Source organism: Pseudoalteromonas sp. 2CM37A (assembly GCF_023161885.1).
Classification (GTDB): domain Bacteria; phylum Pseudomonadota; class Gammaproteobacteria; order Enterobacterales; family Alteromonadaceae; genus Pseudoalteromonas; species Pseudoalteromonas atlantica.
Map to the genome: position 1 here is coordinate 1 of NZ_JALNTJ010000015.1, position 44446 is coordinate 44446.

Below are 44446 nucleotides of genomic sequence, written 5' to 3' on the forward strand. Positions count from 1 at the left end.
TGCCTCGACCCGGAATCGAACCAGGGACACGAGGATTTTCAATCCTCTGCTCTACCAACTGAGCTATCGAGGCACTTTAACAGTGCTAATTAAAAAGTCATAAATGATTTTTAATGCAATTCCCACTCAGCGCTATCGACTGAGCCATCTGGGCGTGCGGCGTATTAAACGAGTTTTGCCCTTACAAGTCAACTTTTTTTTTACTCTTTATAACTGTTTGAACGGTTTTCACACAACAAAGCGAGTTTTTATAGACTAATGTTTATTTATCCAACAAAAACTTACGAAAAACCTTAATTTAACCAATTAAACCAGACTAAAAACGTAGTGTATTATTTGATGTAAATGATACGATCACATTGATAATGCGTTAAGGCTTATCGTACAGACAAATACCAATGGGAACAATCAATGCAGAGTAAACTCTCTTCGCCGGTAAAAGGCTTACTGCCGTTTTTTTTAATTATTAATATTGCAGTAACAGCGCTTGCTATTGTTGCCTTTGCGTTTTATTCGCAAAACACACAACCTGCACCAGCAGCCAAACAAAAAGTAAGTATTACGCAGCTAGCACAACAACTTGATTTACCAATGGTAGATGCACTTACTATGTATGGGCAAGGCAAGGTTCGCCAGCTACTTGAGCTTACCTCAGTATTAGATGATGAGTTTGAATATACGCTCTATCGCTTTAATGCCACCTCAGAAACCCAACTTGTATATAGCAGCACTAAACCCGCTATCGAGTCTAAAAAAGTAGATGAGCATTTAACTGAGCAAGGTATATTGCACCATATATTGCTTTTGAACGACCAGCCTATTGGTGAGCTAATAATAAAACAGCAGTTACCAGCACCGCCTTTAACGCAGCAAGACTCGCAAGTAATAGCCTATATTATTGCAATTGTAAGCGTGTTTGCCTTATTTGCATTAGCCCTACTATTTAATACCTATATAAATACTCGCTTGCGTAAAAGTAGTCATTTATTAAATGAAGAACTTCAAGCGATTACCGAAAATGGCAATTACGACAGTAAAGTAAGTGAAAAACTAGACCTAGGCTTATCTGGTGTAGCTAAAAACATTAACTTGCTGCTAGATAAAGTTAACTCAGTAATGTCTGAAAAAGAGACTGCGCAAAAAGAACTTCAAAAATTACAAACAGGCCTTGAGAGCGAAGTACAACAAAGAACAATTGCATTAGAGCAAGCGACATTAAAAGCACAACGCGCTAGCGAAACTAAAACGACCTTTTTAGCCACTATGAGCCATGAAATTCGCACCCCTATGAACGGCGTTATTGGCACTATAGATTTATTAAGACAAACAGAGCTTGATGGCGCGCAGCATCGTTTAAGTACTATTATCCGTGAGTCAGCGTTTTCACTATTAAGTATTTTGGATGATATTTTAGACTTCTCTAAAATTGAAGCGGGTAAGCTAAATATTGACCCTACGCCTTTTTCAGTTACTGATACGATTGAAGAGGTTGCTCGCGTGCTTTCATCTGTTGCTAAAAAGCGCAAATTAGATTTAGAGCTTTCTATTGCGCCAGATATTCCAACTAATTTAACTGGCGATACAATACGGGTTCGCCAAGTACTGTATAACCTTTGTAGTAATGCAATTAAGTTCACCAGCACTGATGACAAACGCCAAGGGCACGTAAAAATATCGGTAGAAGTGGCTCATAATACGGCAGATCATTTTACGCTGCGTTTTTGCGTTACCGATAACGGCAAGGGCATGACCCAAGCGCAACTGCGAGAAATATTTAACCCGTTTGTGCAAGCCGAAAACTCAATTACCCGTGAATACGGCGGCACTGGTTTAGGGCTTTCTATTTGTAAAAGTTTAACCGAGCTTATGCTCGGTACTATTAATGTAACTAGCCATGCAGGCATTGGTAGCGAATTTACCGTTGAGCTTCCGTTTGGTACCTCAGGAAAAATTAAGTACGCACATAAAAATGCGCTCAATGGCAAACATGTAGTGGTAGTGAGCAATCATTTAGAGCGCGAAAAAGCAATGTACCGCTATTTATCATTTATGGGCGCTAAAATTACCTACGTGCACAACCAGCAAGAAATAGAAGCTCAACAAGAGCAGCACGACATTATCTGGGTTGTCGATGGCATAGATGATATGGAAAAAGTTAACTCTTTACTGCGTCGTCTTATTTACTCACTTGAAGATAATAATCAACAAGTAGTGGTATTAAGTAAGCTTGATGAAGCCGCTATAAATCATAAAAATGTATTTTATATTAATGCCTCACCGCTGTGTAAATCTAACTTTATGATGTCGATATTGGTAGCTGCAGGCTTGCATCAACCTAAACAAATTAAAAAAACAAAAACACTCAACAATTATTTAAATGTTGAACAAGCACGCGATGCAAATAAACTCATTTTATTAGTAGAAGATAACCTACTAAACCAGCAAGTTTTAACCGACCAACTGCATATACTAGGCTATGGCGTTGAAGTGGCAAATAACGGTGAAGAAGGTTTAGATATGTGGCGTCAAAACAATTACTCGCTCATATTAACCGACTTACATATGCCAAAAATGTCAGGTTACGATATGGTTGAAAAAATTCGTGATGAAGCCGAGTTGTTAGATTCTATAGACGCTCAGCCTTATATTATTGCGGTTACTGCCAATGCGCTCAAAGGTGAAAAAGAGCGTTGCCTGGCGGTAGGTATTAATGACTTTATTACTAAGCCTATAGAGCTTAATGCCTTAGAAGATACCTTAAAGCGTTGGTATGATAAGCATAATAAAGACCAAGCTGTTGTCATTCATCAAAAGCCTGCCATGCCTATTAATATGGACGCGGTATCTACTTATGTAAACGGCGACGAAGCCAAACAATTACGCTTTTTCAAAATGTTTTTAGAGCAAAGCCAAAGCCTAATTAAAAGCATTAACTCAGGCGTTATGGTTAATGACAGAGACGAGATAAGCAGTGCTTGTCATCAGCTAAAGGCTATCTCTAAAACTATTGGTGCAGAGGCCGTTGCGCAATGTGCAGAAGAGTTTGAAGAGAAGTGTCGAAATGCAGAGCTTGATACTGATGAGCTAATAGCGCAAAGAGATACCCTTGAAATTGAATACTCTAAAGCCGCACAGTTTTTAAAAGAGCAAGTGCGCTCAGCGAATACTGATGAAGAAACGCTATAAAATATAGCTATAAAAAAAGGGCTATATAGCCCTTTTTTTATGCCTAAAAATTACTTTTCAGGAGGTCGATAACCTTCAATTTCTACGTCTTTGTCTTCAAACAAAAAGCCAACCATTTGCTCTTCTAAAAACGTACGGTGCTCTGGGTCCATCATATTTAAATGCTTTTCGTTAATTAGCATAGTTTGCTTATGCTGCCACTGGCCCCATGCTTCTTTAGAAATATTATTAAAAATTTTCTCGCCTAGTTCACCGGGGTATAACTGAAATCCAAGCCCTTCGGCTTCTTTTTGTAACTTTTGACAAAATACTGTACGTGCCATAATTGACTCTCTTAAGCGCTAAATGCTAATAGTTTAACCTATTGGGCTCATTTGTTTAACCAACTTTTTAGTCGGTGCAGCTAAACCCACCTCTATAGATTGATCGAGTGGGTACCACACAAGTTGTTTATCGTTTACTACATCCGGTACGTTATTAATATTAAGCACATGTGGATTTATTGTCAGCTCAAAATGCGAAAACACATGAGTAAAAGGCGTTAGCTCTTCCAGCTCGGTTTTTAAGCCTTGCTGATTTAAAAATAACACCATTTCGCTGTATTTGTTAAACTCAAAAAAGCCAAACAGACCGCCCCAAATACCGCTACTTGGGCGTTTTTCCATTAAAACTTTCTCGTCATGCTGAATAATTAATTGGTGACAACTCTTTTTAGGCACCGCTTTTTTAGGTTTAGAATGAGGAAACTCTTTTACTTTACCGGCATTAAACGCACCGCAATCGCTATTAAGTGGGCACGCTTGGCAATCAAAGCGACTGCGAGAGCAAAGGCTGGCGCCCAAGTCCATCATGGCTTGGTTAAACTCAGTCACATTGTTTTTAGGGGTTAACTGGGTAGACAAATGCCAAAGTTGGTTTTCTACTTTTTTTACCCCATACCACCCTTCAACCATAAAATAACGGGCAAGCACTCGCTTAACATTACCATCTAAAATAGGGTGGTGCTGGCCAAGCGACAGCGATAATACCGCACCTGCGGTAGAGCGCCCTATTCCGGGTAAATCCATGACTTCTTCAAGTGTAGTAGGAAATTTACCTTGGTATTTATCTCGCACTATTTTGGCCGTTTTATGTAAGTTGCGTGCCCGTGCGTAGTAACCTAAGCCAGTCCAATGATGCAGCACTAAATCTTCATCTGCATTTGCTAAAGCAATGATATCTGGGAAGCTTGCCATAAACTTTTCAAAGTATGGAATAACCGTAACAACTTGCGTTTGCTGTAACATTACTTCTGACACCCACACTTTATACGGTGTTTTACCTAGTTGCCAAGGCAATGTTTTACGCCCATGAAGGTGATACCACTGAACCACTTGGTTAGCAAATTTGTCTGACTGCTGTTTATTTAAATCCAACATATACTACTTTTACTCATGCTCAATAGCGGCTCAGTCTATTGCAGTTAATAAAAAGATCAAGCTATGAAGGCGCTATAACACGCTAATACTTGTGATTAGCTGCGTGGTCAGGGATAATACGCAACCATTTTTAAACACATTGTTTTTGTCAGGCCAATAATATGAGTGAATCAAGTAACAACAACCTTGAGCAAGCTAAGCAAGAAGGTAAGTATATCCGCACAATTCGCAGTTTTGTAAAACGCGAAGGCCGCTTAACTAAAGGCCAAGCTGCCGCAATTGAAAAATGCTGGCCAACTATGGGGCTTGAGCATAAAAACGGCCTACTCGACTTAGCCCAAGTATTTGGCAATAACAATGATGTAGTATTAGAAATTGGTTTTGGTATGGGCAAGTCATTAGTTGAAATGGCAAAAAATGCACCACACCTAAACTTTATTGGTATTGAAGTACATCGCCCAGGCGTTGGTGCATGTTTAATGGATGCAGATGAAGCTGGTGTTACTAATTTACGTGTATTTGAACACGATGCGGTAGAAGTGCTCGCTGACTGCCTTGCAGATGAAAGCTTAACAACGCTGCAATTATTCTTCCCTGATCCATGGCATAAAAAGCGTCATCATAAACGCCGTATAGTGCAAACAGAATTTGCTGAAAAACTGCGTACCAAATTAAAAATTGGCGGTGTTTTTCATATGGCTACTGACTGGGAAAACTACGCCGAGCACATGCTAGAAGTTATGCAAGCAGCGCCAGGCTATAAAAATCAGTCATCTACCAACGACTACGTACCTCGCCCTGATTCGCGCCCGCTAACTAAATTTGAACAGCGCGGCCACCGTTTAGGTCACGGCGTATGGGACTTAATGTTTGAGCGCACAAAATAATTACACCAATTTACTAATCAATAATTTGTAAGGCAAAGCCATTTATGAGCGTATTAACCAACCCAAGTTTACTGTTACTTCGTAATAGCGAAGAACTAGTGGGAAGATCTATCTTGGTGGTCAACTTTGTTCAAGATGGCTTTTTAACAGAGCTAAAGCAGCTAAATCCTCAAAGTGCCATCACCGCATTTAGTTATAACCATGCTAATGGGGAATTTGCTAAAAAAATAAATGGCATAGATGTGTGTGTTAACCATGAAATGGCCGCCAACGATTACGATTTAGTCATTCTTTACTACCCAAAATCAAAGCCTGAAGTATTAATGGCACTTGATAATATTCGCGCCGTTATTAACGAAAAAGCACAGCTACTTGTGGTAGGCGAAAATAAAAGTGGCGTTAAATCGATAGAAAAGCAGCTCGCGGGCAAAGCGCAGTACAGTAATAAAATTGACTCTGCTAAGCATTGTATTTTGTTCTCATTTGAGCAACTAGAGAACAACCCAACCTTTGAGATTAGCCGCTACCATAAAACGTTTAGAGTAAATGTAGCAGGAGTAGAGTTTGATGCTATCAGTGTTCCGGGTGTATTTAACCACGGCGCTTTAGATGCTGGCACAAAAATGCTACTAGAAAATGCCCCGACCACTAAACAAGGTAATGTACTGGATTTTGGCTGTGGTGCGGGCTTAATAGCCACTTTTTTAGGTATTAAAAACCCAGCACTGACTTTTACTTGCAGCGATGTGAGCGCACTTGCAACTTATGCTACTGAGCAAACATTAAAGCTTAATAATATTAAAGGCGGCACTATTTTAAGTGATGGCTTAAAAAGTATTAGCGGCAAGTTTGATTTAATAGTTAGTAACCCGCCTTTTCATACTGGCATAGCGACCGACTACACAATTGCAGAAGCATTTTTATCAAATGCTAAGCAGCACTTAACCAAGGTAGGAAAGCTAAGCATAGTGGCTAATAGCTTTTTAAAATACCCGCCAATTTTAGAGGCGCAGTTTGGTAGCTTCCACACTGTGTACAAAAATAACAAATTTGCCGTTTACAGTAGCTAACTAATTATACTTAATTAGGCTAAGTGTAATTAATACTTAGCCTAACTTTCGAATAAATATCAGAATTAATTTCACTATTTCCCTTCACTTTCTATGGTTTTTGCTAAACTAAGGTTCTAAATATAAATATTCATGCTTAGGCGATGCAGCAATAATGCCAAAAAAAGTACATCAAAAAAGTATTCGAAAAGCGCTGATCAACACCATCATGCTTATCACTGCTATTTGTTTAACTTTATCGGTTTCAATTTCCACTTATATGAGTGTAAAAGAACAAAAGGAACTGATCATAAACAAGCTCGTGATCCTTTCCGATATTGTTGCTTTTGATGCCGCTGATTCATTGGTAAAAGACGACAGAAAAACAGAAGAAAAACGCCTTAAGTCGTTTGATAAAATTCCCCTTGTTAAAAACATTCATATTTACGCAATAGAGAAAACATCGAGTAAACCTGTATTTTTTATTAGCTTTAATGCTAAAAAAACCCCACCTGTTCCGCTGCGCGTAGACAGCATTAAAGAGCTTAACGAGCCAAGAGCGACCAACAACTACATTGAGCTAATAACACCTGTGCTTAATAACGAGCAGGTGGTGGGTTACGTTTACATGCGTGGTAGTTTAGAAAGCCTAGATGAATTTATAAAACAAAAAATTATTATAGATATTTTCCTTACCCTGTTTATTTTGTTTTTTGTGTACTTTATAGCGATAAAAACACAAAAAAGTATCGCTAACCCTATTGAACACTTAAGTGTATTGCTACAAGACGTATCAAAAAATCATAACTATGACGTACGCGCACCAAGCACCAGCGTAAAAGAGGTTACAGCCTTATCAAACAGCTTAAATATCATGCTTACTCGCACCCGTAAGCAAATAGAACGTCATGAAAAAGACAAACTAGAGATTAAACAACTCAACCAAAGCTTAGAAGAAAAGGTAAGCCAAAGAACAATAGCCCTGCGTGAAGCAAACCAAGAGCTGCTTTCTACCCTTGAGCGAATGCACCAATACCAAGAACAAATAGTAGAAAACGAAAAAATGGCATCTTTAGGGCAAATGGTAGCCGGCGTAGCCCATGAGGTTAACACCCCAATTGGCCTAGGTATTACTGGCTCAACCTTGCTGCGCGATAAACTTGCCGATATTCAGCTTAGTTTTGATAATAAGTCTCTAACTTCTAACCAATTAAAACGCTTTATTGACGAAGGTATCGAAAACCTTGATTTAATTTATAGAAACCTAAATCGTGCGGCCGACCTTATCTCTAACTTTAAAAAGGTAGCTGTAATTCAAGATGACGGGATTAAAACCCATGTAAACATCCATAGGTTAATATCTGATGTGTTAATGTCGATTCAATCAGAGTTAATAAAGTCAAAGCCTAACGTTGTGATCAATTGTCCGAGTGATTTAACCATTGAGAGTAAATCTGAGCCACTACAACAAATATTCCAACAGCTTATTTTAAACTCTGCCATTCATGGTTTTAGCAATAGCGAAAATAACGAAATTAAGTTTGATATAGAAATAACAGGCCCACAAATAAAAATAATCTACACAGATAACGGCCAAGGCGTTGATAAAAACGTCAAAAACAGGATATTTGACCCATTTGTAACCTCTAAGCGAGGCCAAGGGGCAAGTGGTTTAGGCATGCACTTAGTGTACAACTTGGTAACCCAAGCACTAGGTGGGCATATACTGTATGACCTAGATGCAAAACCCGGCGTACGCTTTGTTATTACAATTCCATAAAAAGTGTTTAAAAAAAGAGTATTTATTTACGCTTTTTACTTGAATTACCATTTAATGACCTTATAGAGAGAGCATGTGATATTTCATGTTTAATTATTTAACTTGATCTAATAATTAAGCGATACAATTTCTGAACTTTATTGCTTTTGCAGTATCACATACATTGATGAAAGGTTATAAAATGATATAATTCCGTTTTGAATTTGCGCGATTATTTTTAGTACCTTTAAGCGATTGGTGGATGTATCAATTATTAAAGGAAATGGCTTCGTTTTCATAATTCAAAAGCTGCATCCGTTATATATCATTAAACAGTAGTTTTTGCACAATGCCTTTTGGTTAGTTTGGAACACCCCTACTGTTTTATTTTTATCCAACTTGTTTTTTCTTGTTAACATTTGGGTATAATCCTATAATCTCTAGTAATCGAATTATTTAGTTAAGATTCGATTTTTTGTAAATAAAATATTCCAAAAAGGTTAATTAATAATGCAAACGCCAGTCATTCTAATCGTAGAGGATGAAGACGTAACTCGACTAAACCTCGTGAGTTTATTTGAAGCTGAAGGTTACAAAGTTATTGAAGCCATTGATGGCGATGATATGCATGACAAGCTTACAAATAATGATGACGTCAATCTTGTAGTTATGGACATCAACCTACCGGGTAAAAACGGGCTAATATTAGCACGTGAATTACGCCAAAAACGTAAAGTCGGTTTAATCTTTTTAACCGGCCGTGATAACGATGTAGACCGTATTTTAGGTTTAGAAATTGGTGCTGATGATTACATCACTAAACCTTTTAACCCTCGTGAATTGACTATACGCGCTCGCAACTTAATTACCCGTACAGCGCTAGGCGGCGAAGAGTCAGTGCTAGAAACCAACGGTGTAATTACATTTAACGGTTGGGAACTTGACGAAAACAGCCGTTGTTTAACGTCACCAAATGGTGATGCTAAGCGTTTACCTAAAGGTGAATACAGAGCGCTGCGTTTAATGCTTGATTCTCCAGGGCGTATTTTTAGCCGTGAACAACTTATTAAGCATATGACTGGCCGTGAGCTTCGCGCTAATGACCGTACAGTAGATGTAACGATTCGTCGTATTCGTAAGCACTTCGAAAGTGATAATTCTACTTCTGAGCTAATCAGCACCATCCATGGTGAAGGTTACCGCTTTATTGGTAAAATCGACGCTTAATTAGAGTAAACCGCTTACTCTAATAATTGTAAAAACGAATGAAGGGCAATTTGTCCTTCATTTATTTTATCTGCCAATGTATCCAACCATTCTTTTAGTACTTCATCTGATTCATCAAGCGCACCGTGTTCCATCTTTTTAGCATGTAACTGTACGTCGTTTAATCCTACAGAGCCCGCAGCACCTTTAAGCTTATGCGCCACCGATTTGTACTCTTCCCTGTCGTTTGCATTTAACACGCTTTGCAGCTCTTGCTGATATTGCGGGTTTAGTTTTTCAAACAAACCACTGCTGCGCTTAAATACTTCAAGCCCCATAGAGTTTACAAAGTCTTCAATGGTTTCAACATCAAGCACACCTGCATTAATGCCCTCAAGCGCTTCTTTACTTACCGTGAGCAGCGGTTTGTCTGATTCACTTTGTTGAATATCAAACAAATCAGCTAGCATTTTATCAAGCTTTATTGTATTAATCGGTTTAGCAAGCGCCCCTTGCACCGAAATACCTTCTAAGTCTTCTTCGGCGCTACGTACATTCGCTGTAAGCGCAACGATAGGTAGTTTATCAAAATGGCTATCGGCACGTATTTGTCTTGCCACCTCATCACCATTTATATCGGGCAGTTGCATATCAAGTAGTACTAAATCTAGCTCGTCTTCGGTTTCTACAAACGAGAGTGCATCTTCACCCGTTTCGGCCCAAATTACTTCATGGCCGCGCTGCTCTAACAGGTTAGTCGCAATTTCAGCATTTAATGGCACATCCTCTACAAGTAAAATATATAAACCTCTACCTGCATAGCTTTGTTCGGTAGGCGCTACACATAAGCTAAGCGGTATGTGCACGGTAAAGCAGCTGCCTTCACCTTCTGTACTGGTTACCGAAATAGTGCCTTTCATTGCACTGACCAACGCTTTGGTTACGGCTAAACCAATGCCTGAGCCAATCGCGTTTTTACCGCTTAAATCTGGGGCTTTGTAGTACATATCAAATATGCGCGAGAGTTGATCCTCTGGGATCCCCTGCCCTGTGTCTGATATTTTAAGTTCAAGCCACGGTCCATCGTTACGCTCTTCTCGGCTACATGTGAGTTTTACCTCGCCATGCTGGGTAAACTTAACGGCATTATTAATTAAGTTCCATACCACTTGGCGTAAACGCGTTGGGTCTAGGAGTGCATAAACATCTAATGTGCCATTTCGCTCAATTGAAAATTCAAGCTCTTTTTGTTCAGCAATTAAGCCGGCAAAGTTCACTACATCGTTAATAAAGTCTGAAACGTTAATAGAGTCGGTTGCTATATCTAATTGCTCTCGGTCTATTTTATCTAAATCTATAATATCGTTAAAAATATTACCTAAGGTTTCAGCACTCGAAAACACCGTATTACACCAACTGCGTTGCTGCTTATTAAGCTCTGTATCAAGCAGCATGCGGGTTAAACCTACAATGCCATTTAATGGCGTGCGCAGCTCATGACTAAGCGTTGCTATAAACTTACCTTTATCCTTATAGGCTGTTTCAAGCGCTTGTGCTGCTTCTTTACGGCTGGTTATATCACGGCCAAATGCAAGCAAACCTATGTAGTCACCTTGATCGTTTATAAACGGTAATTTACGCAGCTCAAACCAACGGTTTTCACCATTAACCATATATTCAACATCAATTGTCAGCGCTTGATGCGTTTGCTCGACTTGTTTATCGGTTCTGAGTACTTCTGCTAAAAAGTAGCTTGGGAAAATCTGCTCCACTGTTTTACCAATTAGTTCAGCGCTGGTTTTGCCCATAACCTCTTCAAACATTTTATTACAGCCGGCAAACACGCCGTTGTTATCTCGGTAATAAAATAAATCGGGAGAAGAGTCGACAATAGAGCGAAGGAGCATGCCTTGCTGAGCTAGTTCTTGTTGTGTTTTTTTACGCTCTGCTATTTCGCGGCGAAGCTCTTCAATGGCGCGATGCTTGGCATGAAAAGCCATTTTTCGCTCATCTATTTCAATGTTGAGGCGGTTGATATTATCTTTTAATGTTTGGTTTAACAGCTTTTCTTGTTTTGTGGCGCTGTCTAAATAAGCGTATGAGGCATCTAATTGTCTAATCGAGTTGAGTAAAATACTGATCATAAAGGGAGATACAACCGCAGTAAAAAATACCACAGCTAAAATATCAACTAAATTAACCTCACCCAGTGCCACATAATAAAACATACTCGACAATATAAGCGACACGCCTAATAAAAGCGCGTAGCACATTGCCGCGGTTTTTAACTCGCCAAAGCGAGTTATTAAACTAGAAAGTACTCGAGCCCAAGGGCTCAAAGAAGAATCGGTCATAGGTCAGTGTATCTCGTTACTAGGCATAAATAAAAAGTGCCTATTAATAGTCAAACGCATTTTGCAGCAGATTTTAGCATTTTTCTATTAGCTATATTCATGTTGTGCGACAAAAACAGAAAATTTTCATGTTTACTTTTGCCTACTTGTTAAACTCATCATTTCAGCAATAAATTATTTAGTGTAAAATGCTGCGCTTTATTATGACCAATAACGAGTAGCGCACATGCAAACCAACATGCCCGATATAGCTGATACGGCTCCCGCCTTACAAACAGGTAAGTTAGACTGGGTTGGTATGGGCGAAATAGAACTGCCATTTATTTTTGAATCGAAAGATTTAGCACCCGTTACCGTTAACGCAAAAGCGCGTGCCTTTGTTAATTTGCATAAAGAAGACGCTAAAGGCATTCATATGTCGCGTTTATTTTTAGCGCTTGATTTACTCTCAACAGAGCAACAAGTTAACCCACAAACTTTAGCTCAAGCACTCGATACCTTTATCACCAGCCACGAAGGATTAAGTGACAAAGCTCAAATAGAGTTTAAATTTGAATTACCGCTGCGTCGTAAATCGTTGTTAAGCGGTAAAGCAGGTTGGAAAAGCTACCCAATTACCCTAACCAGCACTATTGAAAATAGCGTAATTAGCTACGAGCTAAGCGTTGATGTTACTTATTCATCAACCTGTCCATGCTCTGCAGCACTTGCTCGCCAACTTATTCAAAATGCTTTTAGCGAAAAGTTTAATCAAGAAACACTTAATCAAAAAGACGTTTTAGCATGGCTAGGTACAACGCAGGGTATTGTGGCAACGCCTCACTCACAGCGTTCAATTGCAAACGTTAAAGTAAAGCTAGACAACACGATTAGTGAATTTGACGTAGTAAATTTAATTGATACATTAGAAGCTGAACTAAAAACCCCGGTACAAGCGGCAGTAAAACGTGAAGATGAGCAAGAATTTGCCCGCCTTAACGGTCAAAATTTAATGTTTTGTGAAGACGCTGCACGTAAAATTAAAGCGGTTCTTGAAAACGATAACTTTAGTGATTACTGGCTACAAATCAACCATTACGAATCGCTCCATGCGCATGATGCAGTCGCTATTGCCGTTAAAGGAATTGAGGGCGGTTACAAAGCCTAACAGCCCTGCTGCATTAATAATAAATACATACGGTAATTAGCCATAACAACCAATTTTTAGGCACGTAAATTGCTTTACTTGAGCAGTGTCAATTTGTTGTTATGGAGTTACCGTATGGAATTCGCTTTATTATCAATTTTAGTATTAGTGGTTGGGGCCTCTGTGGTTGCGTCAAAATTTAGTGATGATGGCGGCAATCCCTATCCTTTTACCCGCAAACAAACCGTGTTTACACAGGTTGAGGGTGCATTTTTAAATCTTTTAGAGCGTGCGGTAGGCGATCAATATAAAATTGTGAGCCGCGTCAAACTCATCGATGTAATCGACTGCAAGCAAGGCCTTTCTGCTAAATCAAAACGTGCAGCTTTAGCTAAAGCTAAAAATAAACAACTCGATTTTGTGCTGGTAGATAAAGAAAAAATGACGATAGTCGCTGCGGTCGATTTAGTTAACAACGCCAATAAAGATGGCCACAAAGCGCAGCGCGACTGGTTTGTAAACGGCGCTTTAGAATCTGCGGGCATTCCACATATTCGTATGAAAGTAAAATCAGGCTACCGCCCTTCTGAGGTGCGCGATGCAATTATGTTTAAATTAGGCAAACCTGCAGCGGTGCAATCGGCTCGTCCAACACGTAATCGTGTAAGTAAACCTGCGGTATTGTCACCTTCTCAGGCTAAAGCGCAAACCACTGCGTTAGCCGAAATTTAAAATAGAATTAAATACTCTCCTAAAAGTATTTAAAGCGAGCCGTAAAACAGCTCGCTTTTTTGTTTTTTATTGCTAACTTCACGTATAATCTACGTATTCAAACTCAGGAATCAAACACTATGAATGTTGGTATTATTGGCGCAATGGAGCCAGAAGTTAAAATTTTACGTGAAGCAATGCAAAACCCACAAGTGCTAACTAAAGCAGGGTTTACCTTTTACACAGGCGAATTAGCAGGTAATACAGTAACACTTGTGCAATCGGGTATTGGTAAAGTGGCATCAACGATTGCAACCACGTTATTAATTGATAACTTTAATCCTGATTGTGTTATTAACACAGGTTCTGCCGGTGGCTTTGATCCCTCTCTAAGTGTTGGCGATGTTGTTATCTCTTCAGAAGTACGTCATCACGATGTAGATGTAACCGCTTTTGGCTACGAAATTGGCCAAGTTCCACAAATGCCAGCAGGCTTTGCCGCACACCCAAAACTAGTTGAAGCTGCCGAGCAAACCATTGCGCAAATTAGCGAAGTAAAAACCTTAGTCGGCTTAATTTGTACGGGTGATTCATTTATGTGTGATCCAGTACGAATTGATAAAGCACGCAGCGACTTTCCTACAATGCTTGCAGTAGAAATGGAAGGCGCATCTATTGCACAAACGTGTTTTGCGCTTAATACGCCATTTGTGGTTATTCGCTCTATGTCTGACATTGCCGGTAAAGAGTCGCCGCAATCGTTTGAAGAATACTTAGAGACTGCATCAATCAATTCATCAAAAATGGTTGTTGCACTATTGGAAAAACTAACAAAAGTTACACTGTAAATGCTAAGCAATATTGTTCAAAACCATTTGGACTTTATTGCCTTTTTTGTGGCGCTCATTGCTGAGCGCTTTTTCCCGTTAAAAAGCTGGTATCACCCTAATACAGTATTAACCGCTGTATTTAGTGCTATAGGAAAACGGGTTTATAAACCAAGTGAGCCTAAAAGTTACCTTTATTTAGCCTCCACTCTTGCCTGTGCGCTAGTTTTAAGCGTTATTCTTATTATTATTGTGTTACTGCTTGAATTTGCCTTTTATCCTGAGCTGCTAGCGGGCCTCATTTTATATTTGTGCCTAGAAAGCAAAGCGATTGAAAAAAAAGCCCTGCGTGTTGCAAAGTTAGTAAAACAAAACCAAAAATCTACCGCGCGTGAACTCGTAAAGCCACTGCTTGCCCGAGAGGTCAATAAGCTCTCAGCGCCAGGTATTATTAAAGCCTTAATTGAAAGCTTAATTTTACGAACTGCCCGTAATTACTTTACCGTTATATTTATATTTTTATTACTTGGGCCGATTGCCGCTTTAGCGTATCGGCTACTGACTTTAATGCAGCATGCTTGGCGCACCGATATTTCACCTAATAGCCACTTTTTAAAACCGCTTAAAATCCTTTTGTTTATAATCGAATTTATCCCCGTACGCTTACTTGCATTAACCATTGCCGCAAGCAAAGCCAGTAAACAAAGTATGCATTATATAAAGCACTATGGCAGACACTTTTATCAAACAAATACGGGGTGGATTTTAAGTGTGTGCTCCGCCTCTATTGGCGTACAGCTAGGCGGCCCTGCGGTTTATTTTGGTAAGCGTTTTAATAAAATGCGAATTGGAACCGAGCGACTCCCAAAAGCCGAAGACGTCCCTGTGAGCATAAATAGATTAAATCAAGCGCGTGCATTTTGGCTGTTAGTTATTATCAGTATTGAGATATTAAAGCTGATTTAGTGGTTTTTAGCAGCCAAAATACGCGCACAAAAAAACCAGCCTAAGCTGGTTTTTTAGTTTTAACTGCGCTTACGCTACAGTAATGTTGGCAAACTTACGTTTACCTACTTGGTAAATAGCGGTCGTGCCTTTTGCTACTTCAAGTTTTGTATCAGTGATTTTATCTTCACCGTTAAGTTTTACTGCACCTTGCTTAATCATGCGCATTGCTTCAGAGGTACTGGCTACTAAATTAGCTTCTTTAAGTAAGTTAGCAATTAAAATACCTTCTTCTGCAATGGTAATTGTCAGCTCAGGGATTTCATCAGGTAGCGCTTTTTTCTGAAAACGTTTGATAAAGTCATCGTGTGCGGCTTGCGCAGCTTCTTCACTGTGAAAACGTGCAATTAACTCTTTCGCCAGCTCAATCTTAATATCACGCGGGTTAGTGCCCTGCTCTATGCGTTGTTTTTGCGCTGCAATTTCTTCGATTGATAAGCTGCTTAGTAAGTCGTAATAGCGCCACATAAGTACGTCGCTAATCGACATTACTTTACCAAACATATCGTTTGGCGCATCAGTAATACCAATGTAATTACCAAGCGACTTAGACATTTTTTGAACGCCGTCAGTACCTTCAAGTAATGGCATCATTAATACTGTTTGAGGCTTTTGGCCTTCTACTTTTTGAAGCTCGCGGCCCATTAAAAGGTTAAAGCGCTGATCAGTACCACCAAGCTCTACGTCTGACTCAAGTGCAACCGAATCCCAGCCTTGTACGAGTGGGTATAAAAATTCGTGAATTGCAATGGGTTGTCCGTTGCCGTAACGCTTTTTAAAGTCGTCACGCTCTAGCATACGCGCTACAGTTTGATTAGCTGCAAGTTTGATCATACCTGCTGCGCCCAGGTTTTCCATCCACGAAGAATTAAACGCAACGGTGGTTTTAGCTGGGTCTAAAATCTTAAAAACTTGCTCTTTATAAGTCTCAGCATTGGCAAGTACATCTTCACGGGTCAGTGGTTTACGTGTTACATTTTTGCCTGTTGGATCGCCAATCATGCCGGTAAAGTCACCAATTAAGAAAATAACCTCATGACCTAAATCTTGAAAGGTTTTCATTTTATTAATTAGTACAGTGTGACCTAAATGTAAGTCTGGCGCGGTAGGATCGAAACCGGCTTTAATTTTTAACTTTTTGCCCGACTTTAGTTTTTCAACTAATTCGTCTTCAATTAATATCTCTTCTGCACCGCGTTTTATCTCTGCTAGAGCGGTTTGTAAATCCACTGTGTATTACTCCAAAATTCTGCCAACGAAGGGGCAACTAGATGACTTGCTACATAAGGGTTTAAAACAGATTTAAACCAAAAGCACTTATGTTGCTAACATAACAAATTTCTACCTAATTAAAACAATTTTTTATGCGAATAATGCAACTAAACTCAATAAGCTTAGTCTCACTGTGTTAGGCAATTAGAAATGGTGTTTAAACGCCGATTTTAGCGCACTTTAGAATCAGTTTAAATCGATAAACTTAAACAACTATAAATTGTCATTTTACTAACATTTGCGGGGCTTTTAGCTTTATTTACTAGTATTCGTACCTTATTACGTATATCCTGCATTAATATATAATTTATTTTCACGACAGCAGAAAAGGCACGTTATGGTTCACGTGGTTAACACGCTTCCCAAAAAACACAAATTGCTTATTCTAGGTTTGGTTTCTGCTATTGTTGGCTTAGCCTTTCTTCCTTCAGAAAAAGCGACTGCATCCAAAGACAATAGTGCAAATGCACTAGAAATTGGTAAGCGTTACGAGTTACAAGTTAAAGTTGAAGACAACGAAAAATTAACTGAATTAAATTCGCCAGAAGCAGCAGAAAAGCTGCCAGAATACGACTTAGTCGATCATCAAGTTAAAAACGGCGATAATTTAGCAATTATCTTCAAGCGTGCTGGCTTTTCAGCGCAAACGCTTCACAAGCTAATTAATACCAATGCTGAAACACGCAAACTAACTAAAATTCACCCAGGTGAAATACTTAGTTTTGCAACAGCAGAAAACGGTGATTTAGCTCAGCTTCGTTATGTTATTTCAAAAACAGATACTTTGTTTGTTACCTTAAATGACGAAGGTAATTACGACACATCAATAGATAGCAAAGAAATAGAAACACTGAGCAAAACAGCCGGTGGCGAAATTTCTAGCAGCTTTTGGACCTCAGCAATTGCTGCAGGCTTAAGCGAGCGCCAAATAATGAACTTTGCTGATATATTTGGTTGGGATGTGGATTTTGCCAACGATATTCGTAAGGGCGATCAGTTTGGGCTAATTTACGAGTCGCATTATGTTGATGGCGAGTTTATTGGCACTGGTAAAATTATTGCGGCAGAATTTATAAACCAAGGCCAGCGTTATGCGGCTATTCGCCATACCGACGGCAGCTTTTATACGCCTGAAGGGCGCAGCATGAAAAAAGCATTTTTACGTGCGCCAGTAAACTTTAAGTATATTAGCTCGAGCTTTAACCCACGTCGCTTACATCCGGTAACAGGGCAAGTAAGAGCGCACCGTGGTATTGATTACGCAGCACGTACAGGCACTCCGGTTGTAGCCTCGGGTAACGGTAAAGTAATTAAAGCAGGTTACAGTAAGTACAATGGTAACTACGTATTTATAAGCCATGGCACACAGTACGTAACTAAGTACTTACACCTTAACAAAAAACTTGTTAAAACAGGCCAAAAGGTTAAACAAGGTGACAAAATTGGTACCGTGGGTTCTACCGGCCGTGTAACAGGCGCGCACCTACACTACGAATTTTTAGTAAATGGTGTACACCGTAATCCTAAAACCGTTAAGTTACCTAAGTCTGAGCCATTACCACGCTCTGAACTTGCTAAGTTTAAACCTATTGCCGAAAACTTTATTGCACAACTTGAACGCAATCGCGAACTACAGCTAGCACTTAAGTAACGTATAAGTTATAGATACTAAAAAAGCCTTTGCAGGGTTAACCTGCAAAGGCTTTTTTGTGTTTTTTATTAGTTTATTAGTTTATTAATACATAAATTAGCTGTACGACTAAAGAAACCATAACCAGCGGCCAAATATATTTGCTGTATTTGGTTGCGCCATCCAACCCCATTTTTCCTTGGTACTTTTCAAGCAAAGGTATCAGCACTGCAAGAGCGACAAACAAGCAAATTAAAATAACAAATATATTCATTCCTAAACCTTAATTATGGTAATTCATGGCCTTTGGCACTTACATACAATGCATACCAATGTTCGCGACTTAACGTAACATTTAGCGCACCGCATGACGCTGCAATACGCTCAACGTTCGTTGTGCCAATAATTGGCTGTATTAATGCAGGGTGGCGTAATAACCAAGCTAAAACAATTGCCTCAGGCGTTGTATCGTAAAGTGCAGCAAGCTTATTTACGAGTATGCTGGTATTTATATCGGCTTGCGATGCATTTGTTAAATCGCCCCCTGTGTATAGCCCTTGGCATAAACTCCCCCAGCTTTGTATTTGAATATCAAAGTGGCGGCAATACTCAACACTGCCCGGTGTAAAGTTAAGATCTTTTCCATCTGCATTACCTGCATAAACACCTTCATCAACAAATTGATGTTTTTGTAAACTTGCTTCAATTTGATTAGCAACAATAGGCATATCTAAGGCATGTTGTAAAAAGTTCATTTGGTGCTGCTGCATGTTTGATACGGCAAAATTACGTACTTTGCCGCTTTCTTGTAGGCAGCTAAATACTTGTGCAATTTCTTCTACTTCCATTAGCGGATCAGGGCGATGAAGCATAAGCACATCAAGGTAATCGGTGTTTAAACGTTTAAGTGAACCTTCAACTGACTCTTCAATCCACTTGGCCGAAAAGTCGTAACGCTTGGGGCCTTTATCATCTTCAAAGCGTATACCGCATTTAGATTGAATATACATGTGCTCGCGCAGCTCTGGTCGCTCAGCTAGTGCTTGGCCAAATACCTGCTCGGCTTTGCCAAAGGTATAAATATCGGCGTGATCAAAAAAGTTAATGCCGCCAGCTATGGCTGCATCAATACACTCGTGAGTTTGCTTTAAGTGAGCCTTAGTAATGGCGTCTTTATTCCAACCGCCGCCTAGGCCCATACAGCCAAAAACGAGTCTACTAACATGAGGTAAATATTTTGCCAAAGGGGTGTGAAGCATGATGACTATCCTTATTAGTGTGCATAGCCCTCACTGTAAACAAAAACACGTCTGCAAACAAACTTTAATACGTGCAGTTTTATAGGCATAAAAAAAGCGCAGTAAACTGCGCTAATCGGTTGGATTAAATCCTAAATACTAGCCAACAAGCGCCAGTAATATACCTGCGGCTACGGCACTTCCTAGCACCCCAGCTACGTTTGGCCCCATAGCATGCATAAGTAAAAAGTTATGTGGGTTATTCTCAAGCCCAACTTTATTAACTACACGCGCCGCCATCGGTACTGCCGATACACCCGCAGCACCAATTAAAGGGTTAATAGGTGTTTTAGAAAGCTTGTTAAGGCCTTTTGCCATAAACACACCCGATGCTGTACCAATAGCAAATGCCAGCGCACCGAGCACCAAAATACCAATGGTTTCTACAGTTAAAAACTGATCAGCCGCTAGTTTAGAGCCTACTGCCAAACCTAAAAATATCGTGGTTATATTAATAATTTCGTTTTGGGCACTGTTACTAAGCCTATCTACAACACCAGACTCACGCATTAAATTACCTAAACAGAACATGCCTACTAAGGGAATAGCCGCTGGTAAAAACATAGCGGTTAAGCTCAGTACCATTAAAGGAAATACTATTTTCTCTTTTTTAGATACTTTGCGCAGCTCTGGCATTTTAATAGCACGCTCATCAGGTGTAGTTAATGCGCGCATAATTGGCGGCTGAATAATTGGCACTAACGCCATGTAAGAATAAGCAGCAACCGCAATGGCACCTAGTAAATCAGGGGCAAGCTTAGATGCTAAAAATATGGCTGTAGGGCCATCGGCACCACCAATAATGGCAATGGCTGAGGCATCTTGTAAGCTAAATTCAAAGCCAGGTACATAGTTTAATAAAATTGCCCCAAACAAGGTGGCAAAAATACCAAACTGCGCGGCTGCACCCAGTAATAACATACGCGGGTTGGCAATAAGCGCACTAAAATCGGTTAGCGCCCCTACTCCCATAAAAATTAATAAAGGGAAGATCCCCGTATCAATACCTACGTAATACACGTAATAAAGCAAACCACCTGGGTCAGAAAGCCCAGCAACCGGAATATTAGTCAGTATTGCGCCAAAGCCAATAGGCAGCAGTAATAGGGGTTCAAAGTTTTTAGCAATGGCTAAAAACAACAACAAACACCCTACCGCAATCATTATTAAGCCAGGAAACGTAAAGTTAGCAATGCCGGTAGCATGCCAAAGATTTAAAAGACCTTCCATTAAAGCTACTCCTACGCCATCGCTATAATTGCATCGCCCGTTGTCACAGCATCACCTTCAGACACTAAGACCTCAGCCACAGTACCTGAGTGCATTGCACGAACCTCGGTTTCCATTTTCATCGCTTCCATAATAACAACCACATCGCCTTCGTTTACGGCTTGGCCTGCTTTTACTTTTACTTTAAAAATATTACCTGCCAGTGGCGCATTCAGTGTTTCACCTGATGCAACCGATGCTGATTGTGGTAAGTGCTCTGAATCTTTTAGCGTTACCTCTTTAAGCTCGCCACCTTGCGCAACCACTACATCGTAAACTTTACCGTCAACTTTAACGCTGTATTGCTCAGCGCTAACACCTTTGTTACTTGCAGGTTTTGCTGCAGGCTTAGCGTTTGCATCATCAGCACTTGGCACTGCTTCAAAGGCATCTGGGTTGTTACGGTTTTTAATAAATTTAAGGCCAACCTGTGGGAATAATGCATAGGTAAGCACATCATCTATTTGCTCATCAGCAAGTGTTAAACCTTGTTCTTGCGCTTCTTTTTGCAGCTCTGCTTCAAGCGATGCAAGCTCTGGGGCTATATTATCTGCAGGGCGACACGTAATAACCTCGCTGCCATCAAGCACTCGCTCTTGCAGCTCTTTGTTCATAGGTGCAGGTGTTAAACCATACTCGCCTTTTAAAACACCGGCGGTTTCTTTGGTAATTGTTTTATAACGCTCACCCGTAAGCACATTTAGTACTGCTTGTGTGCCTACAATTTGCGATGTTGGAGTAACTAGCGGAATAAAACCTAAATCTTCACGCACGCGTGGGATCTCAAGTAATACTTCATTTAGCTTATCTGCTGCGCCTTGCTCTTTCAGTTGGTTTTCCATGTTGGTTAACATGCCACCAGGTACTTGCGCGAGTAAAATACGGCCATCAACACCTTTAAGGCTCCCCTCAAAGGCAGCGTACTTTTTACGTACATCTCTAAAGTAAGCCGCTATTTCTTCTAGCTGGTTTAAATCTAATTCGGTATCGCGGGGCGTTCCTTCAACAATCGCTACAATGGTTTCTGTAGCTGAATGACCGTAAGTCATACTCATTGAAGAAATAGCGGTATCAAGCATATCAATGCCTGCATCAATGGCTTTTTGATATGTAGCAGTACTTAAACCTGTGGTTGCATGGCACTGCATAGCAATAGGGATAGAAACGGTTTCTTTTAGCCCTTTAATAAGTTGCTCTGCATCGTATGGTTTTAATAAGCCTGCCATATCTTTAATACAAATAGAGTGACAACCTAAATCCTCTAGCTGTTTTGCAAGGGTTAACCACATATCAAGGGTATGCACTGGGCTTACAGTATAAGAAATAGTGCCTTGCGCGTGTGCTCCTACTTTTACAGCCGCTTTAATTGCCGTTTCTAAGTTACGTACATCGTTCATGGCGTCAAAAATACGAAATACATCTACACCATTTTTGTGGGCACGCTCTACAAACTTTTCTACCACGTCATCGGCATAGTGGCGGTAACCCAATAAATTTTGCCCGCGCAATAGCATTTGTTGTTTAGTATTAGGCATTGCTTTTTTAAGGGCACGAATACGCTCCCACGGATCTTCACCTAAATAACGAATACACGAATCAAACGTAGCGCCGCCCCACGACTCAATAGACCAATAACCGGCATCATCAAGTTTGCTAGCAATAGGTAGCATGTCATCTAAGCGCATACGGGTTGCAAGTAAAGACTGATGAGCATCGCGTAAAACAAGTTCTGTTAATTTTAATTTAGCCATGTGTGCCTCTTATTTATTATTTGATTTGTACTGAGCAATGGCAGCACTAATAGCAGCGATGTGCTCGTTTGGCACACCTTGAGATTTTAAAGATGGTGATTTAACCGGTATTGCAACTTCAGCCTCGTCAAAACGAGCAACCAAGTTAGACATGAGTGACACAGCACCAATCAATATTGAAAGAAATACAAACACGCCCACCATGCCCGTCAGCATCAAGCTACCTGCGGTTGTGAGTACAGCTCCTATATCCATTTTTCTCCCCCTGCACTATATAGCGATATAAAAAACCGCTTTATTTAAATAATTATTCACCGAATAATAACAAAACTTTTAACTTTGTCCACCGCCTGTCAATTGGTAAAACCAATTAAAATTAAACTAACATACAGTCACAATAGTTAACATAGCTAATACAGGGTTAAATTAGCTTAGATATAGATGATAAAAATAACCGTTATAGGCAAAGGTTATATGGTTAAACCCAAAAAACTTAAAAACTATAAAAAATAGTAAGTTAAACGGCAGGTAAAAAATCAGTTTGGGCTAAAATGTAAATTGGTCTTACCAAGATTAGTTAAGCAGCGCGCAAAAATATTTATTTTTTACTCTCTTTACAATAGTGTGAATAAGTTACATCGTTAAACGTAAAACTTACCAATCCTAAATTTATAACCCTCGCTCAAAAAACTATAACGCACTGAAAAATAACAAAATTAAACTCTGGCACGCAACTGGCATCATTACTTTCGAACGAATTTGATAACCAAGGAGAAAACAATGTTACGCTGGACAATTACATTTTTAGTTATTGCTTTAATCGCTGCAGTGTTAGGTTTTGGTGGTATCGCAGGTGCCGCAGCTGGTATAGCAAAAATTATATTCTTTATCTTTTTAGTACTTTTAGTGATTTCTTTAGTTTCAGGTGCGCTGCGCGGTAAATCGCCCAGGTAGCTACTAACATACTTAAAACACTAAACAATCAACATATACAAGGAATTACATTATGAACTCAACAACTTTAAAAGCAGCACTAATCGCCGTATTTGCAGGTTTCTTTATGATGGGTTGTGAAGACAACCACGCAGAAGAAGCAGGTGAGCGTATTGATGAAGCAGTAACTGACGTGCAAAACTCTGTTGAAGATGCATGTGAAAATGTAAAAGAAGGCGTTAACGCAGAAGAAACTAACTGTTAATCTGTTTGGTAACGTAAAAAACGGCTTTTAATAAGCCGTTTTTTTGTGCGCTAATAAAAAGCGGCTTATAACTCTTATAATGCATAGCCTACATTAACGGGTGTGATTTTTACGCTAGCTTGTTAAAATAGCGAAAACTATTACTTATTAGCAATTATGGCACTGACCACCACTTACACACTCGATAAACCCTACTACTACGAATGCTTTGACGAGTCCCACTCTTATAGTAAAGCAGCCAAGCCAAAGTATTTTTTGCTGGCATTACTGGTGTGCTTAGGTTTAATTAGTATTTACGCTATGGACGATCATTACCTAGGTACATTTTTAATAATGCTAGGTGTATTAGAATGCGTTGCCTTTTATTACCGTAGGCCTTGGTGGGTTACGCGCCAAATGTTTAGTCGTGCTTCGGGATCAACGGTTACTCTTTCGTTTACCGATGACGCTATTAGCACCGAAAACCACTATAAAAGCCATACATTTAAGTGGGCAGAAATAACCCATATTATTAAAACTAACCGCGGCTACTTAGTGCACCATAATAAGGGTATGCAATATATTTCTAGCAGTGTATTAACCGATGAAATGCGCGATTTTATAAACAAAAAAGCCACTCAGTGAGTGGCTTTTGGTATAGCTAAGTGCATTACTCAGCTAATTATACGAGTTGATTAAGCATTGCCCGGATTAGGGTTAGACTTTTCAGCTTGTATACGCATGTAAATCTCTTCACGATGCACTGAAACGTCTTTAGGTGCGTTAACACCAATTCGAACTTGATTTCCTTTAACACCTAATACAGTAACAGTTACTTCGTCACCAATCATTAGGGTTTCACCTACTCTACGAGTTAGTATTAGCATTCTCTTGCTCCCATGTTCCAATAAATTATAAGATTCCGCTTGACCATTTTAATGAAAAATTGATTGAAAAGTAAGTAAAAACTCCCAAACTATCCATTTTCTGTTAAAAATTCTGAGTGTAACGCTCTTACTGCTAGTTCTAAATACTTCTCGTCAATTAAAACCGATACCTTGATTTCAGACGTCGATACTAAAACTATGTGTATGCCTTCTTGCGCCAATGCATCAAAAAATTGATGCGCTACACCACTGTGAGACTTCATTCCTATGCCAACAGCCGACACTTTTGCAACTGTTGTATCACTAGAAATGCTATCAGCCTGCAGATTTACCTGTTGTTGAGTTAGTAAATCGTGTGCTTGCAAATAGTCATTTGAATGCACAGTAAAAGCATAGTCTATTTTTTCAAAGTTATGATTAACTTGACTAATCATATCTATTTCGATGCCATTTTCTGCAAAAAGTTTCAAAATTTTTGTAAGAGAATGAACACAGTATGGTACGCCATGTACCTTTATCAAGCATTCGTCACGATTAAACGCAATCCCCGACACAACCTTAGTTGGCATATCGCTCTCCTCAAAACTTATTAGCGTTCCTTCATCGGGCTCAAAACTCGAAAGCACCCTTAGCGGCATTTTATGATTACCAGCCGACTCAACAGCACGAATATGCAATACTTTTGCGCCTAAGCTTGCCAGCTCTAGCATTTCGGCAAACGTTACATGGCGCATTCGCTGTGCGTTTGGTTCTACACGAGGATCAGTAGTGTATACGCCATCAACGTCGGTATAGATCTGACATTCATCGGCTTTTATTGCCGCGGCTATTTCTACCGCAGAGGTATCGGTGCCGCCGCGCCCAAGGGTTGTAATATTGCCCTCTACATCGCGCCCCTGAAAACCGGCAATAATCGCCACCCGATTATGCTCAAGCTCATGCTTTAAACGCGTCGCAGCAACCTCTTCAATACGGGCTTTACCAAACATGTTATCGGTTTGAATATTAACCTGATCGGCTAGTAGGCTTACAGCCGAATGGCCACGTTTTATAATAGCCATAGCAAGGAGCGAAACAGAAACCTGTTCTCCAGTGCTAATAAGTACGTCTAATTCTCGGCTACTCGGGCGAGTATCTATTTGCTTGGCGAGGTTAATTAAGCGGTTGGTTTCTCCCGACATGGCCGAAAGAACCACAACCACTTGATGACCTTGCTGCTTAGTTTTAACAACAAGGTCTGCGACCGCTTCTATTCGCTCAATAGAGCCAACCGAAGTGCCGCCAAACTTTTGGACAATAAGTGCCACGTAAGCTTAAACTTTCTCACTTACCCAGGCTGTCACGCTTTCAAGCGCGGCGTTTAGGTTTTCAGGCTGTGAACCACCCGCTTGTGCCATATCTGGACGACCGCCCCCTTTACCGCCTACTTGGCCTGCCATGTGGTTTACAAGCTCACCGGCTTTAACTTTACCGGTTAAATCTTTCGTTACACCGGCAATTAGACTTACTTTCTCGCCGCTGGCAACACCCAGTGCAATAACACCTGAGCCAATCTTGTTTTTAAGGTCGTCAACCATACCACGAAGCGCTTTAGATTCAGTTCCTTCAACGTTTGCCACTAGTAGCTTAACGCCATTAATTTCAACAATCGAATCAAGTAAAGACGCACCCGCTGCACTGGCTAGCTTATCGTTAAGCTGTGCAATTTGCTTTTCAAGGCCTTTAGACTTTTCAAGAAGCGCAGTTACTTTTTCAAGTACCGATGCGCTATCACCTTTTACCAGCGCCGCTACATCGTTTAGCTGTTTTTCTTGCTCGCTTACATACGCCACTGCATCTGCGCCTGTTACAGCTTCAATACGGCGTACGCCTGCAGCAATACCGCTTTCAGATACAATTTTAAATAAGCCAATATCACCCGCGCGCTCTACGTGCGTACCGCCACACAGTTCAATTGAGTAATCGCCAATGGTTACTACGCGTACTTCATCGTCGTACTTTTCGCCAAACAGCGCCATTGCCCCTTTTGCTTTAGCGTCATCAATCGCCATAAGCTCAGTGTTTAGGGCAAAGTTACGACGAATTTCATCGTTAACTACACGCTCAATTTCACGTAGCTCGTCTTTAGTAACCGCTTCAAAATGCGAGAAGTCAAAACGTAAACGCTCAGGCTCAACCAGCGAGCCTTTTTGGCTTACGTGTTCACCTAATAATTGGCGCAGAGCTTCGTGTAAAATATGCGTAGCTGTGTGATTTTTCTTAATACGTTCACGGCGTGCATCATCAATAGTGGCATCTACTTTATCGTTAACCGCAATGCGCCCTTGTACGCTACCGTGGTGTGCAAACGCATTACCCAGTTTAGTAGTGTTAGTCACAGTAAACTCGCCACCTGCAACAGTAATGGTACCGGTATCGCCTGTTTGGCCACCAGATTCAGCATAAAATGGCGTATGGTTAAGTACAACAATGCCTTGTTGGCCGTCTTCTAAAATAGAAACCGACTCACCATTTGCAAACACTTCTACTACTGTAGCGCTGTGATGTGTGCTGTCGTAGCCTTTAAACTCAGTGTGTTTTTCTGACTTTAATTGCTCGTTGTAATCGGCACCAAATTTACCCGCTTGCTGCGCTGTTTTACGCTGTACAGCCATGCACTCTTCAAAGCCTGCATGGTCTATTGTCATTTGGCGCTCACGGGCTACATCGGCCGTTAAATCAGCGGGGAAACCATAGGTGTCGTATAATTTAAATACTAAGTCACCAGGAATAACATCGCCTTTAAGCTCGCTTAGGCTTTCTTCTAAAATAGCTAAGCCACGCTCAAGGGTTTTACCAAATTGCTCTTCTTCAATGCGCAGTACTTTTTCGATAATTTCTTGCTGCTTTGCAAGCTCTGGATAGGCTTGGCCCATTTGTTCAATAAGCGCTGCAACCAGTTTATAGAAAAACGCACCTTGTGCACCAAGCTTGTTACCATGGCGTACTGCACGACGAATAATACGACGCAATACATAACCACGGCCTTCGTTTGACGGCATAACACCATCAGAAATTAAAAACGCACACGAACGAATATGATCCGCCACTACGCGTAACGATTTATCGTTTAAATCCTGTGCGTTAGTTACGCTTGCCGCAGCTGCAATTAAGCCTTGGAACAAGTCGATTTCGTAGTTTGAATGCACGCCTTGTAAAATGGCAGCAATACGCTCAAGGCCCATACCTGTATCAACAGATTGTTTAGGCAGCGGCTCCATAGTACCGTCGCTTTGACGGTTGTACTGCATAAATACAAGGTTCCAAATTTCGATAAAGCGGTCGCCATCTTCTTCAGGCGAGCCCGGAGGACCACCCCAAATGTGCTCACCGTGATCGTAAAATATTTCAGAACACGGGCCACACGGGCCAGTATCGCCCATTGACCAAAAGTTATCTGAGGTAGCAATACGAATAATACGATCTTCGCTTAGGCCAATATCATTGTGCCAAAAGCCAAATGCATCTTCATCGTCGTGGTAAATAGTAACAAGTAGTTTTTCTTGTGGTAATTTAACAACCTCAGTTAAAAACTCCCACGCAAACTTAATAGCGTCTTGTTTAAAGTAATCGCCAAAACTAAAGTTACCTAGCATTTCAAAAAATGTATGGTGACGCGCTGTGTAACCTACGTTTTCTAAATCGTTATGTTTACCACCAGCACGCACACAACGCTGTGCACTTGTAGCACGCGTGTAAGGGCGAGTTTCGGCGCCTAAAAACACATCCTTAAAAGGAACCATGCCGGCATTGTTAAATAACAACGTGGCATCGTTACCCGGAATAAGTGAAGCCGATTGGACAATTTGGTGCTGTTTGCTGGCAAAAAAGTCTAAAAACTGTTGCCTAAGTTGTGCCGTAGTCATGTGCTGCATGTGAAAATCTCACCTGTATTTACTGTGCTTGCATTGCAAAATCAATTTGTTCGTAGCTAAATCCTCGGTACATTAAGTAGCGCACGCGCTTAGCTTTATCTTTGTACTCGAGGTTGGCCGGTGTAGTTGAATACTTTTTGTTGTACGCTTCCTGCGCAAGCTCAAACCAGTCTATTTCAAGCTCTTCAACCACTCTTTCAAGTAGTGAACGGTCAATCCCTTTGCCTATGGCTTCGCTTTGAATGCGCTTTAAGCCATGGCCTTTAAAAATGTGTTTTCTGACAAACCCTTCGCAATAGCGTTGCTCGTTAATAAAATTGTGCTCTTCGCACCAATTAAGCAGGGTTTCTATAAACTCGTCGCTGGCTTCTTTTTGCTGAAGCTTAAAGGTTAACTCGCGGCGCGAATACTCTTGGCGCCCAAGTAACCACAGTACATAGTTTTTAAGTTTTTGTTTTAACTTATCATCCATTAAGCGTCAAAGCGCCCGCTTTGTTCACTGCTAAGTGGTTTAACATTGCTATCGTCACTTGGCGGTACAACTGGCATAAAAATAGCCTGATAAGATACAAAGAAACTAATGTAGCAAATTGGCATTAAAATCAACAGCGGTAAGAACGATAAGAACATAGAAAGCGCCATAAATAACACACAAATAATGCCAAAAACACTCAATGCGAACAGGTTATGATAAAAAACCAATAGCGAATTTTTAAGCGCCGTTAAAATGCGTTTTTCTTTACTAAAATAAATAAGCGGTACCGCGTAAGCAAACGCCATTAAATACACCGCCATTGCCACTAAAAATAGCACCACACTGGCGCCCGAAATACTATTTAAGGTTTGCTCAAGCGCAATGTTAGGATCAAGCCCCTCTTGGCTCATAATAGCCACCGCATCGGCAAATAGGCCATTAGCTAATAAGGCCATTAAAATACCCGCCCCCATTTGGTAAAGCGCTAAACGTAGTAGTCCTAAACGGTTACCTTTTGCGCTAAAGGGTTTGAGTATGTCGGCGAGCATAATTTTACCGCCCTGCTGCTTGCTAAGCACCGCCTGATAAAAGCCGGCGGTTAAAAAAGGCGTAGCAAGTGCCGCAACAACTTGCAGCAAAGGTAAAAATAACGACAGTATGCCCACTATGCCTATTAATAAGTGCATAACTACAAAGGTAAATGGCTGGGTTTTAAAAATATGCCAACCGGCTTTAAACCACTTTAGCCCGGCATCGGCTTTAAAAATTCGTAATTCGTTAGACATACTGGCTCTTAAATTAAACAAAACACGCCAAGTATAACTTGGCGTGAGGGGGGATTAACAGACACTACATGATTAAATAGTTAAGGTTTTTTAATTTTTTTAATATCTAACATATGTGCGCCGTGTTTTATTTTGGTTTCTAGGTAAGCTTTGTTACCTGTAAGGCCTGCTTTAATATGCGCGTGGGTACCAATAACGGTGTCTACTTCAATGCCGGCATCTTTTAATGCATTAAGCTTTTTAGGGTTATTGGTCATTAATTTAACGTGGCTTAAATTAAGTGCGTTGAGCATTAATACCGCGTCCGAAAAATCACGCAAGTCGTCAGCAAAGCCTAAGTGGTTATTAGCCTCGTAAGTGTTCATACCTTGAGATTGCAGCACGTAAGCATCAATTTTATTATATAAACCAATACCTCGGCCCTCTTGGCGTAAATACAATAACACCCCGCCTTGCTCGTGCATCATTTCAATACACTCATTTAACTGCTCGCCACAATCGCAGCGCGATGAATGAAACACATCACCGGTTAAACACTCAGAGTGCATGCGAATAAGCGGCACATTTTGATTTACATCAGCATTGTTAAATACAAACGCAACGTGTTCTTGGCCGTCTTTTAAGCCACTAAAAGACACTATTTCTGCGGGAATATCACTATTTTTGCCAACATTAAGCTGGGCTCTTGCTCTTACTTGCGCCACGACAAATCCAAATAATTAAATAACTACGACACCATAAGGTGATAATATCACAAATGTTTAAAGTTAGATCGTAGTACACTAGGTTTATGGCAAATATATGGCGATTACACAGGCTATTTTCAATCTTAATATGCAATAAACTCCCACTACCTAGGGCTATTTCCCCAAAAAAATGACAAACTTGAACGCATTTGCTATTTTAATTTTATTACTTTTACCACGCTGCTTATACATTAAGTTAATACACCGCACCTATAAAAAGCTAAAACGGTGTTACCTAGTTACCTCAGCAGGCACTATTAGTACAGTTTAATGACGAAAATTAGTTACAGCTTAGTGCACATGGGTATTAGGTAATTAGTTAGTTTTATAAGCAAGCGCCCACACAAAAGATAATGAAAACCATTATCACTTGTGGTATTTTGTTTCTAGATTGAACACTAATAGGGATTATTATGAAAGCACAACACCTCGCCTTAGTTATCGGATTAACCTTTACGGCTTTTGCAAGCCAGGCCAATGCAAGCCAAGTAAGCGATGATAAAGCCGCCTTTTCTGATGCATACCAAAGTTATTTAACGGCTGTTAAAAAAGACGAAAACATAGAGCAAGCAGCTAAACATGCCTATATTACAGGCCTTGCGCTTTATGGTGATAAAAGTGATAACACCGCAAGCCTTGCTATTAATTACGCCAAAGCAATTACAGCGCCGCGCTCTATCAACGACAAAAAAAATGTATCAGAGCAACGCTTCGAACTTTACTCGCAAGCCTATACAATACTGGCAAATAACCACGGTAAAAATGCAATAGAAACAATCGATGCCCTAATAGGCAAGGCTGAAAACACCAGCTCGGCCTATCAAGCCGATAACGATTACGACCGTATAATTGAAATAGCTAAAACACAAAACAACCCTAAATTTGTTGCCGACATGCAGTTTGAAGCAGCCTCGCTGCTTGCCAAAAAATTTGCTCATAAAAAATACCATAAAGCTAAAACACTGCTTAACCAAGCCGATGACTACTACCGTAATAACCTAGACGACAACACCGTAGAGCGCATTAAAGCCGACTTTTTAATGGCGTCGTTTGCTCAAGGTAAGAAAAAATACAATGAAGCCATTGAACGACTAAACCATGTTGTATCGGTATTTGATAACAACTTAAGCTTTGATCACAGCGCTGAGCTTACTGCGCACTCAAAGCTTGTTAACCTTTACGAAAAAACAGGCCAAAGCGAACAAGCCACTAAGCATTGTTTAGCAATTGCTAAAATGGTGCCGTGGAAAAAAACACAAGAGCAAACACCTATATATCGCAAAAACCCTGAGTACCCACAAAACAAAGCGCGCCAAATGCGAGACGGTATTGTCGTTGTTGAATTTGACGTAGATACCGCAGGCTTTGTTAAAAACCCAGAGGTAGTTAGCTCACAAGGGGGTAAAGAGTTTGAAAGGTCGGCACTTACAGCCCTTAAAAAGTGGCGTTATGCACCAAAATTTGAAGATGGCCAACCCGTTGTTGCAAGCACGCAAGTACAGCTCGACTTTAAAATAGCCAGATGACACGCAAGGTATTATAGCGTCTTTTTTGTTCAGGTAGCTTTATTCAAAGCTTTGCGAGTATTTTATCGCTTGCGGCTTCAATTAAATCGAGCACATTTTCAAAGCCATCATCGCCGCCGTAGTATGGGTCGGGTATGGCGCTTTGGCTTTGCTCGCCGTATTCTAAAAACAATGCCAGCTTGTAATGTAAATGGGTGGGGCATTGCGCTTTTAAGTCAGCTAAGTTTTGTGTGTCGGCCGCTAAAATTAAATCAAACTCAGTAAAATCGCTGCTGCGAACTGGGCGCGAAAATATACCTTTAAAGCTATAACCGCGTTTTTCGCCTGCAGCCATTGAGCGGCTATCTGGCGTTTTACCTTCGTGGTAGCCAATAGTCCCTGCCGAGTCGACTTTTAACTCAACACCTAATTTTTTAGCACGCACTTTTAACACTGCCTCTGCTGTGGGCGAGCGGCAAATATTACCTAAACACACTATCAGTACTTTTTTCATTAAGGCTCCTTTAGCTAATTTAACCACCTAGGCTTTAAAACTGTTTTAATATAGCCTCGTTATAGTCATCGGCATTTAAAGTCAGGTTATACTTGGCCGCCACACTATCAAGCTCCGCTTGTTTTATAGCTAACTCATCCATAGTAATGGTGTTATCGTCAAGCTGCCATAAAAGCCGTGAGCCCGCATAACTATAATGAATCGCTAACAATGCATCGGCATTACCCTCACGCCCTGCCGCTTTTAGCTTTGGCATTTTGCGGGTTATTTTATTAAGCGCTTGTTTTAGCTCCCACACGTACACCACTTCGGTCATAAAACTATGGGTACGGTATTTATTTAACAGCCAGCCAATGGCCAAACTTGTTATAACAACACCGGTTAAATTCCAATGAAAATGGCTCCCGCTTTCATCAGGAAACAACGCAATTAACGTTTGCGATATAGCCAAGCTGCCAACAGCTAAACCCGCCGCACACCCAGCAATTACCCTATTTAAATGTTTGCGGTAACGTGCTTTATCTATTTGTATGAGTTGCATAACAGCCTAAAAAATTAATAAGTAAAAATATAGCGAACGCTATTGTAACTAAACCCCGCAATTTTTATAAAATTATTTAACCCCTTTTTGATTTGCCCCCCGTTATAGCTTTTAAACAACCCAATAAGTTTACTCGGAGCGGCTTATGCACACACTTGAAGTACCCAATAATTCAGCATTTATTAAAACATCAACCGCCATTATTGGCGGCGCAGTAATGACCTTTGCCGCCTTTGCATTTATGCAATACCTAATTAGTGGCGAGCAGCGCGCACCTATAAAACTTGGCGACGATATTATTGTAGAGATTTTTCAGGCACCAGAGGATTCAAAAGTAAGGCATATACAAAAAATACAGCCACCACCGCCTGTGCCAAAAACGCCACCTAAAGCGCCACCAGTCGATACCTCAAACGACCCTGTAATAGCGATTAACGAATTAACACCAATCACTATTGATGATTTTGGAGATGACATAAATAGCACGATTAACCGCCCAACAGGCGATGCAACCCCCATAGTGCGCATAAATCCAAAATACCCAACATCTGCCGCGCGCAATGGCATAGAAGGCTGGGTGCGACTGAGCTTTAGTATTTCGCCCACCGGCGAAGTAATAAACCCAGTGGTAATAAACGCCGAGCCCAAACGCACCTTTGACCGCGAAGCAATAAGAGCCATAAAACGCTGGAAATATCGCCCCAAAGTAATAGAAGGTGTGGCACAATTACAAACAGATCAAACCGTACAGCTCGATTTTAAATTAGATAACTCTATTTAACGGACTAAACGCCTATGCTACTCAGTATTAAGTCATGGTTATTTGAAACGCCAAGCAAGGATTGCATGGCAAGTTACGCAAAAAGTGGCGACAACCGCTACTTAGAACAGCTTATTGCCTTATACAGTAACGATTTATATCACTACCTAGTGACGCAATCTAATACGCATTTAGCATACGACGTAAGCCAACAAACCTGGCTAAAAGTAATCGAAAAACGCCACCTTTACCAAGCGCAAACCACGCCAAAAGCGTGGTTATTTAAACTCGCGCGCAACACATTAGTAGACGAATACCGCAAACAGCAACGCTTTGTAGAGCTTGACGAAAACACCCACCTACCCGCGCAGCAAAATGAGCAAGGTAATAACAATAGTATTAGCAATATAAATTACCAAGCGTTCGATAGCGCACTCAAGCAACTGAGCTTTGTACAGCGCGAAGCCATTACCTTACAACAAGAAGGCTTTAGCCTCGCCGACATAGAGCTTATAACGCAAAGCAACCATGAGAGCGTAAAAACAAGGCTGCGCTATGCCAAGCAAAACCTTAAACGTTTATTAGGAGCAAACAATGAACAAGCCTGATGAGCAGTTTGATCAAAAGCTCACTCAACACTACAAAGAGCGAAAAGCACGCACTACACTCAGCGCTTCCCAAAAAAAAGCGTTACTTAATAATGCCAGCCATAAAAAGCCCTCAAGGCTTAGTTTTACGCTACAGTTAACCAGCCTTGCCTGCGCACTGGGCGTATTCGCCTTTATTGTGTTTGATAGTAACGAGGGCATTAACCACGCACCTAAAACCGTACTTAACACTATCGATATTCACGACTACTCAATTATTAAAACCCACGAAATAAACCCATCGGGCAGTTACACAAGCGCCATTACCGAGCAAAAACACGCACTCGATACTCAACACGCTAATAGCTTGCGCTTACACCAACAACGCCACATAGAATACGGCACGCTCGTAAAGGTTGATAACGACTGGTACATAGCCAGCTGTAATGACGAGGTACTAGTGCAAATTAAGCAGTCACTGCTCAGTGATTTAAAGGGTAAACATGCGGTAGAAAGTGGTCTAAATACGGGTGATATGCTGGCTATGGCGCATAACGGTAAAGGGCAGATTGTAGCGCTTAAACATGCGGGAGTTGGGGTTAGGCAGTGTGGGGCTTAGGTGGTTTGTCTCAGTTAAGGTTGGTGGTAATTTAGATAAATATTACCACCGAGAACACAGAGGCGCTTCGCGCTGCACTGAGGAAAAATCACTACATAGCTAACTTTATTCACCTTCATTAACAAAAGCTTTAAATAATACTCTATAAAAACTAGAAGACAGCCGAATCTTCATCTGGATTTTTGTTTACAGCAGGTATAGTCATTTCTGAAAATACGGTTTTTAACGCATTTGATGTCATTTCACTTTGAATTTTATCACAGTTTATTTCAGCTTTAGTTTTCGTATTTCGGGGTATAAAATTAACCTTATGTTTTTTTAAACAACGAAATACCTTGTCAGTATAAGGTTCATCAATTAACAGGTCTTTTAGGTATAATTGATAAAGTAATAGCCAATAACTATCTTTTTCATAGTTATCATCACCAGCAATTATAGTATTCGCAAATTCAACTATCATTGCGTTGAAGTCATGCATCTCTAGTAGCAAAGTAATTGCAACGCAATCACCGCTCGCAATGACCTTTTCAGCAGTTTCCTTTTTTGGTATGACGTTATTAGTTAACATTGTATGGAGAGGCCAAGACATGCCATCAGACCTGAACTTATCAGCATTTTCTTGTATTATTACATTTAATTGTTGCTCGAAAATCCCTGCATTTATCTCTGCTTTGCCTAATAATTTGTCAAATAATGGAAGTAAAACTGGATAATGCCAAGCAAGGTTCAAAAGAGCTTCCAATAAACTTACATTAGCATCTTCATCTAAGTAATTAATGATTAATGATATTGCATACTTTAATACACTTCCATCTGGCGTACTTTTATTAATTCCAATAGCTTTATTTAAAAACGTAAGTGCTTCGTCAGCAGAAATTTTTGGCTCGTTTTCTCCTGCGCTACCTAAACGGCTTGGTAATGCACTTTTTAAATCTAGCACCCACTCATCTTCAAAAGCTGCTGGTAATTCTATTATTGATGTTTTCTTTAAGTTTAGTGTTAACTTATAAATAGCGAGAGAGTTGGATAAATCTTGAATGAAGTTTTGAGCGTCCTCGCTAGTCACGCAATAGCAAGTATAATCGTCAATGTATCTATGGAACACATAACCTTTACTTTTTAAGGCTCCATCAATTTTTCCTAAGATTAACTCGCTCACAATACTAGAAGCTGCCGAACCTATTGGTATTCCCTGAGTTTCATTACGCTTAGTTTTACATTGGTACATATCTAAAGCATTAAACCAAGTGCGTTTATCATCTTGCTGAGTTTTAGCCTCCTGGATACCAACACCAGCCCATGCAATTGAGTGAGAATAAATACTATTAAAGCAGTTAGCTATATCTGCATGCACTCTATATCGCTTTGCAAAAGAAGAGCTATGCGATCGACTAATTTTTACGAATGGCTCTTCATAATTCATTACAACCAATCGCTTTTCTATATGATGAAATTCAGGCTTAATTATACTATTTACGTTTTCGGTGACACATTTCAGATGTTCCCAGTTGTCATGTATACACTTTACTAGTAATGAATATCCTTTAGGATGGACAAGCCCCAGTACTCTAGGCACATTATTATATCTTGTCGCTTTATATTCAACTAAGTCGTAGCCAGATTTACGCCTACCTCTTATCTCTTCAAGTTTAGCAATCTCTTCAGCTACTTCTGGCGTAAATTGCCTTGTATCAAGACTCGGTGGTAACTCACCTATATTAGCTCGTTGATTTGGAAAATAGTTGTATCTAGTGAGAGCCTCATATAAAGCCCTTTTATCATCTGTATCACCAAAAATCTGGCTCATAAACATTCCTTTGTATATTTCATATAGTTAGTTTACCTGAAACCGCCTAAGACAGAAATTTCTTAGCTTCAAAGTAGTCAATTGCTGCTTAGAAAAATCGCATGATTATCATTGTGCCAGCACGCCCAATGATATAGTTTTTAGAGGCTACCGCTAGTTTTCGTTGGGTTTCGTGTCACTCAACCCAACCTACGTCGCTAATATCTTGTAAATTATCGGTAATGGTTACTGCTTTAAAAGTCGTTGCTCTGGATTGTGTAAGTACTTTAAGCCGATGGTCACTATACGTGTATGTACCATTGTTATAACGCGTAGTTGAACATTACCAATAACCACAATTGAGCCTTTACTGATTTCTCCTGAGAGCTTTTGGTTGATCACCTCTTCCAAGCTTATGCCCTCTGGGGCGTCTATTTTCATGTGATACGAGTAAAATATATCGCCTACTAGCGTAACCCCTTTCACTTTAAGTTCGTTGCGCGCTAAGTGGCTGTCTTGGTGGTTTGTTTTATCGGTTGCTGTAAAAACTAAATCAACAAAAGGTCTGTTAGCGGGTTTTAAAACAACAAATAAATGATCGTTTGGTTTTAATTTAGTAGAGCCGCGTGGCGGTATGATTGAAGGCCCTCGTGTGATCATGGCTACAACTACACTTTCTGGCAGTGCAGCATGAGACAAACTGCGCCCAGAAACGCGAGAAACCTCACTTAACGTATACTCTACAATTTCTATATCAATATCGTTTAGGGCGGTAATTTCGAGCGTTGCAGCTGCTAAATCGGGTGGCGGCTCTATTAAACTTAACTTTTTAGCCATCCAAGGCATAGTTGAGCCTTGCAACGTGGCCGAGATTAACACCACGAAAAAAACCACATTAAAAATAAGCTCCGCCCCTGAAAGGCCAAACAACAGTGGGAATATAGCTAAAATAATCGGCACTGAGCCTCTTAGCCCCACCCAAGATACAAATAAAGTTTCGCGATTATTAAAGCCAAATAATTTTAAAACTGGCGCTACCGCTAGTGGGCGAGCAACAAAAATAAGTGCCAGTGCAATTAACAACCCTTCTAGCCATACATCAACCAACGACGAGGGGTTAATTAAAAGCCCTAACACAACAAACATGGTTATTTGCCCAAGCCACGCTAAACCGTCATGAAACAGAAAAATACCGCGTTTATATACAAATTTACTGTTACCTAAAATAACGCCGGTTATAAATACAGCTAAAAAGCCACTGCCGCCAAGCGTTGCAGAAAGGCCAAAAGAAAGCAGCCCAAATGCGGTTACCATTACTAAATACAAACCTGATGCATTTAATTTTATTCGATTAATAAACCACACCGACACCTTACCAATTAAAAACCCACAAACGGCGCCTACGCCCATTTGCTGGGCAAATAACTGCAGTAAACCCAGCCCTATTGGCATGTCGTTCACTAGCATTTCGAGCAAACCAACCGTTAAAAAAATAGCCATTGGGTCGTTCGAGGCACTTTCTATTTCAAGGGTTGATTTAAGTTTTTTATTTAAGTGAATACCGGCGCTTCGTAAAAGTGCAAATACGGCTGCGGCATCTGTAGAGCCCACAATAGCGCCCAACAAAACGCCTTGTAATACAGGTAAGTCTAAAATATAAGTGGCGACAAGGCCGGTAATTACAGCCGTTAAAAGCACCCCGACCGTTGCTAAAGCCGAAGCAGGTTTCCACACTTGTTTAATAGAGCTGGTTGGCGTTTGTAGCCCACCATCAAATAGAATAATAGCCAGTGCTAGGGTGCCCAGAGCATGAGCCGCCTCTGCGTTATCAAATGATATACCTGCAATACCGTCTTCACCTGCAAGCATGCCCACCAGTAAAAATAGCACCAGCACGGGTAAGCCAACGCGCGCAGATAGCTTGCTCGAGATAACCCCTAGTAAAATTAAAATGGCACTAACAAGAATGATATTATCTATTACAAACATAGTGTGGGTTTACAGCCTTGTATAAGTTAAAAAGTAAGAATTTATAGCTATTAAAAAGCTTAAAGCTCATGCCATACAATAACCTAAAAAATATAAATACGGGTACTTAACTGCATATTTAAAACAAAAAAGCCTGCGATTAAGCAGGCCTTTTTGTATTTAAACGAGCAAATTTTATAACACAATTATGCTTGTTACTAAATACGCTATAAAAGTCAGTGCGCCGCCAAATAACGCATATGGTAGCTGCGTTTTAACGTGGGTGAGTAAGTCACACCCCGAGGCGAGTGCCGATACAGCGCTGGTGTCGGATATAGGGGAGCAGTGATCGCCAAATATACCGCCACCTAAAATAGCGCCTACCACCAGTGAAGGTGGTAAGCCTAACGCTTGAATAAGCGGCACACCAATAGGAATAAGTATGGCAAATGTGCCCCACGATGTACCCGTAGTAAACGACATAACCGCGCCAGTTAAAAACAGCACTGGTACAATTAAGTAAATAGGTAGGTAATCGCCCACTAGTGATGCGACAAATACGCCCGTGCCTAGCTCTTTTAAGCTTGCGCCCAGTGTAAGTGAAAGCAATACAATGCTCACCAGCGGTAATAACTCGCCCATGCCTTTAAAGCCGGTATCGACTAATTGATGGTGAGTAAATTGGCGCGAGCTAATCATTAAAACATATGCAACCACAATGGCTAATACCGTTGCGTATAAAACCGATTTAGAGCCGCTGCCTTCTGCAAGTACGCCGTTGCCGGTGTAAAACATAAAGCCTACCATGCTCACAATTAGGGTAAGTAATGGCACGAGCATGTAACGCGCTTTAGAGCCTTTTACTTCTTCTTTTAGATCGGTTTTTTGCAGCTCTAGCTTTTGCTCGGCTTCTTTCATTGGGCCGTGTACTTTATCAAACGCGATAGTGTAAAACACAATAACTAGCGTGATAATCGCGTAAAAGTTATACCCTACGCTGCCCCATAAAATAGAAACTGCCGATTCGCTTAGCTCGTAATTGCCAAGTAAACCCAGTACAAATGCGCCCCAACCGTTAAGTAATATTAAAATACACACCGGTGCACTGGTACTATCAATAATATAAGCAAGGCGGGCTCGGCTCATTTTAAACTTGTCGAACAAGCCACGCGATACAATACCTGAGGTTAATACGCTGAGGTTTGACTCTATAAATACCGCGATGCCGGTAAACATGGTTAAAAAGCCAACTTGGCGCTTACTTTTTGCAATGCCTTTATTCATAAGCATATTAACGGTGGCTGCTACGCCGCCAGATTCGCGTATGTAGGCAAGCAAGGCACCAATCATAATACTGAATATTAAAATGCGAGTGTTACCCGGCGAGCTGGCTACCGATATTATGCGCTCAATGGTATTTAAAAATGTAGCAAATAAGGTATTACCCTCGCCTTGTATAGCGAGTAAAAATTCTGACGAAGCCACGGCCACCAAAAGTGCCATTATTACTTCTTTTCGCCAAAATACGATAGCGATAGCAATGAGCGGCGGTAATATAGAATACCAAGACATAAATTAACCTTTATTTATAGCGAAGTGCGTTCGCTTTATTCACGTTGAAACGCTTATTTTACAGGCCGTTTAAAAATGTGGCCTGAATTTGTAAACCGCTTAGCTTAATGGATTGGCTTAGTTAAGTCACCTGCAAATAAATCACTTAAGGCACTGCACTTAGGCCGTTTTAGCCTAAACGATAATTTATTGATTTAGTAGTGCTTCGTAAATAAGCGATACCACCGAGCCATATTGCGCGGTCTCGTATTGTTTGCCCAAAAACTGGTAATGTTTTTGGCTTCCTTTTATTTTTGTGTGCCGCGCATTGGTCAATAATATAATGGCTAAGTCGTAGGTTGGATCAATAACCGTTACTGTACCCGTCCAGCCGGTGTGCCCATACGCTTGTGCGCTTGCGTAAGGGCCAAAATGCCAACGCCTGGCTTGGTTGTTACCTGCAAGCCTAAAGCCTAGACCATAGGTTTCGTTGTTTAATTGTGGCGTTACAAACTGCGCTAAGGTTGATGCGCTAAATAATTGGGTATTGCCAAAGCCACCTTGGTTTAATAGTACTTGGCAAAGCACAGCTAAATCGGGTGCATTACTAAATAAACCGGCATGCCCTGCTACGCCATTAAACGAATAAAATGCTCGCTCGTCGTGCACTTCGCCCTGCAAAACATTGGTACGAATATTTTCAAAGGCAATACGGCCATCACGGGTATTGCCGCTAAGCTCGGTTGCTGCAAATTCAGCGCGTTTAAAGCCCTTTTTAAGTGGATTAAATACCGTATTGGTCAATTTAAGTGGGGCGTAAATGTGTTGCTCTAGGTAGTTATCAAGTGGTTGCCCGGTTATACGCTCAACCAGTACGCCTAAAATCATGTAATCAATATCGGAGTAAACTGCTTGTGCGGGGTATTTATTGCTCAGCGGCACTTGCGTAAGTAACAGCTGCTTTGTGGTTTGGCTATTTTGTGAAAAATACGCATCGCCATTTTTAGCACCTTTACGATGAAAATCAAACGCAGGCGGGTAACCCGCTGTATGCGTGAGTAAATCTTTAACTGTGCGCAGCTCGCGGCCATCACCTTTGTATTCGGGTAAGTAACTTTGTACGGAGTTGTTTATATTTAAAAGCCCTTCACTTACAAGTTTCATAAGGGCAAAATTAGTGGCAAATATTTTGGTGTTAGAGGCTAAATCAAACAGAGTATGTGTTTGCATTGGCTCTGGGCGCAGTAGCAGCAAATCACTTTGCTGGTACTGTTTGGCATCGCCATAGGCACTAAGCTTTATTAGTTCGCCACTTTTAATAACAGCCAATACCGCCCCCGGAAAACCAGCTTGTATGTCTTTTTCAATAAGGGCATCGACCTGGCTAAAGTCTATATTACTTTGCGCAGCGGTATTTAAGGTTGGAAACTCAAAGCGCAAGGTAAGGCTTGCGCCTTTAGGTTTAATATTTTCAACCTTAAACGTATTTACCCCGTTGTGGGTGCGCCTTGCTAGCGAATACTCATATAAAGTATTGGCGGCTAATTGGTTGGTAATATTAAGCTTTTGGTTATTTATAAAAATATCGGCGCTTATCGCGTTATTATTTTGAATTAATAACTGCCCTCGCCCTTTATACGCTTTAAATGTGCCACGGTTATTTACGTACTCACGGCTGCTTGGGTTAGCCTCAGGAAAAGTGACAATAACTTGGGCGTTTGGAAGCGTTACTAATTTGCTTTGCTTAAGCTCACTTGCTGTAAACTCATTTGGCTTATTTGCCGTACTGCACGCTACAAGAGTCGCGCTAACAAGTGCCAATAAAGCCTTTTTAAAACAGCTGCTTAATGTTTTTTTTATTACTAAAGCCATTTGCACCCCTTACTTGTACAGCAAATACGGCGCTCGTTGCTTTTTAAATGCTGCAACCCCTTGCTGCCAACTTTGTTTTATTTGCCGCTCTGATTGCCCTGCTTCAATAGCTAACCGTAGTTTGTTGGTACCAGCCAATTTATCCATAAAATCAGCGCGTTCAAAAAAGGTAATATTGTTTTTAGATAATTTATTATAAGCCGTAATTAAATAACTTAAATCAAGCCCGCGCGTGTTTGCTGTGCGTAGATCGAGCCCTTTTACCGTTATATTTTTAAATTTAGGGTTTGCTGCCGCCCCTTTAATAGAGCGCGGTGTAAAACTAAAACCCCCAAGCGCAACGGGAGAGTAGCCAATTACTTGAAACGCAAAGTCGGTGCCTCTGCCAATACTTACAGGGGTTGCTTCAAAAAAGCACAGCGACGGATACAGCGCAATTGATTGATCGTTAGGTAAATTAGGGCTGGGTTTTGCAGGTAAACTGTAGGATGTTGAGCGCGTGTAATGATCAACCGGGATCACCGTAAGCTTTAAATCAGCCGCTTTATTGATCCAGCTTTCGCCTTTGATCATTTTTGCAAGCTCGCCTACCGTCATGCCGTGCAGCACGGGGATTGGGTGCATACCTACAAACGATTTAAATTGGCGCTCAAGTATTGGCCCATCAACGTAGGCAATATTGGGGTTTGGCCTATCAAGCACAATAAACTCAATACCTTGCTCGGCTGCGGCTTCCATCATGTAATGCATAGAGCTTATGTAGGTATAAAAGCGCACGCCCACATCTTGTATATCAAAAATAATAGCATCTACTTCGCTTAGAGCCTCAGCGCTTGGTTTTTTGTTTTTGCCATAAATAGAAATAAGCGGGATACCGGTTTTACTATCAACCGCATTTTTAACATGGGCTCCAGCGTCGTGATCGCCTCTAAAGCCATGCTCAGGTGCAAAAATTTTGGTTATGGTTATATTTTTAGTGAGTAAAGCATCAACCAAATGAGTATTTTCAACAAGCGATGTTTGATTTACCACAAGGCCAACACGTTTATTTTGTAGCTGTGGCAAATAATGTTTGTATTGAGCAGCGCCAACAATTGGCGTTGTTTGAGCTGTGTGAGCGTGCGCGCCCACATTAAAAATAGTGATAAATAGTAAAACAAAGGTGATGAATACAGCTTTAAACATACAGCAAGTTCCTTTTAAACAAGGTGTTTAAAATACCACAGCTTAAGTTAAAGAGCAGTGAATGGTTTTGAGCTGTACATAAGTAACTAGAAGCTGCGCTTCTAACGTGAGCACGCTTTACGTCTACGACAATTAAACTCAGGGTTTAAAGTTTTCCCGTAGGCGCTAAGCTTGCTAGCGCGACGAGCATCGCTCGTAAATGGGTTAAATACTAATGTTGGTTTTGAGCTTCTCATTTATTCCTCTTTCACTTCTCTTTGTAATGTTTCTTAAAACAAATTATTCACAAAGAGGTTAAGAGGCGCTGCGCTTTTAGAGAAGTGACTGAATAGAAGATTTGGCACTATGTAAAATTGGATTTTACTAATACCTGATAGCTGATAGCTTTCTCAAAATTCAGATACAAAAAAACCGACTTAATGTCGGCTTATGTATGAAAGTGGTGGGCGCAGGACGTATCTTCTAAGAGTGAACCTCCAACTGCTTGGCTTTAAGCCAACACTTTACTTATTTATACTCTAAGCAGAGTCTATGAAAGTGGTGGGCGCAGGAGGATTCGAACCTCCGACCGCCTGGTTCGTAGCCAGGTACTCTATCCAGCTGAGCTATGCGCCCACATTCATTTTTTCTTATTTATACTCTAAGTGGAGTTTCTGAAAGAATAAATATAAGTACACACCGTAAAATATGCGCTTAACTTATATGTTATTTCAGACACAAAAAAACCGACTTTTGTCGGCTTATGTATGAAAGTGGTGGGCGCAGGAGGATTCGAACCTCCGACCGCCTGGTTCGTAGCCAGGTACTCTATCCAGCTGAGCTATGC

The 44446-nt window shown here is 40.6% G+C and carries 39 protein-coding genes and 2 tRNA genes; 17 read left to right on the forward strand and 24 right to left on the reverse strand.

The annotated features are described in order from the left end of the window. Positions 1-73 (reverse strand) — tRNA-Phe (locus tag MTF68_RS18955). Between the two features lie 338 nt (positions 74-411). On the opposite strand from MTF68_RS18955, the gene MTF68_RS18960 reads away from it, so the two are divergent. After that, a complete protein-coding gene (locus tag MTF68_RS18960; protein ID WP_248463336.1) occupies positions 412-3186 on the forward strand; it encodes a hybrid sensor histidine kinase/response regulator in 2775 nt (924 codons plus the stop codon). A 50-nt stretch (positions 3187-3236) separates the two neighbouring features. Here the strand turns inward: MTF68_RS18960 and MTF68_RS18965 are convergent, their stop codons facing one another. Both MTF68_RS18965 and mutY read right to left on the reverse strand, forming a co-directional pair. Continuing rightward, entirely contained in the window at positions 3237-3509 is a 273-nt protein-coding gene (locus tag MTF68_RS18965) for an oxidative damage protection protein (RefSeq protein WP_004587535.1), read from the reverse strand. A gap of 33 nt (positions 3510-3542) precedes the next feature. Further along, on the reverse strand, positions 3543-4604 hold the full coding sequence (mutY, locus tag MTF68_RS18970; protein WP_248463337.1) for an A/G-specific adenine glycosylase: 1062 nt from the start codon (positions 4602-4604) through the stop codon (positions 3543-3545). A 161-nt stretch (positions 4605-4765) separates the two neighbouring features. On the opposite strand from mutY, the gene trmB reads away from it, so the two are divergent. From trmB to arcA, 4 genes are all read left to right on the forward strand, one after another. Beyond that, a complete protein-coding gene (gene trmB, locus MTF68_RS18975; RefSeq protein ID WP_024031613.1) occupies positions 4766-5491 on the forward strand; it encodes a tRNA (guanosine(46)-N7)-methyltransferase TrmB in 726 nt (241 codons plus the stop codon). Between the two features lie 44 nt (positions 5492-5535). Then, positions 5536-6561, forward strand: a complete 1026-nt coding sequence (locus MTF68_RS18980) for a methyltransferase (protein WP_248463339.1) — start codon at positions 5536-5538, stop codon at positions 6559-6561. Between the two features lie 154 nt (positions 6562-6715). Further along, positions 6716-8320, forward strand: a complete 1605-nt coding sequence (locus tag MTF68_RS18985; protein WP_029772454.1) for a HAMP domain-containing sensor histidine kinase — start codon at positions 6716-6718, stop codon at positions 8318-8320. Positions 8321-8809: 489 nt separating this feature from the next. Further along, on the forward strand, positions 8810-9526 hold the full coding sequence (gene arcA / locus MTF68_RS18990; protein ID WP_004587530.1) for a two-component system response regulator ArcA: 717 nt from the start codon (positions 8810-8812) through the stop codon (positions 9524-9526). 14 nt (positions 9527-9540) lie between these two features. Here arcA and arcB read toward each other — a convergent pair whose 3' ends face one another. Beyond that, positions 9541-11859 carry an aerobic respiration two-component sensor histidine kinase ArcB gene (gene arcB / locus MTF68_RS18995; protein WP_248463341.1) on the reverse strand — a complete coding sequence of 773 codons (2319 nt, stop codon included), beginning with the start codon at positions 11857-11859 and terminating at the stop codon, positions 9541-9543. A gap of 226 nt (positions 11860-12085) precedes the next feature. On the opposite strand from arcB, the gene folE2 reads away from it, so the two are divergent. The 4 genes from folE2 to ampE all read left to right on the forward strand — a co-directional run bounded on the left by folE2 (position 12086) and on the right by ampE (position 15489). Next, positions 12086-13006, forward strand: coding sequence for a GTP cyclohydrolase FolE2 (gene folE2, locus MTF68_RS19000; protein WP_055254809.1), 921 nt, complete (start codon positions 12086-12088; stop codon positions 13004-13006). 114 nt (positions 13007-13120) lie between these two features. Beyond that, positions 13121-13717, forward strand: a complete 597-nt coding sequence (locus tag MTF68_RS19005) for a DUF2726 domain-containing protein (protein ID WP_024031608.1) — start codon at positions 13121-13123, stop codon at positions 13715-13717. A 119-nt stretch (positions 13718-13836) separates the two neighbouring features. Then, on the forward strand, positions 13837-14544 hold the full coding sequence (gene mtnN / locus MTF68_RS19010; RefSeq protein ID WP_004587526.1) for a 5'-methylthioadenosine/S-adenosylhomocysteine nucleosidase: 708 nt from the start codon (positions 13837-13839) through the stop codon (positions 14542-14544). Continuing rightward, on the forward strand, positions 14545-15489 hold the full coding sequence (gene ampE, locus MTF68_RS19015) for a regulatory signaling modulator protein AmpE (RefSeq protein ID WP_248463342.1): 945 nt from the start codon (positions 14545-14547) through the stop codon (positions 15487-15489). 69 nt (positions 15490-15558) lie between these two features. Here ampE and tyrS read toward each other — a convergent pair whose 3' ends face one another. Continuing rightward, positions 15559-16758 (reverse strand): tyrosine--tRNA ligase, encoded by a 1200-nt coding sequence (gene tyrS / locus MTF68_RS19020; RefSeq protein WP_248463344.1) that lies wholly within the window; start codon positions 16756-16758, stop codon positions 15559-15561. Between the two features lie 379 nt (positions 16759-17137). Between tyrS and MTF68_RS19025 the strand changes: the two genes are divergently transcribed. Further along, positions 17138-18451 (forward strand): peptidoglycan DD-metalloendopeptidase family protein, encoded by a 1314-nt coding sequence (locus MTF68_RS19025; RefSeq protein WP_004587523.1) that lies wholly within the window; start codon positions 17138-17140, stop codon positions 18449-18451. Positions 18452-18527: 76 nt separating this feature from the next. Here the strand turns inward: MTF68_RS19025 and MTF68_RS19030 are convergent, their stop codons facing one another. The 5 genes from MTF68_RS19030 to MTF68_RS19050 all read right to left on the reverse strand — a co-directional run bounded on the left by MTF68_RS19030 (position 18528) and on the right by MTF68_RS19050 (position 23003). Then, positions 18528-18704: a hypothetical protein gene (locus MTF68_RS19030; RefSeq protein ID WP_024031605.1), complete on the reverse strand. Its 177-nt coding sequence runs from the start codon at positions 18702-18704 to the stop codon at positions 18528-18530. A 13-nt stretch (positions 18705-18717) separates the two neighbouring features. Then, positions 18718-19689: an aldo/keto reductase gene (locus MTF68_RS19035; RefSeq protein WP_004587521.1), complete on the reverse strand. Its 972-nt coding sequence runs from the start codon at positions 19687-19689 to the stop codon at positions 18718-18720. 138 nt (positions 19690-19827) lie between these two features. Then, positions 19828-20958, reverse strand: a complete 1131-nt coding sequence (locus MTF68_RS19040) for a sodium ion-translocating decarboxylase subunit beta (RefSeq protein ID WP_004587520.1) — start codon at positions 20956-20958, stop codon at positions 19828-19830. An 11-nt stretch (positions 20959-20969) separates the two neighbouring features. Then, positions 20970-22748 (reverse strand): sodium-extruding oxaloacetate decarboxylase subunit alpha, encoded by a 1779-nt coding sequence (gene oadA, locus MTF68_RS19045; protein ID WP_248463345.1) that lies wholly within the window; start codon positions 22746-22748, stop codon positions 20970-20972. Positions 22749-22757: 9 nt separating this feature from the next. Continuing rightward, positions 22758-23003: an OadG family transporter subunit gene (locus MTF68_RS19050; protein ID WP_024031602.1), complete on the reverse strand. Its 246-nt coding sequence runs from the start codon at positions 23001-23003 to the stop codon at positions 22758-22760. Positions 23004-23528: 525 nt separating this feature from the next. On the opposite strand from MTF68_RS19050, the gene MTF68_RS19055 reads away from it, so the two are divergent. From MTF68_RS19055 to MTF68_RS19065, 3 genes are all read left to right on the forward strand, one after another. Then, positions 23529-23702 (forward strand): DUF1328 family protein, encoded by a 174-nt coding sequence (locus tag MTF68_RS19055; protein ID WP_002961939.1) that lies wholly within the window; start codon positions 23529-23531, stop codon positions 23700-23702. A 52-nt stretch (positions 23703-23754) separates the two neighbouring features. Continuing rightward, positions 23755-23946 carry a hypothetical protein gene (locus MTF68_RS19060; RefSeq protein WP_004587517.1) on the forward strand — a complete coding sequence of 64 codons (192 nt, stop codon included), beginning with the start codon at positions 23755-23757 and terminating at the stop codon, positions 23944-23946. Between the two features lie 156 nt (positions 23947-24102). Beyond that, positions 24103-24570, forward strand: coding sequence for a YcxB family protein (locus MTF68_RS19065; protein ID WP_248463346.1), 468 nt, complete (start codon positions 24103-24105; stop codon positions 24568-24570). A gap of 50 nt (positions 24571-24620) precedes the next feature. Here the strand turns inward: MTF68_RS19065 and csrA are convergent, their stop codons facing one another. The 6 genes from csrA to ribA all read right to left on the reverse strand — a co-directional run bounded on the left by csrA (position 24621) and on the right by ribA (position 30690). Then, complete coding sequence (gene csrA / locus MTF68_RS19070) at positions 24621-24812, reverse strand: carbon storage regulator CsrA (protein WP_004587515.1); 192 nt, start codon at positions 24810-24812, stop codon at positions 24621-24623. An 89-nt stretch (positions 24813-24901) separates the two neighbouring features. After that, entirely contained in the window at positions 24902-26119 is a 1218-nt protein-coding gene (locus MTF68_RS19075; protein WP_024031600.1) for an aspartate kinase, read from the reverse strand. 6 nt (positions 26120-26125) lie between these two features. After that, a complete protein-coding gene (gene alaS / locus MTF68_RS19080) occupies positions 26126-28726 on the reverse strand; it encodes an alanine--tRNA ligase (protein ID WP_055254821.1) in 2601 nt (866 codons plus the stop codon). Positions 28727-28745: 19 nt separating this feature from the next. Beyond that, positions 28746-29198, reverse strand: coding sequence for a regulatory protein RecX (locus MTF68_RS19085; protein WP_004587512.1), 453 nt, complete (start codon positions 29196-29198; stop codon positions 28746-28748). Continuing rightward, entirely contained in the window at positions 29198-29986 is a 789-nt protein-coding gene (locus tag MTF68_RS19090; RefSeq protein ID WP_004587511.1) for a BPSS1780 family membrane protein, read from the reverse strand. Before MTF68_RS19090 ends, MTF68_RS19085 begins: the two co-directional genes overlap by 1 nt. Before the next feature lie 80 nt (positions 29987-30066). Next, positions 30067-30690 carry a GTP cyclohydrolase II gene (gene ribA, locus MTF68_RS19095; protein ID WP_024031598.1) on the reverse strand — a complete coding sequence of 208 codons (624 nt, stop codon included), beginning with the start codon at positions 30688-30690 and terminating at the stop codon, positions 30067-30069. Between the two features lie 455 nt (positions 30691-31145). On the opposite strand from ribA, the gene MTF68_RS19100 reads away from it, so the two are divergent. Then, positions 31146-32258 (forward strand): energy transducer TonB, encoded by a 1113-nt coding sequence (locus MTF68_RS19100; protein ID WP_154945180.1) that lies wholly within the window; start codon positions 31146-31148, stop codon positions 32256-32258. Between the two features lie 43 nt (positions 32259-32301). Here the strand turns inward: MTF68_RS19100 and MTF68_RS19105 are convergent, their stop codons facing one another. Both MTF68_RS19105 and MTF68_RS19110 read right to left on the reverse strand, forming a co-directional pair. Further along, entirely contained in the window at positions 32302-32751 is a 450-nt protein-coding gene (locus tag MTF68_RS19105) for a low molecular weight protein-tyrosine-phosphatase (RefSeq protein WP_248463347.1), read from the reverse strand. 34 nt (positions 32752-32785) lie between these two features. Further along, a complete protein-coding gene (locus MTF68_RS19110) occupies positions 32786-33292 on the reverse strand; it encodes a DUF3087 domain-containing protein (RefSeq protein WP_004587507.1) in 507 nt (168 codons plus the stop codon). A gap of 145 nt (positions 33293-33437) precedes the next feature. On the opposite strand from MTF68_RS19110, the gene MTF68_RS19115 reads away from it, so the two are divergent. Genes MTF68_RS19115 through MTF68_RS19125 form a run of 3 tightly spaced genes read left to right on the forward strand, consistent with a single transcriptional unit; the run spans position 33438 to position 35258 of the window. Then, positions 33438-34073, forward strand: coding sequence for an energy transducer TonB (locus tag MTF68_RS19115; protein ID WP_248463348.1), 636 nt, complete (start codon positions 33438-33440; stop codon positions 34071-34073). Between the two features lie 14 nt (positions 34074-34087). Beyond that, complete coding sequence (locus tag MTF68_RS19120; RefSeq protein WP_024031593.1) at positions 34088-34660, forward strand: sigma-70 family RNA polymerase sigma factor; 573 nt, start codon at positions 34088-34090, stop codon at positions 34658-34660. After that, entirely contained in the window at positions 34647-35258 is a 612-nt protein-coding gene (locus tag MTF68_RS19125) for a hypothetical protein (RefSeq protein ID WP_248463349.1), read from the forward strand. Before MTF68_RS19120 ends, MTF68_RS19125 begins: the two co-directional genes overlap by 14 nt. A 151-nt stretch (positions 35259-35409) precedes the next feature. Here MTF68_RS19125 and drt4 read toward each other — a convergent pair whose 3' ends face one another. The 6 genes from drt4 to MTF68_RS19155 all read right to left on the reverse strand — a co-directional run bounded on the left by drt4 (position 35410) and on the right by MTF68_RS19155 (position 44235). Beyond that, positions 35410-37065 (reverse strand): antiviral reverse transcriptase Drt4, encoded by a 1656-nt coding sequence (gene drt4 / locus MTF68_RS19130; RefSeq protein WP_248463350.1) that lies wholly within the window; start codon positions 37063-37065, stop codon positions 35410-35412. 225 nt (positions 37066-37290) lie between these two features. Further along, positions 37291-39033, reverse strand: coding sequence for a potassium/proton antiporter (locus MTF68_RS19135; RefSeq protein ID WP_096739138.1), 1743 nt, complete (start codon positions 39031-39033; stop codon positions 37291-37293). Positions 39034-39207: 174 nt separating this feature from the next. Then, entirely contained in the window at positions 39208-40584 is a 1377-nt protein-coding gene (locus tag MTF68_RS19140) for a Na+/H+ antiporter NhaC family protein (protein WP_029773935.1), read from the reverse strand. 186 nt (positions 40585-40770) lie between these two features. After that, the gene (gene pbp4b, locus MTF68_RS19145; RefSeq protein WP_248463352.1) at positions 40771-42435 is read right to left on the reverse strand and encodes a penicillin binding protein PBP4B; all 1665 of its coding nucleotides are present in this window, start codon (positions 42433-42435) and stop codon (positions 40771-40773) included. 9 nt (positions 42436-42444) lie between these two features. Further along, complete coding sequence (locus tag MTF68_RS19150; protein ID WP_248463354.1) at positions 42445-43620, reverse strand: DUF1343 domain-containing protein; 1176 nt, start codon at positions 43618-43620, stop codon at positions 42445-42447. Positions 43621-44158: 538 nt separating this feature from the next. Next, a tRNA-Arg gene (locus MTF68_RS19155) sits at positions 44159-44235 on the reverse strand. Between the last annotated feature and the right edge of the window lie 211 nt (positions 44236-44446).

What these genes read in the sequence shown, in the direction of transcription:
- oadA (WP_248463345.1), bottom strand. Translation starts at nt 22,748, where the DNA reads ATGGCTAAATTAAAATTAACAGAACTTGTTTTACGCGATGCTCATCAG.
- MTF68_RS19055 (WP_002961939.1), top strand. Translation starts at nt 23,529, where the DNA reads ATGTTACGCTGGACAATTACATTTTTAGTTATTGCTTTAATCGCTGCA.
- csrA (WP_004587515.1), bottom strand. Translation starts at nt 24,812, where the DNA reads ATGCTAATACTAACTCGTAGAGTAGGTGAAACCCTAATGATTGGTGAC.
- MTF68_RS19030 (WP_024031605.1), bottom strand. Translation starts at nt 18,704, where the DNA reads ATGAATATATTTGTTATTTTAATTTGCTTGTTTGTCGCTCTTGCAGTG.
- MTF68_RS19005 (WP_024031608.1), top strand. Translation starts at nt 13,121, where the DNA reads ATGGAATTCGCTTTATTATCAATTTTAGTATTAGTGGTTGGGGCCTCT.
- alaS (WP_055254821.1), bottom strand. Translation starts at nt 28,726, where the DNA reads ATGCAGCACATGACTACGGCACAACTTAGGCAACAGTTTTTAGACTTT.
- MTF68_RS19025 (WP_004587523.1), top strand. Translation starts at nt 17,138, where the DNA reads ATGGTTCACGTGGTTAACACGCTTCCCAAAAAACACAAATTGCTTATT.
- MTF68_RS19100 (WP_154945180.1), top strand. Translation starts at nt 31,146, where the DNA reads ATGAAAGCACAACACCTCGCCTTAGTTATCGGATTAACCTTTACGGCT.
- MTF68_RS18965 (WP_004587535.1), bottom strand. Translation starts at nt 3,509, where the DNA reads ATGGCACGTACAGTATTTTGTCAAAAGTTACAAAAAGAAGCCGAAGGG.
- arcA (WP_004587530.1), top strand. Translation starts at nt 8,810, where the DNA reads ATGCAAACGCCAGTCATTCTAATCGTAGAGGATGAAGACGTAACTCGA.
- MTF68_RS18960 (WP_248463336.1), top strand. Translation starts at nt 412, where the DNA reads ATGCAGAGTAAACTCTCTTCGCCGGTAAAAGGCTTACTGCCGTTTTTT.
- MTF68_RS18985 (WP_029772454.1), top strand. Translation starts at nt 6,716, where the DNA reads ATGCCAAAAAAAGTACATCAAAAAAGTATTCGAAAAGCGCTGATCAAC.
- MTF68_RS19140 (WP_029773935.1), bottom strand. Translation starts at nt 40,584, where the DNA reads ATGTCTTGGTATTCTATATTACCGCCGCTCATTGCTATCGCTATCGTA.
- MTF68_RS19090 (WP_004587511.1), bottom strand. Translation starts at nt 29,986, where the DNA reads ATGTCTAACGAATTACGAATTTTTAAAGCCGATGCCGGGCTAAAGTGG.
- trmB (WP_024031613.1), top strand. Translation starts at nt 4,766, where the DNA reads ATGAGTGAATCAAGTAACAACAACCTTGAGCAAGCTAAGCAAGAAGGT.
- mtnN (WP_004587526.1), top strand. Translation starts at nt 13,837, where the DNA reads ATGAATGTTGGTATTATTGGCGCAATGGAGCCAGAAGTTAAAATTTTA.
- MTF68_RS19125 (WP_248463349.1), top strand. Translation starts at nt 34,647, where the DNA reads ATGAACAAGCCTGATGAGCAGTTTGATCAAAAGCTCACTCAACACTAC.
- pbp4b (WP_248463352.1), bottom strand. Translation starts at nt 42,435, where the DNA reads ATGGCTTTAGTAATAAAAAAAACATTAAGCAGCTGTTTTAAAAAGGCT.
- MTF68_RS19115 (WP_248463348.1), top strand. Translation starts at nt 33,438, where the DNA reads ATGCACACACTTGAAGTACCCAATAATTCAGCATTTATTAAAACATCA.
- MTF68_RS19065 (WP_248463346.1), top strand. Translation starts at nt 24,103, where the DNA reads ATGGCACTGACCACCACTTACACACTCGATAAACCCTACTACTACGAA.
- MTF68_RS19050 (WP_024031602.1), bottom strand. Translation starts at nt 23,003, where the DNA reads ATGGATATAGGAGCTGTACTCACAACCGCAGGTAGCTTGATGCTGACG.
- MTF68_RS19150 (WP_248463354.1), bottom strand. Translation starts at nt 43,620, where the DNA reads ATGTTTAAAGCTGTATTCATCACCTTTGTTTTACTATTTATCACTATT.
- MTF68_RS19060 (WP_004587517.1), top strand. Translation starts at nt 23,755, where the DNA reads ATGAACTCAACAACTTTAAAAGCAGCACTAATCGCCGTATTTGCAGGT.
- MTF68_RS19135 (WP_096739138.1), bottom strand. Translation starts at nt 39,033, where the DNA reads ATGTTTGTAATAGATAATATCATTCTTGTTAGTGCCATTTTAATTTTA.
- drt4 (WP_248463350.1), bottom strand. Translation starts at nt 37,065, where the DNA reads ATGAGCCAGATTTTTGGTGATACAGATGATAAAAGGGCTTTATATGAG.
- MTF68_RS19085 (WP_004587512.1), bottom strand. Translation starts at nt 29,198, where the DNA reads ATGGATGATAAGTTAAAACAAAAACTTAAAAACTATGTACTGTGGTTA.
- arcB (WP_248463341.1), bottom strand. Translation starts at nt 11,859, where the DNA reads ATGACCGATTCTTCTTTGAGCCCTTGGGCTCGAGTACTTTCTAGTTTA.
- MTF68_RS19040 (WP_004587520.1), bottom strand. Translation starts at nt 20,958, where the DNA reads ATGGAAGGTCTTTTAAATCTTTGGCATGCTACCGGCATTGCTAACTTT.
- mutY (WP_248463337.1), bottom strand. Translation starts at nt 4,604, where the DNA reads ATGTTGGATTTAAATAAACAGCAGTCAGACAAATTTGCTAACCAAGTG.
- MTF68_RS18980 (WP_248463339.1), top strand. Translation starts at nt 5,536, where the DNA reads ATGAGCGTATTAACCAACCCAAGTTTACTGTTACTTCGTAATAGCGAA.
- ampE (WP_248463342.1), top strand. Translation starts at nt 14,545, where the DNA reads ATGCTAAGCAATATTGTTCAAAACCATTTGGACTTTATTGCCTTTTTT.
- MTF68_RS19105 (WP_248463347.1), bottom strand. Translation starts at nt 32,751, where the DNA reads ATGAAAAAAGTACTGATAGTGTGTTTAGGTAATATTTGCCGCTCGCCC.
- MTF68_RS19110 (WP_004587507.1), bottom strand. Translation starts at nt 33,292, where the DNA reads ATGCAACTCATACAAATAGATAAAGCACGTTACCGCAAACATTTAAAT.
- MTF68_RS19120 (WP_024031593.1), top strand. Translation starts at nt 34,088, where the DNA reads ATGCTACTCAGTATTAAGTCATGGTTATTTGAAACGCCAAGCAAGGAT.
- folE2 (WP_055254809.1), top strand. Translation starts at nt 12,086, where the DNA reads ATGCAAACCAACATGCCCGATATAGCTGATACGGCTCCCGCCTTACAA.
- MTF68_RS19035 (WP_004587521.1), bottom strand. Translation starts at nt 19,689, where the DNA reads ATGCTTCACACCCCTTTGGCAAAATATTTACCTCATGTTAGTAGACTC.